48 protein-coding genes, 1 tRNA gene and 1 other RNA gene (2 of these 50 running past the window's edge) are annotated in these 56,172 nt (G+C 71.6%); 24 read left to right on the plus strand and 26 right to left on the minus strand.

The genetic code is table 11. The features are described 5' to 3' along the window. Positions 1-307, minus strand: the 5' end (the start) of a protein-coding gene (locus ACZ5AJ_RS15765; RefSeq protein ID WP_464135991.1) for a beta-galactosidase. It extends 1,793 nt beyond the left edge of the window; 307 of the gene's 2,100 nt are visible here — the first part of the coding sequence; it begins with the start codon at positions 305-307; its stop codon lies beyond the left edge, outside the window. A 245-nt stretch (positions 308-552) separates the two neighbouring features. On the opposite strand from ACZ5AJ_RS15765, the gene ACZ5AJ_RS15770 reads away from it, so the two are divergent. Beyond that, positions 553-2,817: a glycoside hydrolase family 3 C-terminal domain-containing protein gene (locus ACZ5AJ_RS15770; RefSeq protein WP_464135992.1), complete on the plus strand. Its 2,265-nt coding sequence runs from the start codon at positions 553-555 to the stop codon at positions 2,815-2,817. Positions 2,818-2,935: 118 nt separating this feature from the next. Here ACZ5AJ_RS15770 and ACZ5AJ_RS15775 read toward each other — a convergent pair whose 3' ends face one another. Continuing rightward, a complete protein-coding gene (locus ACZ5AJ_RS15775; RefSeq protein ID WP_464135993.1) occupies positions 2,936-3,109 on the minus strand; it encodes a hypothetical protein in 174 nt (57 codons plus the stop codon). Then, positions 3,102-4,349: a glycoside hydrolase family 43 protein gene (locus ACZ5AJ_RS15780; RefSeq protein WP_464135994.1), complete on the minus strand. Its 1,248-nt coding sequence runs from the start codon at positions 4,347-4,349 to the stop codon at positions 3,102-3,104. Before ACZ5AJ_RS15780 ends, ACZ5AJ_RS15775 begins: the two co-directional genes overlap by 8 nt. Positions 4,350-4,478: 129 nt before the next feature. Between ACZ5AJ_RS15780 and ACZ5AJ_RS15785 the strand changes: the two genes are divergently transcribed. Beyond that, the gene (locus tag ACZ5AJ_RS15785; RefSeq protein WP_464135995.1) at positions 4,479-5,528 is read left to right on the plus strand and encodes a LacI family DNA-binding transcriptional regulator; all 1,050 of its coding nucleotides are present in this window, start codon (positions 4,479-4,481) and stop codon (positions 5,526-5,528) included. Positions 5,529-5,547: 19 nt separating this feature from the next. Here ACZ5AJ_RS15785 and ACZ5AJ_RS15790 read toward each other — a convergent pair whose 3' ends face one another. The 5 genes from ACZ5AJ_RS15790 to ACZ5AJ_RS15810 all read right to left on the minus strand — a co-directional run bounded on the left by ACZ5AJ_RS15790 (position 5,548) and on the right by ACZ5AJ_RS15810 (position 11,258). After that, entirely contained in the window at positions 5,548-6,675 is a 1,128-nt protein-coding gene (locus ACZ5AJ_RS15790; protein ID WP_464135996.1) for a LacI family DNA-binding transcriptional regulator, read from the minus strand. A gap of 172 nt (positions 6,676-6,847) precedes the next feature. Next, positions 6,848-7,840 carry a hydroxyacid dehydrogenase gene (locus ACZ5AJ_RS15795; protein ID WP_464135998.1) on the minus strand — a complete coding sequence of 331 codons (993 nt, stop codon included), beginning with the start codon at positions 7,838-7,840 and terminating at the stop codon, positions 6,848-6,850. Continuing rightward, positions 7,837-8,784: a sugar phosphate isomerase/epimerase family protein gene (locus ACZ5AJ_RS15800; protein ID WP_464135999.1), complete on the minus strand. Its 948-nt coding sequence runs from the start codon at positions 8,782-8,784 to the stop codon at positions 7,837-7,839. The genes ACZ5AJ_RS15795 and ACZ5AJ_RS15800 overlap by 4 nt, the downstream gene beginning before the upstream one ends. Positions 8,785-9,189: 405 nt before the next feature. Next, positions 9,190-10,050, minus strand: coding sequence for a CE1759 family FMN reductase (locus ACZ5AJ_RS15805; protein ID WP_464136000.1), 861 nt, complete (start codon positions 10,048-10,050; stop codon positions 9,190-9,192). Then, entirely contained in the window at positions 10,050-11,258 is a 1,209-nt protein-coding gene (locus tag ACZ5AJ_RS15810) for an LLM class flavin-dependent oxidoreductase (RefSeq protein ID WP_464136001.1), read from the minus strand. Before ACZ5AJ_RS15810 ends, ACZ5AJ_RS15805 begins: the two co-directional genes overlap by 1 nt. A 351-nt stretch (positions 11,259-11,609) precedes the next feature. On the opposite strand from ACZ5AJ_RS15810, the gene ACZ5AJ_RS15815 reads away from it, so the two are divergent. Next, positions 11,610-13,763, plus strand: coding sequence for a S9 family peptidase (locus ACZ5AJ_RS15815; RefSeq protein WP_464136002.1), 2,154 nt, complete (start codon positions 11,610-11,612; stop codon positions 13,761-13,763). A gap of 231 nt (positions 13,764-13,994) precedes the next feature. Here the strand turns inward: ACZ5AJ_RS15815 and ACZ5AJ_RS15820 are convergent, their stop codons facing one another. The 9 genes from ACZ5AJ_RS15820 to ACZ5AJ_RS15860 form a co-directional block, all read right to left on the minus strand. Further along, on the minus strand, positions 13,995-14,888 hold the full coding sequence (locus tag ACZ5AJ_RS15820) for a MetQ/NlpA family ABC transporter substrate-binding protein (RefSeq protein WP_464136003.1): 894 nt from the start codon (positions 14,886-14,888) through the stop codon (positions 13,995-13,997). 39 nt (positions 14,889-14,927) lie between these two features. Then, the gene (locus ACZ5AJ_RS15825; RefSeq protein ID WP_464136004.1) at positions 14,928-15,626 is read right to left on the minus strand and encodes a methionine ABC transporter permease; all 699 of its coding nucleotides are present in this window, start codon (positions 15,624-15,626) and stop codon (positions 14,928-14,930) included. Then, positions 15,623-16,354, minus strand: coding sequence for a methionine ABC transporter ATP-binding protein (locus ACZ5AJ_RS15830; RefSeq protein ID WP_464136005.1), 732 nt, complete (start codon positions 16,352-16,354; stop codon positions 15,623-15,625). The genes ACZ5AJ_RS15825 and ACZ5AJ_RS15830 overlap by 4 nt, the downstream gene beginning before the upstream one ends. A 123-nt stretch (positions 16,355-16,477) precedes the next feature. Further along, a complete protein-coding gene (locus ACZ5AJ_RS15835) occupies positions 16,478-17,077 on the minus strand; it encodes an OsmC family protein (RefSeq protein ID WP_464136006.1) in 600 nt (199 codons plus the stop codon). Next, on the minus strand, positions 17,074-18,108 hold the full coding sequence (locus ACZ5AJ_RS15840; protein ID WP_464136007.1) for a hypothetical protein: 1,035 nt from the start codon (positions 18,106-18,108) through the stop codon (positions 17,074-17,076). The genes ACZ5AJ_RS15835 and ACZ5AJ_RS15840 overlap by 4 nt, the downstream gene beginning before the upstream one ends. Positions 18,109-18,294: 186 nt before the next feature. After that, entirely contained in the window at positions 18,295-19,317 is a 1,023-nt protein-coding gene (locus ACZ5AJ_RS15845; RefSeq protein WP_464136008.1) for a hypothetical protein, read from the minus strand. 623 nt (positions 19,318-19,940) lie between these two features. Beyond that, positions 19,941-20,025: transfer RNA gene (locus ACZ5AJ_RS15850), tRNA-Ser, on the minus strand. A 67-nt stretch (positions 20,026-20,092) separates the two neighbouring features. Beyond that, positions 20,093-20,995 (minus strand): aliphatic sulfonate ABC transporter substrate-binding protein, encoded by a 903-nt coding sequence (locus ACZ5AJ_RS15855; RefSeq protein ID WP_464136009.1) that lies wholly within the window; start codon positions 20,993-20,995, stop codon positions 20,093-20,095. 188 nt (positions 20,996-21,183) lie between these two features. Next, a complete protein-coding gene (locus ACZ5AJ_RS15860) occupies positions 21,184-22,200 on the minus strand; it encodes a LacI family DNA-binding transcriptional regulator (protein ID WP_464136010.1) in 1,017 nt (338 codons plus the stop codon). A 194-nt stretch (positions 22,201-22,394) separates the two neighbouring features. On the opposite strand from ACZ5AJ_RS15860, the gene ACZ5AJ_RS15865 reads away from it, so the two are divergent. The 7 genes from ACZ5AJ_RS15865 to ACZ5AJ_RS15895 all read left to right on the plus strand — a co-directional run bounded on the left by ACZ5AJ_RS15865 (position 22,395) and on the right by ACZ5AJ_RS15895 (position 30,253). Beyond that, on the plus strand, positions 22,395-24,278 hold the full coding sequence (locus tag ACZ5AJ_RS15865) for an HAD family hydrolase (protein WP_464136011.1): 1,884 nt from the start codon (positions 22,395-22,397) through the stop codon (positions 24,276-24,278). 70 nt (positions 24,279-24,348) lie between these two features. Then, complete coding sequence (locus ACZ5AJ_RS15870; protein WP_464136012.1) at positions 24,349-25,380, plus strand: DUF8171 family membrane protein; 1,032 nt, start codon at positions 24,349-24,351, stop codon at positions 25,378-25,380. Positions 25,381-25,456: 76 nt separating this feature from the next. Further along, on the plus strand, positions 25,457-27,280 hold the full coding sequence (locus tag ACZ5AJ_RS15875) for an ABC transporter ATP-binding protein (RefSeq protein ID WP_464136013.1): 1,824 nt from the start codon (positions 25,457-25,459) through the stop codon (positions 27,278-27,280). Continuing rightward, positions 27,280-28,119 carry an energy-coupling factor transporter transmembrane component T family protein gene (locus tag ACZ5AJ_RS15880; protein WP_464136014.1) on the plus strand — a complete coding sequence of 280 codons (840 nt, stop codon included), beginning with the start codon at positions 27,280-27,282 and terminating at the stop codon, positions 28,117-28,119. Before ACZ5AJ_RS15875 ends, ACZ5AJ_RS15880 begins: the two co-directional genes overlap by 1 nt. 101 nt (positions 28,120-28,220) lie before the next feature. After that, a complete protein-coding gene (locus tag ACZ5AJ_RS15885; protein WP_464136015.1) occupies positions 28,221-29,126 on the plus strand; it encodes a type IV toxin-antitoxin system AbiEi family antitoxin domain-containing protein in 906 nt (301 codons plus the stop codon). 47 nt (positions 29,127-29,173) lie between these two features. Then, positions 29,174-29,461, plus strand: coding sequence for a hypothetical protein (locus ACZ5AJ_RS15890; RefSeq protein WP_464136016.1), 288 nt, complete (start codon positions 29,174-29,176; stop codon positions 29,459-29,461). A 129-nt stretch (positions 29,462-29,590) separates the two neighbouring features. Continuing rightward, the gene (locus ACZ5AJ_RS15895) at positions 29,591-30,253 is read left to right on the plus strand and encodes a nucleotidyl transferase AbiEii/AbiGii toxin family protein (RefSeq protein ID WP_464136017.1); all 663 of its coding nucleotides are present in this window, start codon (positions 29,591-29,593) and stop codon (positions 30,251-30,253) included. Between the two features lie 122 nt (positions 30,254-30,375). On the opposite strand, the gene ACZ5AJ_RS15900 is transcribed toward ACZ5AJ_RS15895, so the two are convergent. Continuing rightward, complete coding sequence (locus ACZ5AJ_RS15900) at positions 30,376-30,486, minus strand: methionine/alanine import family NSS transporter small subunit (RefSeq protein WP_464136018.1); 111 nt, start codon at positions 30,484-30,486, stop codon at positions 30,376-30,378. Between the two features lie 29 nt (positions 30,487-30,515). Beyond that, complete coding sequence (locus ACZ5AJ_RS15905) at positions 30,516-32,174, minus strand: sodium-dependent transporter (protein WP_464136019.1); 1,659 nt, start codon at positions 32,172-32,174, stop codon at positions 30,516-30,518. 487 nt (positions 32,175-32,661) lie between these two features. Here ACZ5AJ_RS15905 and ACZ5AJ_RS15910 point away from each other — a divergent pair, with 487 nt between their 5' ends. The 3 genes from ACZ5AJ_RS15910 to ACZ5AJ_RS15920 all read left to right on the plus strand — a co-directional run bounded on the left by ACZ5AJ_RS15910 (position 32,662) and on the right by ACZ5AJ_RS15920 (position 36,445). Continuing rightward, positions 32,662-34,098 (plus strand): M20 family metallopeptidase, encoded by a 1,437-nt coding sequence (locus ACZ5AJ_RS15910; RefSeq protein ID WP_464136020.1) that lies wholly within the window; start codon positions 32,662-32,664, stop codon positions 34,096-34,098. 86 nt (positions 34,099-34,184) lie between these two features. Beyond that, positions 34,185-35,837, plus strand: coding sequence for an AbgT family transporter (locus ACZ5AJ_RS15915; protein ID WP_464136021.1), 1,653 nt, complete (start codon positions 34,185-34,187; stop codon positions 35,835-35,837). Between the two features lie 14 nt (positions 35,838-35,851). After that, complete coding sequence (locus tag ACZ5AJ_RS15920; RefSeq protein ID WP_464136022.1) at positions 35,852-36,445, plus strand: pyridoxine/pyridoxamine 5'-phosphate oxidase; 594 nt, start codon at positions 35,852-35,854, stop codon at positions 36,443-36,445. A 43-nt stretch (positions 36,446-36,488) separates the two neighbouring features. Here ACZ5AJ_RS15920 and ACZ5AJ_RS15925 read toward each other — a convergent pair whose 3' ends face one another. Further along, positions 36,489-37,013, minus strand: a complete 525-nt coding sequence (locus tag ACZ5AJ_RS15925) for a GNAT family N-acetyltransferase (protein ID WP_464136023.1) — start codon at positions 37,011-37,013, stop codon at positions 36,489-36,491. A 214-nt stretch (positions 37,014-37,227) separates the two neighbouring features. Here ACZ5AJ_RS15925 and ACZ5AJ_RS15930 point away from each other — a divergent pair, with 214 nt between their 5' ends. Both ACZ5AJ_RS15930 and ACZ5AJ_RS15935 read left to right on the plus strand, forming a co-directional pair. Next, positions 37,228-38,991 carry an ABC transporter ATP-binding protein gene (locus ACZ5AJ_RS15930; protein WP_464136024.1) on the plus strand — a complete coding sequence of 588 codons (1,764 nt, stop codon included), beginning with the start codon at positions 37,228-37,230 and terminating at the stop codon, positions 38,989-38,991. Between the two features lie 110 nt (positions 38,992-39,101). Further along, positions 39,102-41,105 (plus strand): ABC transporter ATP-binding protein, encoded by a 2,004-nt coding sequence (locus tag ACZ5AJ_RS15935; RefSeq protein ID WP_464138788.1) that lies wholly within the window; start codon positions 39,102-39,104, stop codon positions 41,103-41,105. On the opposite strand, the gene ACZ5AJ_RS15940 is transcribed toward ACZ5AJ_RS15935, so the two are convergent. After that, positions 41,102-41,695, minus strand: coding sequence for a helix-turn-helix domain-containing protein (locus ACZ5AJ_RS15940; protein ID WP_464136025.1), 594 nt, complete (start codon positions 41,693-41,695; stop codon positions 41,102-41,104). The genes ACZ5AJ_RS15935 and ACZ5AJ_RS15940 overlap by 4 nt on opposite strands. Positions 41,696-41,788: 93 nt before the next feature. Between ACZ5AJ_RS15940 and ACZ5AJ_RS15945 the strand changes: the two genes are divergently transcribed. The 3 genes from ACZ5AJ_RS15945 to ACZ5AJ_RS15955 all read left to right on the plus strand — a co-directional run bounded on the left by ACZ5AJ_RS15945 (position 41,789) and on the right by ACZ5AJ_RS15955 (position 44,846). Next, positions 41,789-42,793 carry an NAD(P)/FAD-dependent oxidoreductase gene (locus ACZ5AJ_RS15945; RefSeq protein ID WP_464136026.1) on the plus strand — a complete coding sequence of 335 codons (1,005 nt, stop codon included), beginning with the start codon at positions 41,789-41,791 and terminating at the stop codon, positions 42,791-42,793. After that, positions 42,793-43,515: a class I SAM-dependent methyltransferase gene (locus tag ACZ5AJ_RS15950; protein ID WP_464136027.1), complete on the plus strand. Its 723-nt coding sequence runs from the start codon at positions 42,793-42,795 to the stop codon at positions 43,513-43,515. The genes ACZ5AJ_RS15945 and ACZ5AJ_RS15950 overlap by 1 nt, the downstream gene beginning before the upstream one ends. A 170-nt stretch (positions 43,516-43,685) precedes the next feature. Then, positions 43,686-44,846, plus strand: a complete 1,161-nt coding sequence (locus tag ACZ5AJ_RS15955; RefSeq protein ID WP_464136028.1) for an FAD-dependent monooxygenase — start codon at positions 43,686-43,688, stop codon at positions 44,844-44,846. 27 nt (positions 44,847-44,873) lie between these two features. Here the strand turns inward: ACZ5AJ_RS15955 and sigJ are convergent, their stop codons facing one another. Both sigJ and ACZ5AJ_RS15965 read right to left on the minus strand, forming a co-directional pair. Further along, positions 44,874-45,827 (minus strand): RNA polymerase sigma factor SigJ, encoded by a 954-nt coding sequence (gene sigJ / locus ACZ5AJ_RS15960; protein ID WP_464136029.1) that lies wholly within the window; start codon positions 45,825-45,827, stop codon positions 44,874-44,876. Between the two features lie 205 nt (positions 45,828-46,032). After that, entirely contained in the window at positions 46,033-46,629 is a 597-nt protein-coding gene (locus ACZ5AJ_RS15965; protein ID WP_464136030.1) for a carboxymuconolactone decarboxylase family protein, read from the minus strand. A 307-nt stretch (positions 46,630-46,936) separates the two neighbouring features. On the opposite strand from ACZ5AJ_RS15965, the gene ACZ5AJ_RS15970 reads away from it, so the two are divergent. After that, the gene (locus ACZ5AJ_RS15970) at positions 46,937-48,055 is read left to right on the plus strand and encodes a glycoside hydrolase family 43 protein (RefSeq protein ID WP_464136031.1); all 1,119 of its coding nucleotides are present in this window, start codon (positions 46,937-46,939) and stop codon (positions 48,053-48,055) included. A gap of 146 nt (positions 48,056-48,201) precedes the next feature. Further along, positions 48,202-49,206 carry an aldo/keto reductase family protein gene (locus ACZ5AJ_RS15975; RefSeq protein WP_464136032.1) on the plus strand — a complete coding sequence of 335 codons (1,005 nt, stop codon included), beginning with the start codon at positions 48,202-48,204 and terminating at the stop codon, positions 49,204-49,206. A gap of 277 nt (positions 49,207-49,483) precedes the next feature. On the opposite strand, the gene ACZ5AJ_RS15980 is transcribed toward ACZ5AJ_RS15975, so the two are convergent. Next, positions 49,484-51,037 carry an alanine/glycine:cation symporter family protein gene (locus ACZ5AJ_RS15980; protein WP_464136033.1) on the minus strand — a complete coding sequence of 518 codons (1,554 nt, stop codon included), beginning with the start codon at positions 51,035-51,037 and terminating at the stop codon, positions 49,484-49,486. 601 nt (positions 51,038-51,638) lie between these two features. Between ACZ5AJ_RS15980 and ffs the strand changes: the two genes are divergently transcribed. The 4 genes from ffs (at position 51,639) to ACZ5AJ_RS16000 (ending at position 55,428) form a co-directional block, all read left to right on the plus strand. Then, an RNA gene (ffs, locus tag ACZ5AJ_RS15985) (signal recognition particle sRNA small type) lies at positions 51,639-51,735 on the plus strand. A 505-nt stretch (positions 51,736-52,240) separates the two neighbouring features. Continuing rightward, positions 52,241-53,281 carry a CPBP family intramembrane glutamic endopeptidase gene (locus ACZ5AJ_RS15990; protein WP_464136034.1) on the plus strand — a complete coding sequence of 347 codons (1,041 nt, stop codon included), beginning with the start codon at positions 52,241-52,243 and terminating at the stop codon, positions 53,279-53,281. Positions 53,282-53,446: 165 nt separating this feature from the next. After that, complete coding sequence (locus ACZ5AJ_RS15995) at positions 53,447-54,631, plus strand: TIGR01777 family oxidoreductase (RefSeq protein ID WP_464136035.1); 1,185 nt, start codon at positions 53,447-53,449, stop codon at positions 54,629-54,631. Then, a complete protein-coding gene (locus tag ACZ5AJ_RS16000) occupies positions 54,628-55,428 on the plus strand; it encodes an ABC transporter ATP-binding protein (protein ID WP_464136036.1) in 801 nt (266 codons plus the stop codon). Before ACZ5AJ_RS15995 ends, ACZ5AJ_RS16000 begins: the two co-directional genes overlap by 4 nt. A gap of 62 nt (positions 55,429-55,490) precedes the next feature. Here the strand turns inward: ACZ5AJ_RS16000 and ACZ5AJ_RS16005 are convergent, their stop codons facing one another. Together ACZ5AJ_RS16005 and ACZ5AJ_RS16010 are read right to left on the minus strand one after the other, a co-directional pair. Then, entirely contained in the window at positions 55,491-55,907 is a 417-nt protein-coding gene (locus ACZ5AJ_RS16005) for a VOC family protein (RefSeq protein WP_464136037.1), read from the minus strand. An 86-nt stretch (positions 55,908-55,993) separates the two neighbouring features. After that, on the minus strand, positions 55,994-56,172 hold the 3' end of the coding sequence (locus ACZ5AJ_RS16010) for an MFS transporter (RefSeq protein WP_464136039.1). The gene runs 1,183 nt beyond the window's last position; only the last 179 of its 1,362 coding nucleotides appear in the window; the start codon falls outside the window, past its right edge; its stop codon occupies positions 55,994-55,996.

A 56,172-nucleotide genomic window follows, 5' to 3' on the forward strand; every position in this document is an offset into this window, starting at 1 on the left:
CGTAGCGGCCCGGGCCGCGGGAGGTCTCGGCGAGGACGTCGGGGTATGAGGCGACCAGCCAGGTCGGCACCGCATAGGTGGGGGTGCCGACGATGACCGACAGCCCCGCCTTGCGGGCGGCCTCGAGGGCGCGGTCGACGTGGGTGAAGTCGAAGACGCCGGGCTGCGGCTCGAGCGTGGACCAGGTCGACTCCGCGATGCGGATGACGTTGTGCCCCGCCTCCACCATCATCGCCGTGTCCTCGGCGGTGCGGTCGTGGGGGAGGTGCTCGGAGTAGTAGGCGGCGCCGTACAGCAGACGGTCCATGGTTCACCCTTCGTCGCGCGAGCAGGTCGGTCGTCGGCAGTCTAGTCGTATCTAGTAAGTGATAGATAGTAGGAGTGCCGCACCCCTCCCTGCGTCCTCCCGCGCGCCTCTCCCTGCGTCCCGCCGCGCGTCTCGCCGTACGCGGCCCGGCGATCCCTCCGTCCGCCCCTCCGAAGTCCTTCCGAGTGTCCTGATTACTCGTGTAACCTCGGGGTGATCCCTGATGGACGCTCGAGGAGGACTCCATGCCTGACACGCCTGACCGGAACCGGTCCACCACCACTGCGGCCGACGGCGACCCCGCCGCCGATCTCGCCTCCCTCACCGACGCCGAGAAGGTCGCGCTGACCGGCGGCGCCGACTTCTGGCACACCCACGGCGCCCCGTCGGCCGGCCTGTCCGGCGTGATGGTCACCGACGGCCCCCATGGCCTGCGCGCCCAGCAGGGCGAGAGCGACAACCTGGGCCTGAACGACTCCGTGCCCGCGACCTGCTTCCCGCCCGCCGTCGGCCTCTCCGCGACCTGGAGCCGCGAGACCGCAGCCTCCGTCGCGCGGGCCATCGCGAAGGAGGCCCTCGCCGAGGGCGTCTCCGTCGTGCTCGGCCCCGGCATGAACATCAAGCGCTCGCCGCTGTGCGGGCGCAACTTCGAGTACTTCTCCGAGGACCCCCACCTGACCGGCGAGATGGCCGTCGCCTACGTCGACGGCATGCAGGGCGCCGGAGTGGGCACCTCGGTGAAGCACTTCGCCCTGAACAACCAGGAGACCGACCGCATGCGTGTGGACGTCTCGGTCGACGAGCGCACGCTGCACGAGATCTACCTGCGGGCCTTCCGGGCCGTCGTCACGCGGGCGCAGCCGTGGACCGTCATGTGCTCCTACAACTCGGTGCTCGGCGAGCTCGTCTCCCAGAGCCGGTTCCTGCTCACCGAGGTCCTGCGCGAGCAGTGGGGCTTCGAGGGCCTGGTCGTCTCCGACTGGGGCGCCGTGGTCGACCGCCCGCGCTCCGTCGCCGCGGGACTGGACCTGCAGATGCCCGCCGACCCCGGTGCCGAGGAGGACCTCGCCCGCGCCCTCGCCGACGGCGAGATCGACCCCGCCGCGGTCGACCGTGCGGCCGGGCTCGTCCTCGACCTGCTGCGCAAGAGCAGCCGGTCGCTCGACGAGAGCGCCGAGTACGACGCCGACGAGCACCACCGGGTCGCGCTCGAGGCCGCCCGTCGGGCGATCGTCCTGCTCACCAACGACGGCATCCTGCCCCTGCCCGAGGGCGGCGACGGCACGGACCGCCCGCTCGCGGTGATCGGCGACTTCGCCGCCACACCCCGCTACCAGGGCGCCGGCTCCTCGCACGTGAACCCGACCCGCCTGTCGAACGCGCTCGACGCGATCCGTGCGATCGCCGGCGACGTGCCCTTCGCCCGCGGCTTCGTCCCCGGGGCCGACGACGACGAGGCGCTGCGCACGGAGGCTGTCGAGCTCGCGCGCGGAGCCGGCGCCGTCGTGCTGTTCCTCGGTCTCGGCGAGGACGTCGAGTCCGAGGGCTACGACCGCACCGACATGGAGCTCCCGGCGGCGCAGGAGCGCCTGCTCGAGGACGTCCTCGCGGTCAACGACCGCGTCGTCGTCGTGCTCTCGAACGGTTCGGCCATCCGCCTGTCGCCGACGCTGCGCTCCGTGCCCGCCCTGCTGGAGGCGTGGCTGCTCGGCCAGGCCGGGGGAGAGGCCACGGCCGACGTCCTCTTCGGGCGTGTGAACCCTTCGGGCAAGCTCGCCGAGTCGATCCCGCTGAGCCTCGTCGACGTCCCCTCGGCCCTCCACTTCCCCGGAGAGCACGGACGCGTCTCCTACGGCGAGGGCCTCTTCGTCGGCTACCGCGGTCTGGACGCGCGCGGCACCGAGGTCGCCTTCCCCTTCGGCCACGGCCTGAGCTACACGACCTTCGAGCACGCCGACGTCGCCGTCGAGCCCTCGGGCGACGGCATCGCCGTCGAGGTCACCGTCCGCAACACCGGCGATCGCGCCGGACGCGAGATCGTCCAGGTCTACGTCTCCGTGCCCGACTCGAAGATCACCCGCGCGCCGCGCGAGCTCAAGGGCTTCGCCGACGTCGAGCTCGAGGCGGGCGCCGAGCAGCGCCTGCGCGTGGAGATCCCCGCCGCCGAGCTGCAGTACTGGAGCACCCGGGCGGGCGCCTGGGCCGTCGAAGCCGGCACCTACCGGGTCGAGGTCGGCGCCTCCAGCCGCGACCTGCGCGGCAGCGCCGAGATCGAGCTTGCGGGCGATGAGCCCGTCCTCGAGGCCACCTTCTCCAGCACCCCGCTGGAGATCGCGGAGATCCCCGGCGGCCCCGAGAAGCTCGAGGAGCTCATGGGCCGCACCCCGCTGTTCCAGGATCCGGAGATGCGCAAGATGGGCGAGCAGATCCCCGTCGGCCGCCTCACCGGGCTGGGCGGCTTCAGCCGCGAGGAGATCCAGGAGTTCCTCGACGAGGTCAACGCGCGCTGAGCGCGCACCCGGCGTCGGAGATCATCCGGCGCCGGGCGTCCGCCGGGCGGGTGCCGGACGGACGACGACGGGGCGGCGCATCCTGTGCGCCGCCCCGTCGTCCTGTCAGCGGGCCCTGTCAGCGGATGGTGCGCTCGACGTCGCGGCCGGTGTACGACCAGGCCACCACGTCGATCGTCCCGCGGCGGACGTAGGGTCCGACGATGCGGCCCGTGAAGGACTCGCAGAAGTCCGAGGACAGGTAGCGTCCGTCCACCCGGGCGATCTCGGTCCAGTCTGTCCCGTCATGCACGGAGGCGATCAGCACATCGCACGAGGCGAGCATGTCCACGACGCCGGGAGCGGGCGGACGGGCCTCGAGGCGCAGCCGCACGGGGCCGTCGTCCGTCGAGCGCGATCTCGATCGTCGCGGCCTCGGTGACCTGGCGGATGCCCACGAAGTCGGGCCGGGAGTCGTCCATGCCGACGCCGCGGCCGCTCAGGCGCAGCGCCCCGGGGCGGGCGGTCGGGTCCGCGATCTCGCGGGGGAAGCGGCGGACCGCGAGGATCTGCGGATCCAGTCCGTCGACGGCGGCCGGTACCTCACCGGTCAGCGAGACCTCGGAGGAGACCTCCGGATGGCGTCCGTCCAGACGCACCGGCTCCGCATGCGGCCAGCCATCGACCCAGGTCACGGGCGTCACGAAGGTCTCGCGGCCCATGGGCGCCCAAGCGCGCGTGGTCGAGCGCGGGCGGGTGCCCAGCAGCACCATCGCCCACGATCCGTCGTGCAGCTCCACGAGGTCGCCGTGGCCGCTGTTCTGCACCGCTCGGTCGGTGCCGCGGGCGGTCACCAGCGGGTTGTGGGGCGCCCCGGTGAAGGGGCCCTGCGGGGACGGGCCGCGGGCGATGGTGACGCTGTGGCCGCGCTCGGTGCCGCCCTCGGCGATCATCAGGTACCAGTGCTCGCCGATGCGGTAGAGGTGCGGGGCCTCGGGGAACATGCCGCCGGTCCCGGACCACAGCGGGATCGGCTCGCTGAGGGCCGCGCCGGTCGCCGGATCGATCACCACCTGCGTGATCCCCTGATGGGTGAGGGTTCCGGTCTCCTCGTCGAGCAGGAAGCCCGACATGGTCACGTAGCAGGTGCCGTCCTCGTCCCAGGCGATGTCGGGGTCGATGCCCTGGACGTCCAGGACCACGCCGTCGTCCCAGGGACCGGCGGGATCGTCGGCCGTGAACAGGATGTTGCCGCGGCCGGTGCCCATCATGTCGGGGACCACGAGGTGGAAGCGGCCGTCGTGATGGCGGATCGTCGGCGCCCACACGCCGCCCCCGGTGGGGACGCCGGGCACCCCGACCTGTCCCTCCCGCACCGCGACGTGGCAGATCAGCTCGAGCTCGCGCAGATCGCGGGAGCGGAGGATCGGGATCCCCGGCAGGTACTCGAAGGACGAGGTCGCGAGGTAGTACCACTCGCCGACGCGGCAGATGCTCGGATCGGGATGGAATCCGGGGATGAGCGGGTTGGGCAGGCCGAGGTTCTCGGGCATGGGGGTCCTGTTCAGATGAGGTCGCGGATGCGGTCCGGCTCCTCTGCGGTCCGGACCGCCCCGACCCGTTGGTGACACGAGTAACCTCACTGTAGGCTTGGTTGTCGATCGATTCAAGGGAGGTCCGGGGTGAGCAGACGGGCGACCAGCGCAGACGTCGCGCAGAGAGCGGGCGTCTCGCGCGCGACGGTCAGCTACGTCCTCAACGACCGCCCCGGCCACTCCATCTCGGAGGCGACGCGGGAGAAGGTGCTCGCCGCGGCCGACGAGCTCGGGTACATCCCCAACCACAGCGCTCGCGCTCTGCGGGGGAAGGTCCCGCCGGTGATCCTCGTGGTCACCCGCGAGATGCCGTTCGGCCGGAACGTCGGCGACATGATGGACACCTTCGCGGCGCTCGCCGCCCGCTCCGGCTTCTCCCTGGTCAGCCTCCGGTCCGAGGACCATCGGGCGCTCGAGACGACCGTCGTCCATCTGGGTCCGCGGCTGGTGATCACGACCATGCCGGTCGGCGAGGAGGATCGGCTCCTGCTCGCGCGCCTGGACGCCCCGCTCGTGGACGGCTGGAGCCTCCAGGGCGAGGTCGTCGGCGGCGGGCAGGCGTCCGCGCTGCAGGTGCGTCGGCTCGCGGACGCCGGACGTCGGCGCATCGCCTATCTGGGCGCGGAGGAGGAGAGCCTCGCGCTCTTCGACGCCGAGCGCCGCGAGGGCGTGCGTCGGATCTGCCGGGAGCTGGGCCTGCCCGAGCCGGTCGAGGCGACGATCCCGATGGTGGTCGAGCCCGCCGGCATCGCCCCCGTGCAGGAGATCCTGCGCGGATGGCGCGCCCTGGAGGATCCGGTCGACGCCGTCGCCTGCTACAACGACTTCTGGGCGGCGGCTCTGCTGCGCGCCGCCCGCGCGGAGGGCATCGGCGTCCCCGGCGAGCTGTCCGTGATCGGCGTCGACGACGAGCCGATGGCGGCCTTCCTCGACCCGCCCCTGACGACGATCGACTACGACGCGAACGGTCTCGCCCGCTCCCTCTTCGCTCAGGGCCTCGAGATGATCGGGTCCGACGGGCGGGGCGGGTCCGACGAGCGGGCCGGCCTGGACTGCCCGGTGGATGCGGAGGTCACCGAGGCGTCGGGGACGGGCACGGCACCCCGGTTCCGGGTCATCGAGCGCGGCTCCGTCTGAGGCGGCCGGGACCCGGGCCTCAGCGGGCGGCGGCGAGGGCGGTGGACTCCCGCAGCAGGACATCGCCGCGCACGTGGATCTCCTGAGGCCCGTCGGCGCTTGTCCCGTCGGTGCTGGTCCTGTCGGCGCCGGTCCCGTCGGCGTCGGCGCCCTGCTGGCCGGTCGCGTTCCCGGCGCCGATGGTGCTGAGCACCCAGTCGACGGCCTGCTGCGCCATCCGATCGAGCGGGAGGGCGATCGTCGTGAGCGTGGGATGGGCGTCGTCGGCGTCGGGCACACCGCCGAACCCGGCGACGGCGACCTGCTCGGGCACCGCCAGACCCTGGCGCCGCAGCTCGCCGAGCGCGCCCAGCGCCATCACGTCGGCCGGGGCGAACAGGCACAGCGGCAGCCCCGACTCGGCGCCCTCCGAGGCGGAGGCGAGATGCTCGGCGATGCGGCGCGCCGCGTCATGCCCGCCGCGCCGCGTGAGATCCGCCTGCAGCGTCAGCTCCGGCTCGATCGCGGCCTCCGTCAGCCCGCGGACGAAGCCGCCGGTGCGGTCGCCGGCGGAGGGGATCCCCTGGATGCCCTCGACCACCGCGAAGCGTCGATGCCCCTCGACGATCAGGGAGGTGGCCAGCTCGTGCGCGGCCTCGGCGTTGTCGGGGACGATCGTTCGCCCCACCCCGAGGGACTGCCCCAGCCCCACCACGATCCCGCCGTTGCGGGCGAAGCCCTCGAGCAGCATGCGGATGGCGTCATCGGACTCGCCGCCGTACCGGTGCGAGCCCACCAGCACGAGCGCATCGACCTGCTGGGCGATCAGGGCGCGCAGGGCACGCACCTCGGTGTCGGCGTCGCGGTCCGTCTGGGTGAGCAGCACCTGCGAGGCGGAGGCGAACACCCGCTGCTGCACAGCCCGGGCGATCGAGCCGAAGTAGGGGTCGGCGATGTCGTGGACGACCAGTCCGATCAGCCCGGAGCGCGATCGGGCCAGGGCCTGCGCCTGCGCATTGGGGACGTAGCCGAGCTTGAGCGCCGAGCGGCGCACCTTCTCGGCCACCTCCTTGCCGGGCACGCGCGTGGACCCGTTCAGGACGCGCGAGGCGGTGGCCAGGGACACCCCGGCATCATGGGCGACGTCGCTGAGTCGCACGGCAGGCATCCGGGGCCCCTCTCCCTGTCCACATCGGTCCGGGTGCGAGCCTCCGGACCGTCCGTCGTCGGACGATGGGCGGTGCAACACGTGGCAACCGCTGTCCGACGATGATCAGGATACGTGCCCGGATGCCGTCCCGCCCGGGAAATCTGAGACTCCCGTCCTGGAGGCCGGGCGCTCAGGCGGTGATGGCCAGCAGACCGGGGTCGACCGGATGGCGGGCGGGCTCGCCCATGACCGCCCGCCGGACCTCCTCCAGCGCATGCTCGCCCAGACGGTGCAGCTCATCACCCTGCGAGCCGGCGATGTGCGGAGTGATCGACACCGTCGGCACACCCCACAGCGGGTCGTCGTCGTCGAGATCGTCATGCACGTCGAGCACCGCGCACAGCCTCCCGGAGACGAGCTCGTCGCGCAGCGCGTCGACATCCACGAGCGCCGCACGGGCCGTGTTGATGAACGTCGTGCCGTCGCGCATGAGGCCCAGCAGGCGCCGGGAGACCAGACCGCGCGTGGAGGGCAGGTCGGGGGCATGCAGGCTGACGACGTCGGAGGCGGAGAACAGCTCCTCGAGCTCCACCTTCCGAGCGCCGAGCGCCGCGATGCCCTCGGCGTCGGCATGCGGATCGGAGATCAGCACCTCGACGTCGAAGCGCCGCAGATGCTCGGCGACCATGCGCCCGATGCGGGAGGCGCCGATCAGGCCGATCACCGCACCGTAGTTCCCGATCCCCTCCGCGGACGCCGCGCCCGGCACCGCCGCATGGGTGCGCCGATGCGCGGACTCCTGCGCGAGCGTCCGCTTCGAGGCCAGCAGGATCTGCGCGAGCGTGTACTCGGCGACGGGCACCGCATTGGCCTCGGCGGCCGACGTGACACGGATGCCGCCGTGCTCCCACACGGCGTCGGACACGATCCCCCGCACCGACCCCGCCGTGTGCACGATCGCCTGCAGGCGGAGCATGCGTGCGAGCGCCAGCTCGTCGACCAGCGGGGACCCCCAGCCGGTGATCAGCACCTCCACCTGCTCGAGGATCTCATCGGGCGCCGCCGTGAGGTCAGGCGTCGTCACCGCGGTGTCCACCTCGACCAGGGCGCGCAGACGCTCCAGCTGCTCCGGGGTGAACATGCGGTGCTGCAGCCCCTCGGGCATCGCCAGCAGGGCCCTCATCGTGCGGCCCCCTCGTCGGCGGGCCCGTCGACGGCGGGCCCGCCGTCGATCCAGGAGCGCAGAGTCGCAGCCTCATCGGGGAGGCGGTCCGGGTCGTCGTCCGGGACGAACTCGAGCAGGGCGTCGTGGTCCGAGCCCTCCTCGCGGAGGACCGCGAAGACCTCGCGCCACAGCCCCTCGCGCTCGGGCAGCGCGCCCAGGGCGTGCCGCTCATGGCCCGGCCACCAGGAGAAGACATGGACCGTCGAGACCCGCGGAAGCGCTCGCCGGAGCGTCCCGAGCGCCTCGTCGGCGGGCATGTCCTGATGCGGCTGCCAGTAGGACAGCACATGGGAGCGGTCGATCTCGTCCAGGAGGCGCAGGGTCGAGCCGATCTCGTCCGTGAGGGTGCCGCCATGGAACTCCAGGCCGACGTCCAGCCCCGCCAGCCCCGCGGCGTCGGCGAAGCGGCGGATGCGCCGCACGAGGATCTCGCGGCGCTCGGGATCGGTCTCGGCCGACGGGCTCCGCCCCGCCCACACCCGGATGCGAGGCGCGCCGAGTGCACGGGCCGAGGCGATGACCAGCTCGCCCTCCGCCTCGATCCGCTCGTCCGCGGTCCGGTCGTCCGCGATCAGTCCGTCGGGGACTCCGGTGCCGGGGGTGCTGCCGACGGGACTGCTGCCGGTGGGGTCGTCGCCTGTGGGGTCGTCGCCGGTGGGGTCGTCGCCGGTGGGGACGGTGGCATCGTGCTCGAAGTGCAGGTAGGAGCCGTATCCGGAGACCGCGAGGCCGGCGGCCTCCGTCAGCTCGCGGACCCTCTGGGCTGCGGCGATGTCCCCGGGCGGGACGTGCACGTCGGCGCCCCACTCGATGCATGCGAGACCAGCGGAGGAGGCGTGCGCGATCACGTCCTCGACCGCGAGCGTGCGGAACGTGACGGAGCACAGGCCAGGTCTGATCATCGGGTCAGCCTCCTCGACATCATCGGCAGGAAAGCATCGGCGGGGACGCGCCGGCACGACAGCACCGTCACGAGAGCACCGGCGGGAAAGCGCTTGATCCAGAGGAACTCTAGAGTCGTCCTCAGTGGGCGGTCAATGTGACCTGGCATGACGCGGCAACAGGGACCCGGGGCGGGTGCCGGGGCGGTGAGGCGGAGGTGAGGGGGCGGTGCGGAGGCGGTGCGGGGGCGGTGCGGTGCTCTCTGGTGGCGTTGCTGCTGAAGAAGGGACCTATGCGTGACCTCAACGCCTCTCAGGGCTTGAGGTCACGCATAGGTCCCCTTCTCAGCAGGGAAGCGGGGCGAGGACCGGGCAAGGCGGCAGGGCTGGGCTGCTGATGATCGGGTCGGTGCTCGAGCGGGGCCGTCAGTGCTTGAGGAGCGTCCCCATCGGCACGAAGTCGGCGAACTCGGGATCCAGGGTGCTGGCAGGCTCTTCGGGACCGGCATCGGGACCGGAGGCGGGATCGGAGTCGGGATCACGCCGGGCGTCCTCGCGAGGCGCGGCGGATGCGAGGGCGAGGTCCTTGCGCCGGGCCAGGATCAGATCGGCGAGCTCGCCGGCGGCGCGTCGGATGCGGTCGGCGAGCGGCTGCTCGTCGGCCTGTCCCGCGGCGGCGCCGAAGTCCGAGGAGGCGGCGAAGACGGCCGTCGAGGCGACCTCCGCGTGCAGGTAGGCGAACAGCGGTCGGAGCGCGAAGTCGATGGCCAGCGAGTGGCGGGCGGTGCCGGCCGTCGCACCGATCAGGACCGGGCGGCCCGCCCACAGATCCTTGTCCAGGGCGTCCACGAAGGACTTGAACAGGCCCGACGCGCCGACGTTGAAGATCGGCGTGACGGCGATGACCGCGTCCGAGGCGCGGATCGCGTCGATCGCCTGCGCCATGCGCTCGCCGGGGAACCGGGTGAGCATCATGTCGGTGATCTCGTGGGCGATCTCGCGCAGCTCGATCGTGCGGATCTCGACCTCGGGCGCTGACCCGCCGTCGGCCGCAGGAGCCTCTCCGCCGCCGGCCGCAGCCGCTGCCCTGCCTGCCGCGGCGGAACGCGGTCCGGCCGTCGTGCCGGTCAGCCGGTCGCGCACGGCGAGCGCCAGCTGGTCGGCGAGCATACGGGTGGAGCTCGGGGTGGAGAGCCCCGCGGTGATCACCACGAGGCGGATCGGCGAGGCCGACGAGGTGCTCGGGGCCGACGAGGTGCTCGAGGTCGGAGGGGTGCTCGAAGTCATCAGAGGGTCGTCTCCTTCTCGGCGTGGTCTGCCGCCTCGGGGCGGGCGCTGCGTCCGCGCGCATCCTCCGCGCGCAGGCCCGTCCAGTTGTCACCGGTCTCGAAACGGTAGCTGGGGTCGAAGGCGCCGCGCTCGGCCTCGGCCGCCGCGACCAGCGAGGCGTGGGTCGGGGCGTCGGGCACGTCGGCCGGACGGCGGGCGTCGAGCTCGCGGCGCAGGACCGGGACGACCTCCGTGCCCAGCAGCTCGATCTGCTCCATGACCGTCTTCTCCGGCAGGCCGGCGTGGTCCATGAGGAACATCTGGCGCTGGTAGTCGCCCACGTGGTCGGCCATCGTCAGATAGCGCTCGACGACCTGCTCGGGTGAGCCGACGGTCAGCGGCGTGGCCCGGGTGAAGTCCTCCATCGACGGTCCGCCGCCGTAGACGGGGGCGCTGTCGAAGTACGGACGGAACTCCTTCACGGCGTCCTGCGAGTTCCTGCGCATGAACGCCTGGCCGCCGAGGCCGACGATCGCCTGCGCCGCCGTCCCGTGGCCGTAGTGCTCGAAGCGCTCGCGGTACAGCTGCACCATCTGCTTCGTGTGGCTCATGGGCCAGAAGATGTTGTTGTGCAGGAAGCCGTCGCCGTAGTAGGCGGCCTGCTCGGCGATCTGCGGGGAGCGGATCGAGCCGTGCCAGACGAAGGGGGCCACCCCATCGAGCGGACGCGGGGTCGAGGTGAACTGCTGCAGCGGAGTGCGGAACTGCCCCTCCCAGTTCACGACGTCCTCGCGCCAGAGGCGATGCAGGAGGTCGTAGTTCTCGACGGCGATCTCGACGCCCTTGCGGATGTCCTGGCCGAACCACGGATAGACGGGGCCGGTGTTGCCGCGGCCCATCACGAGGTCGACGCGTCCGCCGGTCAGGTGCTGCAGCATCGCATAGTCCTCCGCGATCTTCACCGGGTCGTTGGTGGTGATCAGCGTGGTCGCGGTCGAGAGGATGATCCGCTCGGTCTGCGCGCCGATGTAGGCGAGGGTCGTGGTGGGGGAGGAGGTCACGAACGGCGGGTTGTGGTGCTCGCCGATCGCGAAGACGTCCAGGCCCACTTCCTCGGCGAGCTTCGCCTGCGCGACCATCGACCTCAGACGCTCGTTCTCGGTGGGGATCCGGCCCGTCGTGGGGTCCGGGGTGATGTCGGCGATGGTGAAGATTCCGAACTGCATGACCGCTCCTGGTGCTCGTCGCTGTGCCGCCGGTCGGGTCTCGAGACGTCCGTCCGACTAATAGTTCGAAATTAAACTACTTTGGTCCGCTTGGCAAGCCTCGGGCGGCCCGGACGTCTCGGCGGTCACACGGAGCGTGGGCAGGGGCGGTCGCGCGGAGCTGGCCTCCGGGAGCGGGCGCATGGAACGGGCGTGTGGAGTGCCGGTGCATGGGTGCGGGTGCTGGGGTGCGGGTGCATGGGGTGCGGGTGCGCGGGTCGCGAGCCGATGCCGCGGGCACCCCATCACGTCCCGATATCGTCTCGGCCCACGCCGCTCGAGCGCTTCAGCCCGGTGGCAGTATGGATGACCATGACGCACAGGAGCATCGCCGACCTGCTGGACGCGACCCGTCTGGTCGGCATCACCACCACGCCCGGCGGCCGCATCGTCGCCTCCATCCAGAGCCCCGACGCCGACGGCACCGCCTACCGCACCTCGCTCGTCGAGATCGACGGCGGCACCGTCGCGCCGCTCACGCGCGGCAGCGCGTCCGTCGGCGCCGTCGCCCTCGCCGAGGACGGGACCACCTACTTCACGTCGAAGCGCGTGGGCGAGGACGGCGAGAGCGCCGACGACGCCCAGCTGTGGGCGCTCCCGGTTCGCGGCGAGGCGCGCGAGCTCGCCTCCCGGCCCGGTGGCTTCAACGCCCTCCATCTGGGCGAGGGACGGCTCGTCGTCGAGATCGACGTGCACTCCCAGGCCGCCGACGAGACCGAGCATGCCGAGCTCACCGGCAAGCGCGAGAAGGCCAAGGTCAGCGCCGCCCTCCACAGCGGCTTCCCGACCCGCTACTGGGATCACGATCTCGGTCCGTCCCGCCCCGTCCTCGCCGTGGCCGAGCTCCCCGAGCTCCCCGAGGACGTCTTCTCCGCCGAGGCCACGCCCGAGCCTTCGCAGAAGAAGGCATCGGCCGACGGCGGATCCGATGCCGACGAGAAGAAGCGCCACGAGCAGGTGCTGCACTTCCGCCACGTCGAGCTGCCGCCGGGGCGCCTGAACCACTGGAGCGCCGACCGCAAGGGCGAGCGCGCCCTCGTCGCCATGAACGACTCCCTCGACTCGCGGCTCGGGGTCCCGCGCGTGTACCTCGTCGACCTCGTCGGCGGCACGGAGCCTCGCCTGATCCGCGACGCGAGCGAGGAGATCGAGTTCCATCCTGGCGAGTTCAGCCCCGACGGATCCCGCGTCCTGCTCTCCCGCGAGCACGTCTGGACGCGGACCCAGTCGCTCGCTTCGAGCATCGAGATCCTCGACCTCGCGACCTTCGAGTCCCGTCGTCTCTGGCCCGAGCTCGACCACTGGATCGACCCCGTCTGGGCCGACGATGACACCCTCGTGGCCGCGAGCGACGACCACGGCCGCGGCGCGCTCTGGGTCGGCGGGGCCGACGACGCCGCCCCGCGCCTGCTCGCCGGCGGGCCCGAGCAGGACCTCTCCTTCTCGGGCGTCTCCGTCGCCGACGGCGCCGTGATCGCGGCAGCCTCCGGCATCGCCGTCGCCCCGCATCCCGTGCGGGTCGCACTCGCGGGCGCCGACGGCGGCAGCGCAGGCGGCACCGGCGGCGCTGTCAGCACAGGCGGCACCGGCGGCGCTGCCGGCGCTGTCGGCACAGGCGGCACCGTCGAGCAGCTTCCGAATCCCGCTGCCGAGGTCGCCCAGGCCGGCACCCTCACCGAGGTCGCCGCCACCGCGGAGGACGGCACCGCTCTGCGGGCATGGCTGCGCCTGCCCGAGGGTGAGGGCCCGCATCCGCTGGTTGTCTTCGCCCACGGCGGGCCCTGGGGATCCTGGAACGCCTGGACCTACCGGTGGAACCCGAACCCCTTCGTCGCGGCCGGTTACGCCGTGCTGCTCCCGGACCCGGCGATCTCCACCGGTTACGGACAGTCCATGATCGACCGCGGCCAGCATGAGCTCGGCGGGGCACCCTTCACCGACATCATGGCGCTCACCGATGCGACCGTCGCCCGTGCGGACATCGATGCCGAGCGCACCGCCTTCGCCGGCGGCTCCTACGGCGGCTACATGGCGAACTGGGTCGCGGGGCACACCGGCGACCGCTTCCGCTGCATCGTCACCCATGCCTCCCTGTGGGACACCGACTCGATGGGCCGCACCACCGACAACTCCGGCTGGGAGCGTCCGATGCGAGAGCAGAACCGGCGCTTCAACCCGAGGGACTTCGTGGGCGACATCGTCGTGCCGATGCTCGTCATCCACGGGGACAAGGACTACCGCGTGCCGATCTCCCAGGGCCACGCCCTCTGGTACGACCTGCACGAGTTCTCAGCGACCCCGCGCGACGCCGAGGGCCGCACCCAGCACCGCTACCTGTACTTCCCCGATGAGGGCCACTGGATCCTCGGCCGCGGCAACGCCCAGGTCTGGTATGAGACCTTCCTCGGCTTCCTCGACCAGCACGTCCGCGGCGAGGACTGGACAGCACCCGCAACCCTCGGCTGACCAGCGGCTCCGAGCCGGGTCTGGCTTGACCGGGTCGGGCCGGGCTGATCGGGCCGGGGTGGTGTCAGCAATCGGTAGCTGAGAAGCAGGTGCCCTGTTCTATGCGGGGGAGATGCTTCTCAGCTACCGATCTGTGCCATACCTACCGATTCGTGCCGCACCTGCCGATCTGTGCCGCAGCTGCCGATCTCTGTCGGGCCTGCCGATCGCTGTCAGTTGCTCGGTGCTGGATCAGAACGACGGGATCAGGGTGTCGCTGTGCTCGTCCTCGAGGAAGGAGCGGACCTCGTCGCTGGTCATCGCGGCCTTGAGGGCCTGGATCTTCTCCGAGTCGACGTTGTCTTCGCGGGCGACCAGGGAGATCGCAAAGCGCTGGTCCACGGTCTCCTCGAGGAGCAGAGCATCCGCGGGGGTCAGCCCGACCTTGGCGATGTAGGTCGGGTAGTTGTAGACCAGCGCGATGCCGTCCTCGTCGTAGGCGGAGGAGAGGTTCAGCAGATCGATCTGCACGAACTCGAGGCTGAGGGGGTTGTCGACGATGTCGTTGACGCGGCCCTCGAAGCCGGCGTCGTCGGGCAGGGTGATCAGGCCCTGCTCGTCGAGGATGGCCAGAGCGCGGCCCTCGTTGGAGACGTCGTTGGGGATGGCGACCTTCGCGCCGTCGGGGATCTGGTCGACGGTGTCGTAGGCCTTGGAGTAGAAGCCGACCTTGGCGTCGTAGATCGCCTGGACCTTCACGAGGTCGGCGTCGTTCTCCTCGTTGAAGGTCTGCATGAAGGGCTCGTGCTGGGCGAAGTTCGCGTCGACCTCGCCGTCGGCCAGCAGACGGTTGTACTGGACGTTGTCGCTGACCTGGACGAGCTCGACGGTCCAGCCGTCGGCTGCGGCGACCTCGCCGGCGAGCTCGACGACGTCGGTCATCGGGGTCATGTGCGAGGCGACCTTGATGACCCGGTCGTCGGAGGAGGCACCGGATCCGCCGTCGCCGCCGGAGCCGCCCGTGCCGGTGCCGCAGGCGGCGACCAGCAGGGTCGCGCCGCCGGTGCCGAGGGCGGCGAGAGCACCTCGGCGGGTGAGAGCACCTCGGCGGGTGAGGGCGGAGGGGCGGGGTGCGGACTGCGTCATGGGGATCTGCTCTTTCGGTGAGGAGGCCGCCGGGGTCGGCTATCGGGTGCGGTGGTCGAGGAGGCGGGCGAGGAGGGTGCCGGCGCCCTGGATGAGCATCACGCAGACGACCATGATCGCGATCGTCGCGTACATCAGCTCGTACTCGTAGGTCTGGTAGCCGTAGCGGATCGCGAAGTCGCCGACGCCCCCGCCGCCGACCACGCCCATGATCGTCGAGTAGGAGATCATGCTGATGGTGACCGTGGTCAGGCTCAGCACCAGACCGGAGCGGGCCTCGGGGTAGAGGAAGCGCAGCACGAGCTGCGCGGGACCGGCGCCGAGGGAGCGGGCGAGCTCGATGGTCTGCTCGGGGACGTCCAGCAGGGTCTGCTCGGCGAAGCGGGCGTACAGGGCGACGGCGACGAAGGCGAGGGGCACGGAGGCCGCCGTCGTGCCGAAGCTCGTGCCCACCAGCCAGCGCGTGAAGGGGATCATCGCGACGACGAACAGCAGGAACGGCACGGAGCGCACGACGTTCACGTACGTGTTCAGGGCCGCGCGCAGACCGGGGCGCTCGTAGGGCCCGCCGGGGCGGGTGAGGTAGATGAGGGTGCCGATCGGCAGACCGATCAGGATCGCGGCGATCAGGGAGTTGCCGAGCATGATCGCTGTCTCCCAGATCGCGGTGACGATCTCGCCGCGGTACTCGGCGAGCTGGTCGAGGAGGGAGGAGAGCCAGATCTGGAGGCCGGTCATGCGAGGTACTCCGTGGCGCGCTGGGCGTAGGAGCCGGTGCGCTCGCGCGGGGGCGGGGCGGTGACGTCGGTGAGGCCGACGAGACGGCCGCCCTCGAGCACGGCCGCACGGTCGCAGGAGGACTTGATGACCTCCAGCTCGTGGCTGACCAGCAGGATCGTCGTGCCGAGCTCCTCATGGACGGTGCGCAGCGTGGTCATGACCTCGTCGGTGTGGTGGGCGTCGAGGGCCGACGTCGGCTCGTCGCACAGCAGGATGGAGGGGCGGGTGACGAGCGCTCGGGCGATCGCGACGCGCTGCTTCTCGCCGCCGGAGAGACGGCTGGGATGCTGGGCGCTGCGTGCGCTCATGTTCACGAAGTCGAGCATCTGGGCGACCCGGGCGCGGTCGCGTCGGCCCTGGAGGCGCAGCGGCATGGCGACGTTCTCGGCGACGGTGGAGTTGGCCAGCAGGTTGAAGCTCTGGAAGACCATGCCGATGCTGCGTCGGCGGATGCGGCGCTGCCGCTCGGGCAGGGCGGCGAGGTCGATGCCGTCGACCGTGACCGTCCCGGCGGACGGTGCCTCGAGGTGGTTCACGAGCCGCAGCAGGGTGGACTTGCCGGAGCCGCTCTCGCCGACCACCCCGAACATCTCGCCGTCCCGGATCGTGAGATCGATGCCGTCCAGTGCAGTCACGACGGAACGGCCCTGGCGATAGGTCTTGGAGACGCCGTCGAACTGGATCATCGGACCTCGCGGGGATCAGGAGCCCGGTCGTCGGCCGGGCGAGGATGCCCTCTCGATCCTAGGGACGGGGAGTGCGCGATGGACCGCCCGGTGGGCGACCTCACTCGTTCAGGCAGAACCCGTTCAGGCCGACGGCGCCGGTGGCCCGTCCGTCGCGCCGGGCTGCTCGCCCGCGCCGGGCTGCTCGGTCGCGCTGGGTTCCTCGGCGGCGCTGGGCTGCTCGGCGGCGCTGGGCTGCTCGGCCGCCTCGACGGGATGATCGCCCGCTCCCGTGAGCAGCTTCGAGACCGGGCAGCGGGCGTGGGCCGCGAGCGCGAGCTCGCGCGTCGACTCGGGGTCCAGGCCGGGGATGTGCACGCGGGCGCGGGGGATGAAGCGGAAGCCTCCGGCGGGATCCGACTCGAGCGCGACCTCGACGGTCACCTCCGGCTCGCCCGCCTCGAGCGCAGCTGCCGACGCGCTTGCGCCCCCCGACGCGCCTGAGCCCGCCGGTGCGTCGGCCTCGAGCGCGCCTGCAGCCCGACGGCGTTCGCGCAGGATCGTCCGCAGGGTCTCGTTCAGGCAGGTCGACCAGGCCATCGCGAGCAGCTGCTCGGGGTTGAAGCCATCGGCGTCGGGGGAGGGGCCACCGGTCGGGAGCGTCGGCCGGCCCTCGGCGCGGACCTCCCCGGAGGTGCCGCCGCGGTTGGTCGCGCGGGCCGTGTAGTGGGGGCGAGGCGTCATCGCACATCCTCCGCGTCGGGATCCCAGGTGCTGCACGCCGAGAGATCGCCGTCGGACCCGAAGCCGACCTCGATCCAATGCGCCCATGCCCCGGCGGTCACGTCGGTGTCGGTCCAGGTGGCGGGATCGATGAGGAGCTCCTGGAGCTCTGCGGGCACGCGGGCGGACTCGGGCAGGATCTGGCTGGTGGCGGAGGCGAGGCAGGCGCGGGAGAGGACGAGGCGCCGATCGGCGTCCTCGACCTTCTCGTTCTCGCCGGCGTCCTCGTACGTCTGCACGAGGGTCGAGTAGTAGAACGCGACCGAGCTGTTCCAGTAGGCGACCAGGGAGTACGAGTAGGCGAGCTCCCACAGCACCATCGTCGAGCGGTCGGCGGGGTCGGTGGTGACCGCGGCGACCGCGGCCTCCTCGGCGGCTCCGAAGCCGAGCGGCCAGTAGATGGTCTCGTCCAGGAAGCAGACCCGCGCGGAGTCCTCCGCGAAGGACTCCGTCTCGCAGGCGGCGGAGGCGGGGATGTCCGGCCATTCGTAGACGACGACGGTCGGGCTGGACCACGGCAGGCCCCGGTCGGAGCTGGCGGTCGCCCACACGCCGTTCAGGCACGACGACGCGGCGTCCAGGGTGGCCTGCATCTGCTCGGCGGTCGGGTCGACGGGGGTCTCCGGCAGCTCGCACGAACCGGGTCCTGAGATCGATCCGGTGACCAGGGGGCTCGTGCGCAGGACCTCGGCGAGATCCTCGGCATCGCCCGACGGGGTCTCCCAGGCCTCGATCACCTCGAAGTCCGTGGTGGGTTCGGCAGGGGTGACCGAGGTGCTCCCCGACGGGGTCTCCGGATCGGAGGCCGACGAGGTCGTGGAGGCAGTGCCCGTGGTCGGCGCGTCGCCGTCTCGGAAGATGAGGAAGTACGCGCCCGCGCCCAGCACGATGACCAGCAGGAGCGCGGCCACGCACCCGCAGGCGATGGCGATCATCGCCCACGGCGCCTTCCGCGGAGGCTGGCTCCGGTTCCCGTGTCCTGGCGTGGTCATGCGCTCCCCCGTGCTGATCGCCGTGCTGCGTCACCGGCCTCGCCGGCGGCGCGATGCTCGTCGTCCGCGATGCCCGTCGCCTGCGATGCCGTGCTCGAGGCAGGATAGCCGCGCGCGGCGCGGAGCAGGCGGTCGAGACCGTTCCGCAACGATGCCCAGCGCGACGATGCAGGCGGCATCCGGTGCTCAGATCACCTGGTCGCCCGGGGCCTCCCAGGTGTTGCAGACGGCCAGCTCGCCGTCGGAGCCGAAGCCGGCGGTGATCCAGTGGGTGCGGGCCCCGGCCGTCACGGCGGTGTCGTTCCAGCTCTCGGGGTCCTGCAGGATGTCGCGGACCTCCTGGGAGGGCCGCTGGGCCTCGGGGACCTCCAGGATCGCTGCGGATGCCAGGCAGGTCGCCTGCAGGCTGTAGCGGCGCCAGGCCTCGTCCTGGGCGTCGGTGTCGTCCCCGAGCGCGACCAGCAGGCTCTGGTAGTAGGTGCCGACGGAGCTGTTCCACATCACGACGGTCATGTACATGTACGACAGGTCCCACAGGTACGACGAGGAGATCTCGTCCTCGTCGTCGAGCTCGCCGGACAGTGCCAGGATCGGTGTGATGCCGTAGCCGCGCGGCCAGTAGATCGTGGAGTCGAGGGTGCATGCGCGCGGCAGGTCCTCCTCGAAGGAGTCCGGGTCGCAGGCCGAGTCGGGGATGTCCGGCCAGTCGTAGACGACGATCCGCGGGCTCGTCCACGGGAGGTTCCGGTCGGAGCTGACGTTCGCCCACACCTGGTCGAGGCAGTGGCCGGCGGCGCTGAGCGTCGTCTGCAGCTCGTCGACCGACGCCTCGACGGGCGTGCCGGGCAGCTCGCATTCGGGGATGGTGGTGAAGGTCCCGGTGGTCAGCGGGTTCGTCCGCATCACCTCGCGCAGGTCGTCGGCCGATCCGGGGATCTCGTCGGTCGGCGAGACGACCTCGAAGGTCGAGGTGGAACCGGCCGGCTCGGCGCTCCCGCTCGAGTCCGGTTCGCCGGACTCGGGGTCGGCTGTGCTGCTGCCGGAGTCGCCCGTCGACGAGCCGGCGCCCGAGTCCGGGTCCTCGGTGACGGGCTCGGAGGCGGTGGGCGAGGCGGTCGCCCGACCGTCGCGCCCCAGGAGCAGGTAGGCGCCGACGCCGAGGCCGAGCACGACCACCAGGGCGACGACGCAGCTCGCCGCCACCGCCATCAGCGCCCACGGTCGGCGCGGTGATCCGGGCCCCAGCTGTGGCCACTGTCCTGGCCCTGGTCCTGGGCCTGGGCCTGGTCCTCGGCCCTCCGGTCCGATGCCTGCGGGTCCGCCGGAAGGCGGGGGTCCCCCGGGGCCGTCCGATCCGCTGCGCGTCTCGGGAGGCAGGCCGGTCGACGGCGATGGCTGGGCCGACGGCGAGCCGGCGCTGTACTGCGCCTGACCGTGCCCGGGCCTCGGTCTCTGCCAGGAGTAGGGCTCCGGCGACGCGGGCCGCGGCGGCTGCGAGGGGCGCTGTCCGTCCCCGCTCGACTCCGGCCTCGGCATGCCGCCCTCCTGTCCAGTCCCCGACCGCGTCGGCCGATGCCGCACTCTCCGCGGGGCTGTGTGGACGAAGGATATATCGGTGCAGGCCGCGGGGAGAAACAGACGACCGGTCAGGGAGTGTCCGGGGTCAGGGTCCGCTCGCCGCGGTGGACGCCGCCGATGCGGGTGCGCCGATGCTTCGACCCGGTGGGACGGGTCGGGTGCCGGGGAGGCGGAGGGGCATCGCGCCGGATGATCGAGTCCACGGGAGCCAGGGAACGACGAAGCCCCCTGGGTGACCAGGGGGCTTCGATCGGCGGAGGATGGGGGATTTGAACCCCCGAGGGCGTTAACCCAACACGCGTTCCAGGCGTGCGCCATAGGCCGCTAGGCGAATCCTCCAGCGCTCGTAAGAGCAAGAGCTAGCGTACCTGACCATGCAGGTCGGCGCGAACCGGGCGGGCCCACGTCACACTCGCGGGCCGTGCGCCGCTCGTGGTGCTCGCCGCCGACGCCGTGCGGGCTCGTCCTCGGGGACCGGTCTCGCCCCGGACGACCGCCCCGTCGCGTGCGAGACTTCCGTCGGACCGGCCGACGACGCCGACGTTCTCCGTGCACCGGCGCTGCCCCGCGCCATTCCGCGCCGTCCGATGACCGACCCGACCTCGAAGGCGGAGAAGTGCCCCGAAGCGCCGTGACCCTGAACCGGACCCAGCTCCTGCACGACCAGGTGCCCTATGCCTACTCCGCCTCGGTCGAGCCGCCGGCGCGGCTGGTGGTCCTCGCCGGAGCCTGTCCTCTCGACAAGCAGGGCCGGGTGACAGCACCGGGAGATGTCACCGCACAGGCCGCCAGATGCGTCGAGAACATGGTGATCGCCCTCGCTGAGGCGGGAGTGACGCTCGAGGACGGCCACGACCCGGGCGTCGAAGCCGATCGCATGCGCCTGGATCGGCGGCAGGATCGCGTTGCCCGCGACGTCCAGCGACTCGGCGCGGAACGCCTGGATCACGTCGGGACCTGCGCCGACGTTGATCCACTCGGCGACCGTGAAGTCGAGCGGCTCGATCTCCTCGCCCGCGGCCTCGATCTGCAACTGGGTGGAGATCCCGGCGATCCGCAGGCTGGTTTCGGCCGACGGGTCCCCGCTCGGCAGCGGCTCATCCGTCGAGTACTCGGCGGCCGACGACGTCGCCGACGCGCATCCGCTCAGCGCCATCAGCGCCGCGCCCGCGGAGAGCGCGGTGCCGCCGAGCATCGCGCGCCGGGTGGGCATCGCGCGCCGGGTGGGCGTGGCGAGCTGGCCGGGCGTCGTGCGTGCGGCGGGTGCGGAGTGCCGGGGCGACGCGGTGCGCCGGGTGGGGGAGGTCATCGGCGGGGTCCTCTCTCGGGGAGCGGGAGGGCCCGTGCGGCCACCGGTTCTCGGCGCCGGACGCAGACCCTGTCTCATTCCTCAGTACTCCGACCGCTTTGGTCGGACATAAGCAAACGTAAGGCCGATGCGGAGGTCTGGCCACCACTGTGACGAAGGATGACCGCGCTGTCGGGTCGCGTCCTGCCCTATGCGGGCGGCGCGGTGGAGGAGCGCACGTGCAGCACGGGCTCGACCTGGCTCACGGTGTCGCGGGTGCGTCCCTCGAGGCGCTCGCGGATCATCTGCGCGGCGAGGCGCCCCATGTCGGCACGGGGCTGGTTCACGCTGGTCAGGGGCGGGCGGACGGTCTGCGCGACGGCGGAGCTGTCGTATCCGACGACGCTCAGGCGCTCCGGCACCGCAACCCCCAGGTCCGAGGCGCGATGCAGCACCCGCACGGCGGCGATGTCGTTCGCCGCGAACACCGCCGTCGGGGCATCGGGGTCGCCGCGGCGCACGGAGCGCAGCAGCAGATCGATCCCCTCGTCGGCCTGCTGCGGACCGATCACCCGCACCCGGTCGCCCAGCCCCAGCCGCGCGGCCTCGGCGAGGAATCCTGTGCGGCGCATCGCCGGGCCCGGCCGCGAGGAGAGCGTGACGTGCGCGAGACGGCGATGCCCCTCCTCGATGAGATGGCGCACGGCCAGCGCTGCGCCCGCCTCGTCGCGGCTGCGCAGATGGTCGGCGCCCGGGACCTCGTCCTGCATGCGGCCGATGACGACCGTCGGGACCGTCAGCGCGGCCCGTTCGAGGGCTTCCGGGTCCAGCCAGCTGGTCACGGCGATGACGCCGTCGACGCCGAGGTCCAGCAGACGCTGCAGCCCGCGCTCGAGATGGCTGGCGTCGCGTCGGCCGTGCGCGATCACGACGCCGAGGCCGACCGTGTCGGCATACTGCTCGATCCCCGCGATGACGTCGGTGTGGTACGGGTTCCCGAGATCGGTGGGGAGCACGCCGATCAGACCGGTGCCGCGCCCGCGCCGGTGGCGGCCGTAGCCGAGCTCGCGGGCGGCGGCGAGGACCCGCCGGCGGGTCTCGGCTCCGACGCCGGGCCGGTCGTTCAGGGCCATGGAGGCAGAGGCCGGGGAGACGTCGGCGGCATGGGCGACGTCGGCGAGCGTCGGACGGGAGCGGGAGCGGGAACGGGAGCGGGGGCTGGCCACCAGACCATCACAGCACCGCGAAATATGTTCTGACCTGGATGTCTGAAGACTTTCAGGAGTTCTCGCCCCTGCGTGGCGGATGGTTCACCGGGTGTTCACCGGGTGCCCGCGGGCGGCTCCTAGCGTGGGCGATGCGGCCGCTGGGCACCCCGCGAAGGGGGCTGCCGGGCCGACACCGAGAGCCGAGGAGAGACGTGACGACCGTTCCCCGCACCGTCGAGCAGACGCCGACGACCGTCGAGCCGACTGCCAGCCCGACCGTCGGCCAGACCGCCGGCCAGACTGCCGGTCAGCCTGCCGGTCCGACCGTCGGCGCGATCGTCGGCACGACGGCGCGCCAGCCCGCCGGCTCGCAGCGCGGCGCGACGGCCGATGCGTCGGCCGGCACCGACGCCCGGATGCCGCTGCCCGCGCCGCGCGCCCTGCTGCTGGACTTCGGGGGAGTGGTCGTCTCCACGACCTCGCGGGCTGGCTGGGCGCGGGAGCTGTCGGCCGAGATCGTGCATCGCGCCGCAGCGCTGCAGATCCCCCTGGATGCGCGCGAGGTGGAGGCCTCCGTGCGGGCCGGTCGCACGGCCCTCTCGCTGTGGAAGGACGCCGCCTCGCGGCGCCGCGAGCCGCGAGAGCTCGGCTCCCGCGAGATCGTCGCCGACTTCCTGCTGGCCGACCTGCCGGACCCCGTGCGCCGGGCCCTCGCCCTGGACGCCGGCGATCTGCTGGCCCGGATGGCCGTCCTGGTCGCCGACCATCATGTGCGTCCGGGCGTGCCGGAGCTGCTGGCCGCATGCCGCGAGCAGGGCGTGCGCCTGGCGATCGTCTCCAACGCGCATTCGGGCCGTGCGCATCGCGGCATCCTCGCCGCCGAGGGCCTCGAGGACAGCTTCGGCGTGCAGGTGTACTCCGACGAGGTCGGCATCCGCAAGCCCCACCCGGGGATGATCCGTCGTGCGGCGGAGGCGCTCGGCGTCGACCCCGCCGACTGCTGGTACGTGGGCGACACCCTCGATCGGGATGTGGCCGCCGGTCGGCGCGCCGGGGCCGGCGCCGTCGTCATCACCCGTGACCGGCGCACCGACGCCCCGCCCTTCGCCGTCGCCGACCGGCCCGACCTGGTGCTCGAGACCCCGGAGGAGCTGCTGGCCCCGCTGCGCGAGGCGCTCGGCAGGTCGGCCGACGGCGGGACTGCTGCCGACCGTACTGCTGCCGACGGGCCTGCTGCAGCTCGGACGTCGCCGACGCGCGTCACGGCTCCGATCGACGCGTCCAGGATGCCGGCCCTTCTGCTCGACCACGGCGGCGTCATCACCGCCTCGCAGCCGAACCCCGATCGCGACCGCGAGGTGGGGGCTCTGATCGTGGAGCTGTCCGAACGGATCGGATCGCCCGTCGACCAGCGGACCGCGGAGCGCGCGCTCGCCGACGGCTGGGAGCGGCACCGCGCCCGCAAGCGCGCCGGGGACGTCGGCGCCCACGGCGCATCCGTGCACGCCGAGGTCGATCCGGCCGTGCTGTGGGGCGACCTGATCGGAGCCGACCTGCCCGTCCCGCTGCGGGCCGCCCTGCGGATCGAGGCGCCGCGGCTGTCCCTCGCCCTGCACCGGGCGAAGTCGCGTCCCGCGCCGCGGTCCGGGGCGCTCGAGCTGATCCGCTGGTGCCGGGAGCGGGGGATCGTCGTCGGCATCGTCTCGAACACGATCTCCGGTGCCGGCGTGCGGGAGATCCTCGAGGGCTACGGGCTGACCGAGGCGATCGGCCCGGCCGCCTACTCCGACGAGATCGGCGTCCGCAAGCCCGGTCGTGCGATCTTCGAGGCCGCCCTCGGCGGACTCGAGACCGACCGCGCCGACGTCGTCTACGTCGGCGACAAGGTCCTCAACGACGGACGCGGCGGCAAGGACGCCGGGATCGGCACCGTCTGCTTGCTGCGCGGCGGCAAGGACGGTGACGACGAGCTCGCCGCCGCCCTCCGCGACGGTCTCGCCGACCACGTCCTCGACGGGCCCGCCCAGGTCATCGACGTGCTCTCCGCCCTCCTCCCGGCCGACGCCGGCACCTGCGCCGACACCGCCGCCGGCTGAGCCTCGAGCCTCCTCACGCTTCCCCGACCGACCGCACCTCTCGAGCACCACCACCCGAAGGAGCATCCCCATGACCACCCAGACCCCGCAGCCCACCCAGACCCCGCAGCCCACCCAGACCCCGCAGCCCTCGCAGCCGGCGCAGTCAGCGCAGCCCTCGCAGCCGTCGTCGGGCGATGTGCGCCGCGGAACCCTCCGCGGCACCGTCGACGGCGTGCGCCGCCTCGAGCTGTCCACCTCGCAGAAGCTGATGGTGTTCGTGCTGTCCATGTCCCTGTTCGGACTGTCGAACATCATCCTCGAGATCATCCCCGACCTGTCCGTCGGCCCGGTCGACGTCTCCGTCGCCTACATGGTGTTCGTGCCACTGACCATGGCCGCCCTGTTCTCGCCGTTCTGGGCCGCGCTCGGAGCTCCGCTCGGCGAGATCGTCTTCACCGACCTGCTGATGGGCGACTTCTCCGGCCTCGCCGAGGTCGAGGGCTTCCTGCAGATGTTCCTGGCCGTGTTCGTCGCCGGCTCCCTGATCCGCAATCCCCGCAGCCGCCCGCAGATCGTCGTCGGCGCGATCGTGCTGGTGCTGATCGACAAGGTGCTCTCCGCCGTCGTCGACCTGTCCAAGGTGTGGATCGGGGTCGAGGACGCCGAGCTCGTCGAGGGACTGCCCCAGTCGATGCTCGCGCTCGAGGCGATCGGTCTGGGAGTCGACGTGGTCATGAGCGGGATCCTGCTCGGGGCGCTGCCGGCCATGTGGCTGATCCCCGCCCTCCACGGGAGGATCGAGCCCCTGATGGGCATGCGTCCGAGGGTCCCCGGCGAGCCGATCCCCGGTACCGCCCCGCGCACCCCGCTGTTCGTCGCCGTCGCCCTGCTGCTGTCGGTCGCGTCCTTCGGCTTCGCCTTCCTCGAGGCCTTCGACCTCTCCGCCGGGGCCTGGGAGCCGGACTTCATCGACCGCTTCGGCAGCGGGTTCCTGCTCGTGTCCGTGGCGGCGATCGCGGTCGTGCTGGTCGTCGCCGTGCTGCTGTTCCGCCTGTCCCGCAGCGCCGAGAAGACCGACGCCGAGAAGACCGGAGCCGGAGCCGGAGCCGAGCTCTCCTGAGCACGGGCCGGGGCCGTCCCGGTATCCCGGACGGCCCCGGCCCTCTCGTCATCCCCCTCGCACACCAGGAGCCATCGTGCACACCGTTCCCCCGATCACCGCCGCGGCACCCGCCGTCCTGCCGACGGAGCCGGCGCGGCCCGATCCCGTGATCGTCGTGAAGGACCTGTCCTTCCGCTATCCCGGGACGGACCGCGACACCCTGCGCAACGTCGACCTCACCATCGACCGCGGGGACTTCGTCGCGGTGATCGGTGGGAACGGCTCCGCCAAGACCACCCTGTGCAAGACCTTCAACGGGCTCGTGCCCCACTACTGGAACGGCGACTTCGCCGGCAGCGTCCACGTCGACGGCGTCGACACCTGGGACTCGACGGTCGCGCAGCTGTCACGCCGGGTCGGCTACGTGTACCAGGACTTCCAGAACCAGCTGGTGCGGCCGACGGTCCGCGACGAGGTCGCCTTCGGGCCGCTGAACTTCGGTCACGCCGACCATCGCGAGCGCACCGACGAGGCCCTCGCCGCGCTCGGCATCTCCCACCTGCGCGACACCTTCGTCTGGCAGCTCAGCGGCGGGCAGGCGCATCTGGTCGCGCTCGCCGCCGTCCTCGCGCTGCGGCCCGAGGTGATCGTGGTCGACGAGCCCGTCGCCGAGCTCGACCCCGCTCGCGCCCGCGAGATCTACCGGCGCCTGCGGGAGCTCAACGAGAGCCTCGGCATCACGATCATCACCATCGAGCACCACGCCGAGTTCGTCGCCGAGTTCGCCCGCAGCGTCGTGCTCATGGCCGACGGCGCCCCCGTCTGGCATCTTCCCGTGCAGGAGGCCATGGACCGCCACGACGATCTCGTCGCCCACGGCATCCCCGCGCCCGACGCCGTCTCCCTGACCGCCGCCGTCGGCGCCGACCCCGTCGCCCTCGACGTCGACGACGCGGTGCGGGTGCTGCGCCCGCACCTGCTGGCCCGCGAGCCGGACCGCCCTGCGTCGGCCGACGGAGCCGCGCCGACGGGCGAGCGCGCGGCGGACGAGCGCGCGGCGGGGGAGCCGGTGGCCTCCCTGCAGGGCGTCCACCACGGCTACCGGACGGTCCGCGGGGATCTCGCGCCGGTCCTCGTCGACCTCGACCTCGACCTGCGCGACGGCGAGCGGATCGCCCTGGTCGGCACCAACGGCGCCGGCAAGTCCACCCTCATGAAGCTGCTGACCGGGCTCATCGTGCCCCGACGCGGCACCGTCGTCGTCGACGGCGTCGACACCCGCTCGCGCTCCGCGGCCCGCCTCGCGGACCACGTCTCCTACCTCTACCAGCATCCTCAGCGGATGTTCCTCAAGGACACCGTGCGGGCCGACATCGCCCTGTTCCCCACCGGGCGCCGCGTCCCCGACGCCGAGCAGCTGGTGGACCAGGTCATCGACCGCGTCGGCCTCGACGCGCTCGCCGAGCGCGACGGACGCACCCTCTCCGGCGGGCAGCAGCGCCGCGCCACCATCGGGATCGGGCTGGCGATGCGTCCGCGGCTGCTGCTGCTCGACGAGCCCACCTCGAGCCTCGACATCCGCTCCCGCGACGACGTCACCGGCATGCTCGCCACGCTCTCCGACAGCGTCCGATGCTCCGTCGTCGCCACCCACGACATGGACCTCGTCGCCGCCTGGGCCAGTCGCGTCATCGTGCTGGACCAGGGCCGGGTGCTCGCCGACATGACCCCGCGCGAGCTCTTCGCCCGCCCCGACCTCACCGCCGTCGCCCGACTCACCCCGCCGCAGGCCGCGCGCATCGGCGGCGGCCTCGGCCTCGACCCGATCCCGCTGACCGCCGACGAGCTCCGCGCCCGTCTGCGGCTGCCGCAGCAGGCGCCGGATCCGGCGCCGACCCGTCCCTCGAAGGAGTCCTGATGGCCCGCTCGACCCACGACGTCCTCAGCGTCGAATGGGTGCGCCTCGAGCTGCTGCGCACCGCCTACTCGACCCGCGGCGGGCTCTTCGCCCGCATGGATCCGCGCATGGTCATCGCCTGGTACGCGATCCTCGCGATCGCCCCCTGGCTCACGCACGACGTGCCGGTGCTGATCGGCCTGTTCCTGCTCGGCGTCGCCTCCGTCGCCCTGGCGAGGGTCGGCCCGCTGGTGCTGGGGCTGTTCATCATCGGCCTCGGCGGGAACGTGCTGGGACTGTTCCTCGCCTCCGTCCTGTTCGGCGGCGACCTCGGCACCCTGGTCGCGCTCGCGGAGCTGAACCTCAAGCTCGGCGCCGTCTCGATGGCCTCGATGGCGGCCTTCGTCTCGCTCGACCCGGAGAAGCTCTCCGACGGGCTGCTCGCGCTGCGGGCCCCTGAGCTGCTCGCCTTCGGCGTCAGCTACGGCTACCGGATGCTCCCGATCCTCGTGGACGAGTACGTCACCGTGTTCGAGGGCCAGCGTCTGCGCCACGCCCCACCGGCGAGCCGGGGCCTGTTCGGCTGGCGGACGGTGCTGCAGTGGTGCGTCCTCGCGGTCACCGCGTTCTATCCGATCATGCTGAACACCGCCAAGAACGTGCGCACCACCGTGGAGGCCCTCGAGACCCGCGGCTTCACCTACGGCTCCGACAGCCCCGACGGCCGCAGGCTGCGGCTCGCGCACCTGCGCATCACCGCCCTCGACGTCGCCGTCGTCGCCGCGACCGCCGCGGTCGTCGTCGCGATCTTCGTGACCGCCCCGCAGGTCGCCGCCGCCCTCACCGCCCTCGGGGCCTGACAGCGGCGGTGCTGTGGCGGTTCGCCGACCGATCGACGACCTCGGCAACAGCTGATGGGCAGGATGCCTGACAGGTAGCATCCATGAACCCTTGAAGAGTCATGTGCTCGAGAAGTAACATCCAGTTGTTACAAGACGAGCAATGGGGGCGGCTGATGCGTGCAGTGGACGCGATCGCGACTCTCGAGGAGCTCGGTTCCTCGCAATGGGGGCTGGTGACCACCGGCCAGGCTGAGGCTCATGGGATCTCTCGTGTCACACTCGGCCGGCTTCGCGACGGCCACATCATCATCCAGCTCCGCCGTGGAGTCTGGGCCCTGCCGTCTGCAGATCATGGTCCCCTCCAGGACCTGCGAGCAGCCTGGCTGTCCACGGACGCACGGCAGCTTGCTGAGGAGCGCCTCCACGGCGACGGAGATGAAGCGGTCGTCGTCTCCCATGTCTCGGCGGCCTCCGTCCACGGTCTCGGCGACGAGATCCCCCGGCTGCACGAGCTCACCTCGGCGAGGCGTCGGCAGACCACCCAGCCCGACCTGCGATTTCACCGTGCCGCCGTGACCGGTGACGTGACTATCGTCGATGGGCTCCCCGTGACGTCGATCCCACGGACGGTGGAGGACCTCGCACGTTCGGCGGTCGATCTCGACCATCTCGCGAGCATCATCCGTGACGCCCTGGCCTCGCCTGATGTCCGCATTGCGGCTCTCGCCGGGCGCCTCGGCGCAGTCGCCTCGCGACACGGATACGAGGACGGCAGCGCGCTCGTGGAGGGCAGTCTGGAGAGAGCGGGCCTGCCCGCGGTGGCCGCGAACTTCGCCGGATCTCGAGCGCTGGCCAGGGTCATGGTGCGGCAGATGGCGTCTGCGTTCGATGGGGACTTCATCGAAGAGCTCTCCCAGCAGGTCCGGCCCGGCAGTCGGGAGGTCGACGATCCTGTCCTCGAGCTTCGTGCCCGCGATGCAGGGCACGATCGCCCAGGTGGCGCGCTGGACAGGGGCCAGGAGTGAGCGCTCAGGGGCGAGTCCCCCGCACCACACAGGCGTTGAGGGCATCCTTGAACGCGCGTCTGCGGGCCGCAGCATCGCAGAGTGATGCGTCCGCTGCGGAGCTCCGCAAGCAGTTCGTCTTCTCCTTGTTCTTCCGCCGGCTCTTCCGCGACGACGATGGCGGCTGGCTCGTGCTCGGAGGGAACGCGCTGATCATCCGCACCGGAGGGGGCCGGTTCACCCAGGACATCGATCTCTCGCGTTCCCGTGGCTGGGATGACGAGGAGGACCTGAAGGGCGAGCTCGACGAGATCGTCAGCCGGGACGTGGGCGATCCCTTCGCCTTCATCGTCTGACGCGTCGAACCCCATGACCATCTCGACCCCTACGGATACGGCATCAGGACCGCGAAGGCCTGCATCACTGTTCTGCTCGGTGGCGCCACGTTCGACGAGTTCACGATCGACCACTCTCAGCGGCGGCACGTGGATGGTCCGATCGACCATCTCGAGCCCGATCCCGTCATCGAGCACGAGTTTCTGGAGGATCTCCCCCGGATTCCCGTCGTCCCGGTCGAGAACCACACGGCCGACAAGGTCTGCGCGATGTACGAGACCCACCGGCAGCAGACTCCTTGGTCCACGCGCTACCGCGATCTCGCAGACCTCGTGCGCATCGTTCGTGACCTCGAGATCGACGCTGTGAGGCTGACGGCCATGCTTCGGCATGAGCAGCAGCGACGCCGGATCCCCGAACTGCCCGAGGAGCTCCGCCCGCCGCACGCGTCCTGGGTCGTGGACTACCCCGTGGCAGCGCGCAGGTTCGCAGGCTTCCCAGCGGATCTCCATCCGCTCGAAGCATCCCTCGCCTTTGCGGGGCAGTGCCTCAACCCTGTACTCGGCGGTAGCCGCGCCCGGGGGACGTGGGATCCCAGAGGGCGGCGGTGGCTCGACCAGTCCGATCCAGCGCGGGATGAGGTGAGGCGTCCCTCCGAGCGAGGGTGGACCCCTCTTCGGCGTCGCAGACGTCGCGACCACCCCGCAGGTCGCCGCGGCCCTCACCGCCCTCGTGGCCTGATCCGGGGCTGCTGGGAGGTGATGGTGGGGTGGGCCGATGGGGTGGCTGCTGAGAAAGGGACTCAGGCGTGACCTCAAGCCCTGAGAGGCCGTGAGGTCACGCCTGAGTCCCAAAGTTTGCAGGCAGGCAGGCAGGCCAGGCAGGCAGGCCAGGCAGCCAGGCAGCCCTGGCCCAGGAGCCCGGCCGGCTCAGCTCACTCGTCGGAGGCCTCCGGGTGGCGGACGATGTTGACGATGGCGGCGGCGAGGCCGCCCCACACGGTGACGATGGCGATGATCATCATGACGATGGCGGATGCGGACATGGGGTCCTCCTCGGGATGGTGAAGCCGGGTCAGCGCGCCGCGGGGGAGCGCAGCTCGTGCGGGGTGGGGGCGTCGACGCTGGTGTCGAGGCCTTGGCCGGACACGACCTCGGGGGCGATGGGATCGCCGTCGGAGTCGGCCTTGTGGAGGTTGGAGCCGGCGGGCCAGGGGATGAGCGAGAGCAGGATGCCCACCACCAGCAGGCCCAGGGCCATCAGCCAGCCGAACACCGTCACGAACCAGGCGGGGTAGTCCGAGTAGGTGGTGGGCGAGGTGATCAGGTCGATGGTCGAGGAGATCAGGGAGACGCCCAGCACGAGCGGCGCGATGATCGCCACGCACGTGAGCCACCAGCGGCCGATCGGGAAGGTGCCGCGATGGTTGAGGTGGTCGCGCAGGGTCGGCAGGCCCCGCACCACGTACGACACGACGATCGTGGAGACCAGCGCCGCCGCGACGATGCCGTACTCGTTGGCCCACTTGTCCAGCACGTCCAGCAGCGGCAGTCCCATCGTCGTGGAGAACAGCGCGGTCGACACGACGGCGAGGGGCACGCACACCCACAGGGTGGAGGACAGCCGGCCGAGGCCGAACTTGTCCTGGATCGCGGCGATGACCACCTCGACGATGGAGATCAGCGAGGTGAAGCCGGCCAGCACGAGCGAGCCGAAGAACAGCACGCCGATGAGGGCGCCGGCGGGCGCTTCGGAGATGATCGCCGGGAAGGCGATGAACGCCAGACCGATGCCGGAGGAGACGACCTCGGAGACCTCCACGCCCTGCGCCTGCGCCATGAAGCCGAGCGCGGAGAACACGCCGATGCCGCAGAGGATCTCGAAGCCCGAGTTCGCGAAGCCGACCACGAGACCGGAGCCGGTCAGGTCGGTCCTCTTCTTGAGGTACGAGGAGTAGGTGAGCATGATGCCGAAGGCCACGGACAGCGAGAAGAAGATCTGGCCGTAGGCGGCGACCCACACGCCCGGATGCAGCAGCGCCTCCCAGTGGGGACGGAACAGGGCATCGAGGCCGTCGAGCGCACCGGGCAGGAACAGGGCCCGCACCACCAGGATCACGAACATGACCACGAGCAGGGGGATGAAGACGACGGCGCTCGCGGCGATGCCCTTCTGCACGCCGAGCGCCATCACGACGATCGTCGCGACCCACACGATGATCATCGAGATCAGGACCGCGGGGACGATGTCGAAGGAGATGCGCACGTCCTGGCCGCCGAGCGCCTGGGTGAACTGTCCGAAGAAGCCGTCGGGGTCGTCGCCCCAGCGCTTGTCCAAGGAGAAGCCCATGTAGTTCAGCGCCCACGCGAGGATCAGCGCGTAGTAGATCGCGATGACCACGCAGATCAGCACCTGCCACCAGCCGATGAACTCGGTCCAGCGGCGGAAGCGCCGCCATGCGGCGGGAGCGGATCCGCGCCAGCGATGCCCGATCGCATAGTCGAGGAACAGCAGGGGGATGCCCGCGGTCAGCAGCGCCACGAGGTACGGCAGGATGAACGCGCCGCCGCCGTTCTCGTAGGCGACCGCGGGGAAGCGCCAGATGTTGCCGAGGCCGACGGCGGAGCCGATCGCCGCGAAGATGAAGGCCGTGCGGCCGGAGAAGGCGCCGCGGTCGGCGCGGGCGCCGGTCGAGGAGCCGGTGCCGGCGGGGGATGGGGTGGATGCGCTCACTGTTCGCCTCCGGGAGCAGCGTGGTGGGGACGTCTTGGGGTCGGGGACAGCCGGGCTGAGGGGCACCGGGCCGACGGGGAGAGGTCCGGTGGGGACCGGACGTCGAGGTGGTCCGACGCGACGACCGGAGCGGGGTGGTGCCGGTCGGACGGCGGTGCCGTGGTGCCTCGGGCGGCTCTGCCGACGGGTGGATCGGCGCGCGCCAGGGGCGTCGGCCCGGGTGGGGCCGTGGACAGCGATCGTAGTGCCTGGTCGGAGGTGTGCGGGGGACCGCGAGGTCGGACCGGGCGCTCCATCAGCCGTTCATCGACGGCACATCGACGTCATATCCGTTCACAGAGCAGGGGTGTTCCGCTCCGGCCCGGGCTGCGATGCGTCGGCTTGCCTGTCGGATCACGTCCGCATTCTGGACGGTGCGCATCCGGTCGGACACGGAGACCGGGCGAACTCCGCGCCGACGGCGACGAACGCGGATAGCCTCCCGAGCATGGCTGCTTCCCCCACCTCACCCTCCGGGCCGGCCTCGGACGAGCCGCCCCGCATCGTCCCGCCGTCCACCGCCTATCTCGATCAGCTCGACCAGGAGCGGGAGGCGGCGATGCGCGACGCCACCCATCCCGGAGCGTCCTTCACCGGAGCGGACGAGGAGCTGCGGACGCGCCTCGAGGCGCTCGTGGACCGTGGGGCGCCCGAGATGGTGGAGCTGATGCTCGATCTCGCCGCCCATCCCGAGCCCGCCTTCGAGGAGCATCGCAGCGCCCGCGCGATCGTCGACCTGCTCGCCGCGCACGGCGTCGAGGCCCAGCTGGGCGCGCACGGGCTGGACACGGCGATCCGCGCCGAGATCCGGGGCGCGGCGCCGTCGGCTGGGCCTGCAGGTCCGTCGGCCGATCCAGGAGGTCCGTCGGCCGGAGCCGACGGGCCGACGCTCGCGATCCTCTCCGAGTACGACGCGCTCCCGGGGGTCGGCCACGGGTGCGGGCACAACGTCATCGCCGTGATGGGGCTGGGCGCGTTCCTGGCGCTCGCCGAGCTCGCCCGGGAGGACCCCTCGGCCGTGCCCGGGCGGGTCGTCTACCTCGGCACGCCCGCCGAGGAGGGCCACACCGGGAAGGAGCACATGGCCCGCGAGGGCGCCTTCGAGGGGATCGACGCGGCCGTCATGGCGCATCCGTATCCCGGCTACGACCTGGCCGATCAGGTGTGGCTGGGGCGTCGGACCCTCACCGTCGAGTTCCACGGGCACACCGCCCATGCCTCCGCCCAGCCGTTCATGGGCCGCAACGCGCTGGACGCGGCGAGCCTGATGTACCAGGGGATCGGCCTGATGAGGCAGCAGACCCCGCCGTCGGACCGGATCCATGCGGTGATCCGTGAGGGCGGTGAGCGGGCGAGCGTCATCCCCGAGGTGGCACGGCTGGACCTGTATGTGCGCTCGCAGCGGCCCGAGACCCTGCGCGACCTCTCCCGCCGGGTCGAGGACGTGGCCCGCGGGGCGGCGCTGATGACCGGCTGCAGCGCGGACGTGCGATGGGACGAGCATCCGCCGTCCCTGCCGGTGCGCACCAACGAGGCCCTCACGGGACGCTGGGTCGAGGCGCAGCGCCGCCGCGGGCGGGACCCGCTGCCGCTCGGCGTCGTCTCGACCACGCTCGCTGCCTCGACCGACTTCGGCAACGTCAGCTACCGCCTGCCCGGCATGCACCCCCTGATCCGGATCGCCCCGGCGGAGATCGCCCTGCACACGCGGGAGTTCGCCGAGGCCGCGGTCTCGCCCGCGGCGCGGTCCGCGGCGGCGGACGGCGCCTTCGGGCTCGCCGCGACCGTCCTCGACGTGCTCCACGACCGGGACCTCGCCGACGCCGTCGCCTCCGAGTTCGCCGACGCCGGCGGTGCGATCGACGTGCCCTCCTACTTCGACTGACCTCTCGACCGCCCTCGGCCCCGGCCTCTCGACCTCTCGTCCCGCCCGACCGCCTCGACCGTCCGTCCGCATCCCGAGGAGTCCCCATGAGCCCCGCATCCTCCCCCTCCGCGTCCTCCGGGCCCGCGCCCTCGGCCCCGCCCGGCGGCGGTGGCCTGACCGATCGCTTCCTCACGGGCGTCGAGCGGCTGGGCAACCGGCTGCCCGAGCCGTTCATGCTGTTCATGATCCTTTTCCTGATCACCGGGATCGTGTCCACGGCGATGGAGTGGGCGGGGGTCAGCGTCGAGGTTCCCGGCTCCGACGAGCCCACCGTCATCAAGGGCCTGTTCACCGGTGAGGGCCTGGCCTGGCTGACCACCAGCCTCGGCGAGAACTACATGGGGTTCCCGCCGCTGGTGACGGTGATGCCGATCCTGCTGGGCATCGGCATCGCCCAGCATTCGGGGCTGCTCGCGGCCGGCATCCGCAAGCTGTTCGGCTCCTCGCCGGCCTGGCTGCTGCCGTACGTCGTGGGGTTCGTGGGCGTGATCGCCTCGATCATGGCCGACTCGGCGTTCGTCGTGATCCCGCCGCTCGCGGCGCTCGTGTTCAAGGCCGCCGGCAGGCATCCGGTCGCGGGCCTGCTGGGCGGCTTCGCCGCGGCCGGTGCCGGCTACTCCACGAACATCGTCCCCACCAGCCTCGACGCTCTCTTCGCGGGCATCACCAACTCGGTGATGGAGACGGTCTCGGGGCTCGGCGCGACCGAGGTGAACCCGGTGTCGAACTGGTGGTTCAACATCGCCTCGTCGATCGTGCTGGGCGTGATCGCCGGGTTCATCATCGACCGGATCATCGAGCCGCGGCTCGTGCGCCAGGGCGTCCCGCGCGACGAGCTCGTCGACGCCGACGCGGCCGGCGGCTCCGCGTCCGGAGAGGGCTCGGGATCCGGGTCGGTGGAGTCGGCCGAGGTCATGCGCGCCAAGCTCACCCCCGCGGAGAACCGCGGGCTGCTCGCGGCGGTGCTCGCGGGGGTGGCGCTCACCGCGATCGTGCTGGTCGCGGCCCTGGTCCCGAGCTCTCCGTGGCGCAACGAGGACGGCGGGTTCCTGCCGACGTCCCCGCTGCTCAGCTCGATCGTCTTCCTCGTGTTCGCATACTTCGTGGTGCTCGGTGCGGTCTACGGCGCGGTCGTGGGGACGCTGCGCTCGACCCGGGATGCCGTCGCGATGATGACCGAGGCGGTCAAGGAGATGCTCCCGTTCCTCATCCTCGCGTTCATCCTGGGCAACTTCATCGCCCTGTTCAACTGGTCGGGGATCGGCTCCTGGATCGCCGTGACCGGTGCCGAGGGGCTCGAGGCCATCGGGCTGACGGGCTTCGCGGCGGTCGTCGGCTTCATCCTGCTGGCGAGCTTCCTGAACCTGTTCATCATCTCGGGCTCGGGCATGTGGACGATCATGGCGGCGGTGTTCGTGCCGATGTTCGCGATCCTCGGCTACGAGCCGGCGTTCACCCAGGCCGCCTTCCGGGTCGGCGACTCGGCCACCCAGGTCGTCACCCCGATGAACCCGTACATGGTGGTGCTGCTGGGCATGCTGCGGAAGTACGAGCCGGAGGCGGGCCTGGGCACCCTGTTCGCCCGGATGCTGCCGTTCGTCGTCCCGTTCTGGCTGGTGTGGACGCTCATCCTCGCCGTCTTCTTCTTCGCCGACCTCCCGCTCGGGCCCGGCAACCACATCCACCTCGCGGAGTGACGGAGGATGGAGGCATGAGCGATTCCCTCCGCGACAGGCTCCGCACCCTGCCCGGCTTCCCGCCCGACATGCCCCGGCTCGATCCGTCGGCCGTGCCCGAGGATCCGCGGGAGCTCGTGGACAGCTGGCTCGAGGACGCGATCGCGAGCGGAGCCCGGCAGCCGCATGCGATGACGCTGATGACCATCGCCGAGGACGGATCGCCCGTCGGCCGCACCCTGATCCTCAAGGACATCACCGAGGACGGGTACTGCTTCTCCACCCATGCGAGCTCCCGCAAGGGGAGGCAGCTCGCCGCGGATCCGCGCGCCTCGATGCTCTTCTTCTGGCGCGAGAGCGGGCGCCAGGTGCGGATCACCGGACGGGTCGTCGCCCTTGACGAGGGGACCTCGCAGCAGGACTGGGAGGGGAGGCCCACCTACGACGGGCACCCGAACCCGGACTGGCGCGTGTATGCGCTGCGTCCGACGGAGGTCGAGATCATGCAGGCCCGCGAGGACCGTCGTCACGTCAGGATCGAGTACCGGCTGGTCAGCAACGGCGGCGGCGACGGCGGCGGGCCGGGCGGCCGGTGGACGCACGGCGTCGTCGCGACGCCCGCCGGGTGAGCCGCCGGTCTGCTGATGATCCTGGGCGGAGGACTCGCGGAGCTCAGACCCTGACGGGACGGCCGAGCGCGAGACGACGGTGGGGCCGACCGAAGGCGATGACCTCTCCGTCGGGGCGGAAGCCGAGCTTCTCGAGCACGTGGACCGATGCGGGATTCCGCCGGTCGACGAGCGCGACCAGACGCGGCAGGTCCAGCGGGCCGAAGGCCGCCTCCACGCAGAGCCCTGCGGCCTCGGTCGCGAGCCCTCGACCCCAGTGGGCTCGGCCGAGCGTGTACCCGAGCTCGACGCCGTGCGAGGTGATCTCGAGACCGGCGTCGCCGATGACCGTGCCGTCGGCGGCATCGAGCACCGCCCAGAAGGCGAAGCCGTGCTCGGCCTGATGCTGCCGATAGCCGGCGATCATCGCGGCGGTGCGATCGGTCGTCGCCGGGTGGCCGTCGCCGACGAAGCGCATCACCTCGGGGTCCCCGTAGACGCCATGGATGGCGGCGACGTCCGACGCGTCGAAGGGGCGCAGCAGCACCCGCTCGCCCCGCAGCGGGAAGTCCGGGCTCGGTCGGGTCATGCGCCCAGTATCGCCGTCGACAGCAGCTCGACCGCCGTGCGCGGCGCGTCCTACGGCCCGGCGATGCTCAAGGGGCTGTGAGAGCGGGGGAAAACCCGGTGCCGGATCAGGGCTGAGTAGGGCAGGATGGCGGACGGCCATCCTCCTCCGGCGCTCGCAGCGATCCCGTCGATCCCCTCGATCGCGCCGACCCCCACCGCTAAGGCTCCTCTCCATGCTCTGGACCCTCCTCCGGCGCCACCTGCGGCCGTACCTGCCGCATGTGGCCGCCGTGATCGTCCTCCAGCTCGCCACCATCCTGGCGACCCTCTACCTGCCCAGCCTCAACGCCGACATCATCGACAACGGCGTGGCCACGGGTGACACGGACCACATCTGGCGCGTCGGCGGTCTCATGCTGCTGGTCGCGATCGTCCAGGTGATCACCGCGATCGCCTCGGTCTGGTGCGGTGCCCGCGCCGCGATGGGGATGGGCCGCGACATCCGCCGCTCGGTCTATAGGCGCGTGGACCGCTTCTCGACCGAGGAGATGGGCCGCTACGGCGCGCCCACCCTCATCACCCGTGCGACCAATGACGTCCAGCAGGTGCAGATGCTCGTGCTGATGTCGCTGAACTTCATGGTCATGGTGCCGATCATGTCCATCGGCGGGATCATCATGGCGGTCCAGGAGGATCCGGGGCTGTCCTGGCTGGTGTGGGTGGCCGTGCCGGTGCTGATGCTGATCGTCGGCCTGCTGGTGACGCAGCTGATGCCGCTGTTCCAGCGGATGCAGGACGGCATCGATGCGATCAACGGGGTGATGCGCGAGCAGATCATGGGCATCCGCGTGGTGCGGGCCTTCGTGCGCGAGGAGCACGAGGCCGCGCGCTTCGAGTCCGCCAACGCGACCCTCACCGACATCTCGGTGCGGATCGGTCGGCTGTTCGTGATCATGGGGCCGGCGATCACGATCGTGCTCCATCTGGCCACCGCCGCCGTGCTCTGGTTCGGAGGCCATCGTGTGGACGGGGGGCTGGTGCAGGTGGGCGCGCTGACGGCGTTCATGCAGTACCTGCTGCAGATCCTGATGGCCGTCATGATGGGCACCTTCATGGTCATGATGTTCCCGCGCGCGATCATCAGCGGCCGACGCATCGGCGAGGTGCTCGAGACGGCCCCGACCCTCGCCGAGCCCGAGCGGCCGACCGACCTCGCGGGCGAGCACGGCGGCGCCTCCGTCGAGTTCCGCGATGTCAGCTTCGCCTATCCGGGGGCCGAGTCGCCCGTGCTGGACGGCGTCTCCTTCACGGCCGAGGCCGGGAGGACCACCGCCATCATCGGATCGACGGGCGCGGGGAAGACCACCCTGGTCAGCCTCATCCCGCGCCTCCACGACGCGACCGGCGGCCAGGTCCTGCTGGACGGCGTCCCGGTCACCGACCTCGCCCGCTCCACCATCTCGAGGACCGTCGGCCTGGTGCCCCAGAAGCCGTACCTGTTCTCCGGCACCATCGCGCACAACCTGCGCTTCGGCGACCCGACGGCCGACGACGACCGGCTGCGGAGCGCGCTCGACATCGCCCAGGCCACCGAGTTCGTGGAGGATCGGACCACCGGTGAGGGGGAGGGCGCCGCGCACGGTCTCGAGTCCTCGGTCTCGCAGGGCGGGACCGACGTCTCGGGCGGCCAGCGCCAGCGCCTGTGCATCGCCCGCACCCTGGTGGCGCAGCCGCGCGTGTACGTCTTCGACGACTCGTTCTCGGCGCTGGACGTGACCACCGACGCGCGGGTCCGCGAGGGTCTCGCCCAGCACACGCGCGGGGCGACCACCATCATCGTCGCCCAGCGGATCTCCACCATCACCTCGGCCGACCAGATCCTCGTGCTGGAGGCCGGCCGGATCGTCGGCCGCGGAACCCATGAGGAGCTGCTGGACAGCTCCCCGACCTACCGGGAGATCGTCGACTCCCAGATCACCGTGGGGGAGCCGGCATGAGCGCGAGGACGGGACGGGGCTCCGCGAAGGCCCCGAAGGACACGAAGGCCGTGAAGACTGCGAAGGCCGAGGATCCCACCGCGGACCTCACCGAGGCGGAGATCCTCGAGATGCAGGACTCGATGGGCAGCGAATGGGGCGAGTCGGCGCCCCGTCGGGCGAAGGCGTTCTGGCCCTCGGCGCTGCGCCTGGCCGGAACCTTCCGCGACCACAAGCTCGGCCTCGCCGTCGTGCTGCTGTTCGGCCTGGTCTCGACCGTGCTGACGGTGTGGGCGCCGTCGATCCTCGGTGACGCCATGGACGTCATCTTCGACGGCTTCCTCACGGGCGACGGCGTCGCCTTCGGTGCGCTGGGACGCCTGCTGCTGATCGTGCTGGGCATGTACGTGTGCGCGGCGGTGTTCGACTGGCTGCAGGGACGGCTGCTGAACGACGTGGTGATGGACATCGTCTACCACCTGCGCGAGAGGATCGAGGCGAAGGTCAACCGCCTCCCGCTGAGCTACTTCGACACCCGCCAGCGCGGGGATCTGCTCTCCCGCACCACCAACGATGTCGACAACGTCCAGACCGCCCTCCAGCAGGCCTTCGCCTCGCTGGTCTACGCGGTGCTCACGATCGTCGGCATCACCGTCATGATGTTCTGGCTGTCCTGGCAGCTGGCCCTGATCGCCCTGGTCGCCCTGCCCATCTCCGGGGTGGTCGTCGGCATCATCGGCGCGAGGTCGCAGAAGCTGTTCACCGCCCAGTGGCGCAGCACGGGCCGGCTGAACGGTCACGTCGAGGAGTCCTTCACCGGGCACGACCTGGTGACCGTGTTCGACCGCCAGGACGCGATGCGCGAGCAGTTCGACGAGCGCAACGAGGAGCTGTGGGAGGCGTCCTTCAAGGCCCAGTTCTTCTCCGGGATGATCATGCCGATCATGCAGTGGGTGACCTACCTCGGCTACGTCGGCATCGCGGTCGTGGGCGGTCTGCGGATCGCCGCGGGACAGATGTCGCTGGGGCAGGTCACCGCCTTCATCCAGTACTCGCGCGAGTTCAACGCGCCGCTGGGCGAGGTGGCAGGGATGGCGAACATGCTGATCTCCGGGGTCGCCTCCGCCGAGCGGATCTTCGAGCTGCTGGATGCCGAGGAGCAGGAGCCCGACGGGCGGATCACCGCCGGGTCGGTCGGCTCCGCCGGGGCCGACGGTCCAGCGGCGGCCGACGGCGCAGCGGCGGCCGACGTCGCCGTCAGGGCCGGCGCGGTCATCCCGCGCGCGGAGCTCGTCGGCCCCACCCGCGGGCGGATCGAGTTCGACCATGTCGCCTTCTCCTACTCCCCGGACAGTCCGCTGATCACCGATCTGTCGATGACGGCGGAGCCCGGGCAGACGATCGCGATCGTGGGTCCCACCGGTGCGGGGAAGACCACCCTGGTCAACCTCATCATGCGGTTCTACGAGATCGACTCCGGGCAGATCCGCCTGGACGGCGTGGACATCCGTGCGCTGGACCGCGGCGCCGTGCGCAGCCGGGTGGGCATGGTGCTGCAGGACGCGGTCCTGTTCGGCGGCACCATCCGCGAGAACATCCGCTACGGCCGCCTCGACGCGACCGACGAGGAGGTCGTCGCCGCCGCGACGGCCACCTTCGTGGACCGCTTCGTGCACACCCTCCCCGGCGGCTACGACACCGTCATCGAGGACGAGGGCGCGAACGTCTCCGCCGGCGAGCGGCAGCTGATCACCATCGCCCGCGCCTTCCTCGCCGACCCGGCGCTGCTGATCCTCGACGAGGCCACCTCCAGCGTCGACACCCGCACCGAGGTGCTCGTGCAGGAGGCGATGGCGGCGCTGCGCACCGACCGCACCTCCTTCGTGATCGCGCACCGGCTCTCGACCATCCGCGACGCCGACGTCATCCTCGTGATGGAGCACGGCGACATCGTCGAGCAGGGCTCCCACGAGCAGCTGCTCGCCGCCGAGGGCGCCTACCACCGCCTGTACTGGTCGCAGTTCACCCAGGGGGTGGACCCCGACGAGGAGGAGGCCGTGCTCGAGCACTCGCAGGTGGCGTCAGGCGGCGGCGAGCTCCCGGACCTCGACCCGGACGCGGGGCGGAGAGCCTAGGGCCGCCGGTCGCTGTCGGCCGTGCGGACGTGCGCGCGCTGCCCCTGCCGCCCGACGAGGCTGAGGTACTCGACCGGGCCCGCGCTCGTGGAGCCGAACCAGTGCGGGGTGCGGGTGTCGAACTCGGCGGCCTCTCCTGCCTGCAGCAGCAGGTCCTGATCGCCGAGCACCAGGCGCAGCGTGCCGTTGAGCACGTAGGCCCAGTCATAGCCCTCGTGGGAGCGCAGGTCCGGGACCGCGTCGTCGCTGCCGGTGGGCAGGACGAACTTGTACGCCTGGATGCCGCCGGGGCGTCGGGTGAGCGGGATGATGACCGACCCGTCGGCGGCTGACAGGGGGCGCAGATCGATGCGCGGGTCCGCCGTGCGGGGCGCGTCGACCAGGGAGTCGAGGGTGACTCCGTAATAGCGGGCCAGGGGGAGCAACTGCTCCAGGGTCGGCCGACGCAGTCCCGCCTCCAGACGGGAGAGGGTGCTCGCGGAGATGCCGGTCGCCTCGGCGAGGGTGGTCAGGGTGATGTCGCGGCGCAGCCGGAGGTGCTTCAGGCGGGGGCCCACGGTGTCGAGGGTCTGATCGGAGGGGGTGCTCATGCCCGCAGTTTGCCATTCGGCAAGAAGGCTTGCCAGGCTCGCGGTCTCGGGTCATCGTGGTACCGACATCCCGAGGACCAGGAGGACCATGCCATGAGCACCACACAGGAGCAGATCCACGACGTCGCGATCATCGGAGGCGGATCGGCGGGGCTCAGCGCGGCGCTGACCCTGGCGCGAGCGCGCCGCCACGTCGTCGTGATCGACGGCGGCGCGCCCCGGAACGCCCCCGCAGCCGCAGCGCACGGACTGCTCGGCCAGGAGGGCGTGAACCCGTTCGAGCTCCTGGAGCGGGGACGCGCGGAGGCCGCCTCCTATGGCGCCCGCATCGTCCAGGGGGACGTGCTGAGCGCATCGGGATCCGCAGAGGAGGGCTTCACCCTCGCGCTCGAGGACGGCAGCACCGTCCGTGCGGGTCAGCTGCTGATCGCGACCGGGGTCCGGGATGAGCTGCCCGCGATCCCCGGTCTGGCCGAGCGGTGGGGCCGTGATGCGGTGCACTGCCCGTACTGCCACGGGTGGGAGATCCGCGATCAGCGGATCGGTCTGCTCGCGACCGGTCCGATCTCGGCGATGCAGACGATGCTGTTCCATCAGTGGAGCGAGCGGATGACGTTCCTCCCGAACGGTCTCGACGTCCCCGCGGAGCAGCTCGAGAAGCTGCGGGCGCTCGGGATCACGATCAGGACCGGTGCGGTGCGCACCGTCGAGACCACCGATGATCGTCTCACCGCGGTCGTCATGGACGACGGCGCGCGGGTCGAGCTCGACGCTCTGGCGGTCCCCGCCCCGACCCGGGTGCGCCTCGACGGCCTGGAGGGTCTTGGGGTGAGGATCTCGGAGCACGCGATGGGCGACTCCGTGGCCGCCGACTCCGCGGGTCGCACGTCTGTCCCCGGTGTGTGGGCGGCGGGCAATGCGGTGAATCCCGCCATGCAGGTCAGCGAGTCCGCGGCGAACGGTGCACGGGTGGCGATGACGATCAGCACCGAGATGGTCTTCGCCCGTGCGGATCGTGCCAGCGCCGAAGGTGCCGCCGCCGATGATGCCGACGTCGATGGTGCCGCCGCCGACGACCGTGATCAGGTGGGTGCGTGATGCCTGAGTTCGACAGGAGCTTCTGGGAGCACCACTGGGATCCGGCCGCATCGGGCGGCGAGCGTCGCCTCCCGGCCAACCCCTACGTGCAGGCCGAGACCGCGCACCTGTCCCCGGGCACAGCTCTGGACGCGGGCTGCGGAACCGGGGCCGAAGCGCTCTGGCTCGCCGAGCAGGGCTGGGAGGTCACCGCCGCCGACATCTCGTCGTCGGCGCTGGCGACAGCCCGAGCCCGCGCGGCCACCGTCGATGGCGGCGCACGCATCGACTGGGTCGAGGCGGACCTCTCGCAATGGGAGCCGGACCGGAGCTGGGATCTCGTGGCCACCAGCTACGTCCACTCCGAGATCGGACAGCTCCCGTTCTACCGGCGCATCGCCTCCTGGGTGGCGCCCGGCGGCACCCTCCTGATCGTCGGGCACCTCCATGACCGCTCGCACGGGGACTCCCATGACCGTTCGCTCGGGGACTCCCATGACCACGAGCACGGAGACCCCCATGACCGTGGGCGCGGTGATCATGCGGGCCACCCGGACGCGGGGCTCCCAGACCACCCGGAGAGCGCCTCGGTGACGGCGGAGGCGATCACGAGGATGCTCGACACCCCGTCGTGGCAGATCGATGCCGCCTACGAGAGCACCCGCACCGTCCATCCCGGCGGCCGCCCGGTGCCGCTGCATGACGTGATCGTCCGCGCCCGCCGCATCGCCCGACCCGCCTGATCCACCCGATCGCCCATCGCCGCCGTCCCGTGGATGTCATCATCGTCGGGACCCGGTATGGGCCGGACCGCGCCGTGAGCGACCGCTCGCGGCGGCCGGGCCGACGGATCGGCGGGTCGGCGCGGCTGCCTGGCCGACGGGCCGACGCAGCGACGACGCAGGAGGACCGCATGGACATCGTGATCATCGGAGGCGGCGTCTGCGGGCTCGCCCTCGCCCATGAGCTCGCACCCGACCACGACGTCACCGTGCTCGAGGCCGCCGCCGGTCCGCGCGGCGGCGGCTACATGATCGACTTCTTCGGCCCCGGCTTCCTCGCCGCCGAGCGGATGGGCGTGATCGAGGAGCTGCGGTCGCGGGGCCGCGTCTTCGAAGGCGTCCGCTACGGGCTCCCTGACGGCACCACCAGCGGCACCATCGATGCTGCGCCGCTGATCGCCGCCGCCGGCGGGCGGTACTTCTCGATCCTCCGTCCCGAGATCGAGCTCGGCCTCCTCGATCGTCTGCCGGGTGGGGTCGACCTGCGTCGCGGGGCGCGCGTCCTCGCCGTGCGACGCACGGGCGTCGGCGGTCCCGTCGTCGGCCGTCCCGTCGTCGAGCTCGAGAGCGGGGAGCAGCTGCGGGCCGACCTCGTGGTCGCCTGCGACGGGGTGCGCTCCCCGGTCCGGGAGGTCGTCGCCCCCGGTCATGGCGGCATCGTGCCCATGGGGTATCGGATCGCCAGCTATCTGTTCGATGATGCGGATCTGGCCGATGACCTGGGTGATCGCATGCTCATGACGGACACCGTGGGGCGCACCGGATGGCTGTATGCGGCCGACGACGAGCGCGTCGGCGTCATGCTCGCAGAGCGCATCGACCCCGCGATCTCCGTGCGTCCCGAGCCCGACCCCGACCGGCTGCGCTCGGGGTTCTCGGGTCTGCACCCCCAGATCGACCTGGCGCTCGCCCGCGCCCCCGAGTCCTTCTACGACGATCTCGTCGCACAGAGCCTCGCACCCCGCTGGAGCCGCGGACGCATCGTCCTCGCCGGTGACGCCGCGCATGCCCCGTCGCTGCTCGCCGGCCAGGGGGCCTCCCTCGCGATCGCCGGGGCGGAGGTGCTCGCGCGGAGCCTGCGGGCGGCCGGCCCGCACGTCGAGGTCGGGCTCGACGAGTACGAGCGGCGCTGGCGAACGGTCGCGGAGAAGGTCCAGCGCGCGGGGCGCCGCAGCGCCGCGGCCTTCATCCCGGCCACGGCCCGCCAGCTGCGCCTGCAGCAGGTCGCCCGCCGAGCGATCGGGCTGCCCGGGGCGAGCCGTCTGCTCGCTCGCCGGTTCATCGCGGCCTGACCGCGATCTGCGCCCCGAGCTGCTCGCTCAGAGACGCAGCGCGGTGAGCTTGTCGGGGTTGCGGATCATGTCGATGCGGGTGACCAGCCCGTCGTCGGCCTCGAACCAGGCGACGCAGTCGATGCGGACGCCGTCGTGCCCCAGCAGGGCGGGGCGGCCGTTGATCTCGCGGACCTGCCAGGCGAGCATCGCGACCTCGGGCTTGGCGAGGATGCCGGCGACGAACCGCAGCACGTCGTCGCGTCCGCGGACGGGGCGGCGCGCGGCCTTGGCGCGACCGCCGCCGTCGGTGGTGAGGGTGACCCCGGGCGAGAGGAGGGTCAGGACGGTCTCGAGCGGGGCGGAGCCGTCGGCCGCCCGCAGGAACGACTCCGTGATCGCCCGATGCGCCTGCGCGTCCACGGGGTGGCGCGGCTCCGCGCCGCGCAGGTGCGCGCGGGCGCGGGAGACGAGCTGCCGGACCGCCGGCTCGGAGCGCTCGAGGGTGCCGGCGATCTCGTCGTACGGGGCGTCGAACGCTTCGTGCAGGACGAAGGCGGCGCGCTCGAGCGGGGAGAGCGACTCGAGGACGACCAGCAGGGCGAGGGAGACGTCGGCGGCGATCTCGGCGACCGCCGCGGGATCGGAGGCGCCGGCAGGACCGGCGGGCGCGGCGGGGCTCTCGGCCCCGACGGGGCGGGCGTCCGTGGAGACGTCCGTGGAGACGGGTTCGGGCAGCCACGGACCGATGTACTCCTCGCGCCGCCGGGAGCGCGCACGGATCATGTTCAGCGCCGTGCGGGTCACGGCCCGCAGCAGGTAAGAACGCGGATCGCGGACGATCCCGAGATCGACGTCCTGCCAGCGCAGCCAGGTCTCCTGGACGGCGTCCTCGCTGTCCTGCACGGTCCCCAGCACGCGATACGCCGCGCCCAGGAGCGTGCTGCGATGCTCCTCGAAGATCTCCGCATGGCGCGAGCTTCCGTGGTGCGGCTCCGCCATCAGTCGGCCCTCCCCGTCGTCGGCTCCGCGAGGATCGTCCCTCGTCGCGCATGGTCCGAGCTCAGCGGGGACCATGCTCCACCTGGACCGTGCTCTGCTCTGACTGTGCTCTGCTTTGACCGTGATCTGCTCGGGCTGTGCGGCGCGCTGTCCCGCATCTGGCATCGTCCCACGCGGAGCCCCAGTCCGCGAGGGGCCGGCGCCGTCACGGGGCGTCGACGGCGCAGCGGTCGGAGAACCCCTGGCTGCTCAGGCCCAGGCCGGCGTTGGTGCGGGAGCGGTAGTTCTCCAGCGACACCAGCGCGGCGAGCTCCACGACCTGGGCATCGGTGAGCTCCTCGCGCAGCCGGGCGACGGTCTCGTCGTCGACCGTGGGCGGCGTCGCGGTCGCCTCGACCGCATACGCGATGACCGCCCGCTCGAGGGGCGAATACACCTCGCTCGTGCGCCACTGCGCGATCGCGCGGAGCTTGCGCGCCTCCACGCCCTGGTGGCGATGCTCCCAGTACCCGAAGTCCATGCACCACGAGCAGCCGATCTCGGCGGAGACCGCGGTGACGGCGAGCGCCTGCAGCGTCGGCGGCAGCGAGCGCCAGCGGGAGGCCGCGGCCTCCATGGCCAGCGAGACCATGAGCACGCCGCGATGGTGGAAGGCGACCTTCAGCGGATCCAGCACCTCCCCGTAGATCCGCTGCGCGATCCGCCCGACGAGCTTCTCGAACGGGCCGCCCGCGTCGAGGGGGATGCGGGCCCGACGGTCGTCTCCGACCGGCGGGAGGACTGGGGCGATCCGGATGGACATGGCGGCTCCTCTCGTCCGGCGGGCCCGGCTGGCCCGCTCATGGGGGAGACACCGCCCGACGGCGATCTGTGACATGCGCGCCCGGTGCCGGTGCCGGTGCCGGCCTCAGCGCTGAGGCGAAGAGCATCGAAATGGACACAGACGTGCACGTCAGGCATTTACATCGTTTACCGTAGGGGGTGTCCTACGACTCCTGCTCGTGCGGAGCGGGCCGGCGACGCCGTCGGCCGAAGCCGCCGAGCACGTCCCTGCCCCTGCGCCGCGGCGCATCCGCGGGCGGGCGCGACCGAACCTGAGGGGAAAGCCCATGACCATCGAAGCTCCGAGCGCAGAGACGCCTGCCGGCGGGCCCGAGACGCCTGCCGGCGGGCCCGAGACGCCTGCCGGCCGGTCCGAGGCCCAGGCGCAGATCGCCGCCGCCTCACCCTGGCCGAACCCGCTGGTGCTGCAGCGCGCGGACCCGTGCGTCCTGCGCCATGGGGACGCCTACTACTTCACCGGATCGCATCCGCAGTACGACCGGATCGTGCTGCGTCGTGCCGCGGAGCTCGCCGACCTGCAGGCCGCCGAGGAGGTCGTGATCTGGACCCGCCACGAGTCGGGTCCTCAGTCGCACCTGATCTGGGCCCCGGAGATCCACCGTGTCGACGGCTCCTGGTACGTCTACTACGCGGCCGCGCCCGACGACACCCCGCACGCCGATGCCGAGGGCGCCGCCCCGACCTTCAACCATCGCGTGTTCGTCCTCGAGAACACCGCCGAGGACCCCTTCGAGGGGGAGTGGGTCGATCGCGGCCAGGTCGACACCGGATGGGAGACCTTCGCGCTGGACGCGACGAGCTTCGTCCACCGCGGCACCCAGTACCTGATCTGGGCGCAGCAGGATCTGCAGGTCGAGGGCAACTCCAACCTCTACATCGCGCCCATGGAGAACCCGTGGACCCTCGCCGGCCCGGCCGTCGAGCTCACCCGTCCCGAGTACGACTGGGAGAAGGACGGCCACAGCGTCAACGAGGGGCCCTCCGTCCTGGTCCACGGCGAGACGATCCACCTGACCTACTCGGGCGCCGCCACCGGCATCGAGTACGCGATGGGTCTGCTGACCGCGCACGTCGACGCCGACCTGCTCGACCCCTCCTCGTGGACGAAGTCCCCTCAGCCCGTGTTCGTCTCGGACCCGTCGGTCGAGCGCTTCGGCCCGGGCCACAACTCGTTCACCACCACCGCCGACGGGCAGGCGGTGCTGGTCTACCACGCGCGCACCTACACGCACATCGAGGGCGACCCGCTGCTGGACCCCAACCGCCACGCCTGCGCCCAGGTGCTGCCCTTCGACGCCGACGGCCATCCCGTCTGGGGGACGCCGCTGCCGGCGACGCGCCCGGCGCCGGAGAGCGTGGAGGTGCTCCCGCCCGCCGGGGCCTGAGCAGGGGATCGACGCCAGACCGACGGAGACGGAGCGCGGCGGCCGACGGGCGGAGGACCGCTGTCGGCCGCCGCTGGTCGGCCGATATCGGCCACTGGTGGGAAACCCCTGTCCAGAGGTCGGGCCCGACCCCTAGGCTGGTGGCCATGGAGTTCAGACATCTCGGCCGCAGCGGCCTCAAGATCAGCGAGATCATCTACGGCAACTGGCTCACCCACGCCTCCCAGGTCGAGGACGAGCGCGCACAGCAGTGCGTGCGCGCCGCCCTCGACGCGGGCATCAGCACCTTCGACACCGCCGACACCTACGCCAACACCGCCGCCGAGGTCGTCCTCGGCGAGGCGCTCAAGGGGGAGCGGCGCGAGTCGCTGGAGATCTTCACGAAGGTCTACTTCCCGACCGGCCCGAAGGGCCACAACGACACCGGCCTGTCCCGCAAGCACATCCGCGAGTCCATCGACGCCTCCCTGCGTCGTCTGCAGACGGACTACGTCGACCTCTACCAGGCGCACCGCTACGACTACGCGACCCCGCTCGAGGAGACGATGCAGGCCTTCGCCGACGTCGTCCATTCGGGCAAGGCCCTGTACATCGGCGTCTCCGAATGGAACGCCGACCAGATCCGCGCGGGCCATCAGCTGGCTCGCGAGCTCGGCATCCAGCTGGTGTCGAACCAGCCGCAGTACTCGATGCTGTGGCGGGTGATCGAGGAGCGCGTCGTGCCGACCTCCCGCGAGCTGGGGGTCTCCCAGGTCGTCTGGTCGCCCGTCGCCCAGGGCATCCTCACCGGCAAGTACAAGCCCGGTGCGCCCGCCCCCGAGGGGTCTCGCGCCCGGGACGAGAAGGGCGGCGCCGACATGATCAAGCGCTTCCTGAACGACCCGGTCCTCGAGGCGGTGCAGCGTCTCCTGCCGATCGCTGAGGAGCTCGACCTGACCCCGGCGCAGCTCGCCGTGGCGTGGGTGCTCAGCAACGACAACGTCGCGGGCGCCATCATCGGCGCCTCCCGACCGGAGCAGATCACCGAGAACGTGAAGGCCGCCGGCGTCACCCTCGACGCCGATGTGAAGGCCCGCATCGACGAGGTGCTCGGCGACCTGCCCGAGACCGACCCCACGAAGACGCAGTCCCCGGCGCAGCGCCTGGCCTGAGGGCCGTCGGCCCGGCTCGTAGGCACAGCCCGTAGGCAATAGCCTGTCGGGCCGCCAGTCGGCTCGCTGTCGGGCTCGAGGGACATGACGTGCCCCGCCTCCCACAGGAGGCGGGGCACGTCATCGTGGTGCGGGTCGGGGTGGGCGCTGGAGGGGCGCTGCCGGAAGGGTCCGACGGGCAGGGCCCCGCGGGAGGTTCCGACGGGACGGTCCTGCGGGAGGTTCCGACGGGACGGTCCGGCGGACGGAGGCTCGGAGCGTCCGTCCGTCGGATCGCTCAGCGCTCCGTGATGCCCTCGTCCTCCAGCTCGCCGCCGCTGCGGCCCTGCAGGGCGTGCCCGTCGGCGCGCAGCTCCCAGAAGGTGGCGTTCTCGATGCCGAGCTCGCGCGGATCGAACTGCGGATCCTTGCCCTCCTTCTTCTGCCTCTCGAAGTCCTTGAGCGCCTTCAGCGCGGGGACCTGCAGGAACAGGATGCCGACGATGTTCAGCCAGGCCATCGAGCCGACGCCGACGTCGCCGAGGCCCCAGGCCGCCCCAGCCGTGGTGGTGGCGCCGTAGGCGACCGAGACCAGCACCAGAGCCTGCAGCACGCGCAGCAGGGCACGGGCGAGCGTGCGGTTCTTCAGCTTGCGCGTGAGGTAGGTCAGGTTGGTCTCGGCCATGTAGTAGTAGGCGACGATCGTGGTGAACACGAAGAACGACAGTGCGATCGCGATGAACGTCGGCCCGCCGCCGGGGATCACGGAGTCCAGACCGGCCTGCACGAAGCCAGGGCCCGGCTCGACGTCGGTGCTGAGTCCGCCGACCCCCTCGGACAGCGTCTCTCCCGGCCAGGACTCCCCGCGGAAGGTGTTGAACATGCCGGTGGAGATGATGATGAACGCGGTCGCGCTGCAGACGAACAGGGTGTCGACGTACACCGAGAAGGACTGTGCGAAGCCCTGCTTGGCCGGGTGGGAGACCTCGGCCGCGGCCGCCGCATGGGGGCCGGTGCCCTGGCCCGCCTCGTTGGAGTAGATGCCGCGCTGGACGCCCCACTTCACGGCCAGGCCGAGGATCGCGCCGAAGACGGGCTGGATGCCGAAGGCGCTGCCGAAGATCAGCCCGAACACCCGGGGGATCTCCTGGAAGTTCACGAGGAACACGACCAGGGCGATGAGCACGTAGAGGATCGCCATCGCGGGCACGACGATCACGGCGAAGTGGGCGATGCGCTTGACGCCGCCGATCACGATGAAGCCCAGCAGGATCACGAGCCCGATCGCCGTCACCCAGGTGGGGATGCCCCAGGCGTTGTCGATCGCCGATGCCATGCCGTTGGCCTGCACGCCGGGGAGGAAGAAGCTCATCGCCAGGATCGTCACGACGGCGAACAGGGCGCCGTAGAAGATGGAGAGCTTCGGGGCCTTGTGCTTGTAGGCCTTCTCGAAGTAGTAGGCGGGGCCGCCGCGATATTCGCCGCTGTCCGGGTCCTTCTCCTTGTAGATCTGGCCGAGCGTGCACTCGATGAACGAGGTCGAGGCGCCCAGGAAGGCCGAGGTCCACATCCAGAACACGGCGCCCGGTCCGCCGAAGGCGATGGCGGTGGCGACACCGCCGATGTTGCCCATGCCGACGCGGCCCGCGAGCGACATCATCAGGGACTGGAACGACGAGGTGCCATCCTCGGACTTCTCTCCCCGTTTGAGCTGGGCGAGCATGTCGGGGACATGGCGGACCTGCAGGAACGCGGTGCGCAACGAGAAGTAGAGGCCGGCGATGAGGCACAGCGCGATCAGCGGGACCGACCAGATGATGCCGTTGGCGCCGTCGATGAGTTCGGCGAACATGGATCCTCCGAGGGTGGGCGGGGAATGGGGAAGGGGAGAGGCGGACAGACGGATCGGGACGAGGGGGAGGGGATAGGGGACAGAGGATGGGGCGGGGGACAGAGGATGGGGCGGGGGACAGAGGACGGGGACGGGGGACAGGGACAGCGGACGGGGACGGGGCGGGGGACAGAGGGAAGGCATGCGCACCGCCTGCTTCTGTGCGCTGGGGCATGCCGTGGGTGTCGGCCAACGTACCGGAACACCACCCCCACCGCAGTGCCTTGTGGACGCGTGATCGTTTTGTGCCCGTTCAGGCCGTATCTCTCGGCGTGGCGCGCTGGGTGTCCCATACAGGGCTTGCAGGGCGCTCGCCGGCCGTCGCTCGCTGCTGGGTGCTGGGTGCTGGGTGCTGGGTGCAGGGGGATGGCCGCTGGGTGCAGGGGGATGGGTGCTGGGGGATGGCCGCTGGGTGCAGGGGGATGGGTGCTGGGCATTCGTCGTTCGCTGCCGTGCGCTCGCTGACGCGCGGATGGAGCCCACTGCGATGTCTTCGGCGTGGCATGCATCGCGTCTCGGCGGCCGACGGTGCGAGCACGCGCGGATCGCGGGTAGACTCTTCGCCGACCCCTCGTGCGGTGTCATCTTGCTGAACTCCCCCAGGGCTTGACGGCAGCAAGGGCAGGTGAGCTCTGGCAGGTGCACGAGGGGTCGCTTCATGCCTGCGGCCGGACAGCGACGTCTGCGGCCGGGCGGTGATGCCCACGGCGGCCCGCTGACGTGGAGCAGTGTCCGTCTACCACCGCTTGAACGCCGTTTGAACGGCGGTAAACGGACACTCCTCGTCTGAGGCAGCTCGGTTGAGGCTGATCGCTGGCGGGCTTGGCGGACTTGGCGGGCTTGGAGCCCGGCCAGAGCGTGTCGGCCCGTTCCTCATCAGGCCACGGCCACAGGCACCGCGCGAGCGGTGATGGGTGCCGTCGAGTGACGACGCAGGTGGTGATGGCTGCGAACTGGAGACGTCGCGGGTGATGTCGCGGGTGATGTCGCGGGTGATGTCGCGGGTGATGACGTGGGTGGAGACGCGGGTGATGACATCCGGGTCGGCGGTGGGGATAGCCCCCGTCGAGCAGGGCGGACGCCCCGGTGGGGACATCGTGGGCGGATGCGTAGCGTCGTGAGCGCATCGCCTCCCACGCCCCGCTGACCGCCAGGAGCGAGTCCATGCCCTCCTCAGCCCGCCCCGACGCCCCTGCGTCCACCGTCTCTGCCTTTCCCGCCCCCAGCGGCTCCGCTGAGTCTTCCGCGTCCACCTCCCTCTCCGAGTCCACCTCCGCCTCCGGCTCTACCTTCATCTCCGGCTCCATCTCCGCTGCTGCCGTACCTGTTGCCGTCCCCGACGCCGTGCCGATGGCACCAGTGCCGAGCGACCTGCGCACCTCCCGCTCGGAGGAGGCGGCCGGGCGGGTCCCCTGGGGGCGCGTCCTCGTGTTCTTCGCTGTCGCCCTCGCGGTCTCGATGGCACTGTCCGTGCCCTTCGCCCTCGGTCTCCTGCCGCAGGAGGTCGTCGGCGTGATCGTGCCGCTGGCTCAGCTGTCTCCGCTGCTCGCCGCGGTGCTCGTCCGCGGGCGAGCGGCCGACGGGACGCGGATCCGAGTGCGTGATGCGCTCGCGATGCCCGTCCCCTCTCGGGCCGCGCTCGCGCACGGGCTGCTCGCCGCGGTAGTCGTCTTCGCGCTGGTGCCGCTGCTGCGCATGATCATCGCCGTCGCCACGGGCGCCGCTCCCTTCGCACCTGCCGACGGGCTTCTGATGGTGGCCGTCGCGGTGCCCGCGGTGCTCGTCATGCAGACGCTGTTCGCCGTCGGCGAGGAGACCGGCTGGCGCGGATGGCTGCACACGGCGCTCTCGCCTCTCGGATTCTGGCCGTCGTCGCTGCTGATCGGTGCGCTGTGGACGCTGTGGCATGCGCCGATCGTGATCGCGCTCGGCTTCTCCGCACGGGGGGCCGCCGCGTATCTTCTGCTGATCCTCGCGGTCGCTCCTCTGCTCGGGGCCCTGCGGGAGCTGGGAAGGAGCGTGTGGCCTGCGGTGCTGGGCCATGGCCTGCTCAACAGCCTGCGCGTGGCGATCGACCAGAACCTGCTCGGCCCGATCTCCGAGCGGGGGGCCGCCGGGTTCTGGGCCGTCGAGATCACCGGATGGGTGCTCTGGCTGCTCGCCGCCGCGATCGTCCTGCGCCTCTCCCGCGTCCCGAGGCCATAGCGCGCGTCCAGTCCACCGCGCGCCCAGGCCTCAGTGCACGTACCGGGTCTGCGGCGCGCGCACCGAGGGCACGGCGCGGGCACCGGGGGCGCGGCCCGCGGCCGGGGCGTAGATTGGTCGGACCCCAGGACGAGGGACCGGATGCCGGTTCAGGGAGGGGACGCCGTGGAGGGCACAGAGGGCACAGAGGGCACAGAGGGCACAGAGGGCACAGAGGGCACAGAGGGCACAGAGCGCATCGAGGGCAGAGAGCGCAGAGAGGGCATGGAGGAGCATCGTGGCGGGTCGGTCCGCCTGATCCCCCCGGGAGTGGCCCGGATCCGGGAGAGGATCCCGACCTTCGCGCTGAGCAGTGAGGATCGTCTGGCGGCGTTCCAGGACCGTCAGGTGGCCGACGACCGCGCCTTCCATGCGCGCTTCGCTGACCGGCCGCGACTGACGATCGCCGTGGCCGGGTCCTCGGGCCTGATCGGCACCCAGCTCACGGCGCTGCTCGTCGACGGCGGGCATCGGGTGCGGCGCATGATCCGTGAGGATCGCGTCGGCCCGGGCGAGATCTCCTGGGACCCGCGGTCCGGGCGGCTGGATCCCGCGGACCTCGAGGGCGTCGACGCCGTCGTGAACCTCGCCGGGCGCTCCATCGCCACACGCTGGACTCCGGCTGCGCGCCGCGAGATCCGTGAGTCGAGGGTCCGCGGCACCCGGCTGATCGCGCGGACGCTCGCCGGGATGTCCGACGGTCCGCGCGTGCTCGTCCAGGGCAGCGCCATCGGGTTCTACGGCGCCCAGCGCCCCGGCGAGCTGCTCACCGAGTCCGACGCGGGAGGCGAGGGGTTCCTCGCCGACGTGGTGCGGGACTGGGAGGGCTCGACGCGCAGCGCCTCCGACGCCGGCATCCGCGTGCCGATCATCCGCACGGGAGTGGTCCTCTCCGACGGCGGCGGCTCCCTCCTGCCGCAGCTGCCGCTCTACCTCGCCGGCGTCGGCGGCCGTCTGACCAGGAAGGACGCCGTGATCTCGTGGATCACCCTGGATGACATCGCGCGCGTGCTCGCCCATGCGGTGCTGACGCCCTCCCTCGCAGGGCCGGTCAACGCCGTCGGCCCGAGGCCGTCGGACGCCCAGGAGTTCGCACGGGCCCTGGGAGGTGCGCTCCGTCGGCCCGCCCTGCTCCCGGTCCCCTCGTCCGGTCCGCGACTGCTGCTGGGGCAGGAGGCCGCGCGGGAGCTCGTCGAGGCCGACCAGTTCGTCTCCGATGCGCGTCTGCGGGCCAGCGGATTCCAGGCCGCCCATCCCAGCCTCCGTCCCGCGCTGAAGCATGTGCTGTGGAGAGAGGCGGCTGAGGCGTGACAGAGATCCTGCGGCTGGATGGCGTCGACGTCGTCCGCGACGGGCATCAGATCCTCACGGGCGTCGACCTCGTGGTCCACGAGGGCGAGCACTGGGCGATGATCGGAGCGAACGGCGCGGGGAAGAGCACCATCCTCAGCCTGTGCGGGGCTGAGCGCCATCCCACCCGCGGCACCGTGGACGTGCTGGGCCGACGTCTCGGCCGCGTCGAGATCAGGAAGCTGCGCGAGTCCATCGGCCACGTGGATCCACGTCATCCGGTGCGCTCGGGTCTGAGCGCCCGGCAGGTCGTGCTCACCGGAGCGACCGGCACCGCGGAGATGATGGGGCGCTGGCAGCCCGGTCCCGAGCTCGAGGAGCGGGCCGACCGTCTGGTCGAGATGCTCGGCCTCGGTGCCCTCGAGCATGGCCGCTGGACCACCATGTCCCAGGGCGAGCGCGGTCGCGTCCTGATCGCCCGCGCTCTCCTCATGGACCCGCCGCTGCTGCTGCTCGACGAGCCCACCACCGGCCTCGACGTCGCCGCCCGCGAGCAGTTCCTGGAGACCGTCGACCACCTCCACCGCACCCACCCGCGGCTCGCGACGGTCCTGGTCACGCACCATCTCGAGGAGCTGCCGGAGAGCACCACGCACGCCGTGCTGATCCGCGACGGGCGCGTGCACGCCGCCGGGCCGGCCGACGAGGTGCTGACCACCGAGCTGGTCAGCACATGCTTCGACTACCCGATCAGCATCGAGCATCACGGGGGCCGCTGGTCGGCCCGGGCTGCGAGGGCAGCCGCCGTCCGAGTCTGACGAGGGGCACCGCCGTCCGGGTCTGACGAGGGGCGCTGGCCGTCGTCGGCCGGATGGCCCTCTCAGCCGGCCTCGGGACCGTCGCCGGCGGCCTCGAGCTCGGCGGGGGAGCGGAGGACGCAGAACTCGTTCCCCTCCGGATCGGCCATGACGACCCACCCGGTGCCGGGACCGTGGAGGCCGCGGCGGTCGGCGATCTCGGTCGCACCCTGGGCGAGGGCCCACCGGACCTCCTCGTCCTGCGGGCGCTCGCGCGGACGCAGGTCGAGATGGATGCGCTTGGCGGGCAGCTGATCGTCGGGGACCTCGATGAACAGCAGGGTGTGCCCGGTCGTCGGATCGGAGATCGCGCACTCCTCATGACCGGGGAAGTTCGGGTCCTCGGGGTCCATCTCGTAGTCCAGCAGGACGCGCCACCACTCGCTGAGCGCGAACGCGTCATGGCAGTCGATCGTGGTGTGGGAGACGAAGAGGCTCATGGAGCCGCAGTCTTCTGCACCGGCTGATCTGCGGCAAGGGACTTCTCGGCAGAGGGCTTCTCGGCGAAGGATGTCTCTGCGAGGGCCTACCCTGCGAGGGGCATCGCGGCGAGGGTCTCCTCGGTGAGCTGCTCGTCGGCCCCGTCGAGCTCGTCGGCCCCGTCGGCCGCGTCGGCGACCAGCCGGGGCCCCTCGCCGAGCAGGGCGTTGACCAGCGCGGCGAGCACCACGAGGCCGGCTGCGCCGACCGGCAGCCACATGGCGG

The sequence above is a fragment of the Brachybacterium zhongshanense genome, assembly GCF_055385755.1.

Excerpts from the sequence above, each read along its gene's own strand:
- ACZ5AJ_RS15770 (WP_464135992.1), top strand. The coding sequence starts at position 553 with ATGCCTGACACGCCTGACCGGAACCGGTCCACCACCACTGCGGCCGAC.
- ACZ5AJ_RS15780 (WP_464135994.1), bottom strand. The coding sequence starts at position 4,349 with ATGCCCGAGAACCTCGGCCTGCCCAACCCGCTCATCCCCGGATTCCAT.
- ACZ5AJ_RS15790 (WP_464135996.1), bottom strand. The coding sequence starts at position 6,675 with ATGCCTGCCGTGCGACTCAGCGACGTCGCCCATGATGCCGGGGTGTCC.
- ACZ5AJ_RS15795 (WP_464135998.1), bottom strand. The coding sequence starts at position 7,840 with ATGAGGGCCCTGCTGGCGATGCCCGAGGGGCTGCAGCACCGCATGTTC.
- ACZ5AJ_RS15800 (WP_464135999.1), bottom strand. The coding sequence starts at position 8,784 with ATGATCAGACCTGGCCTGTGCTCCGTCACGTTCCGCACGCTCGCGGTC.
- ACZ5AJ_RS15805 (WP_464136000.1), bottom strand. The coding sequence starts at position 10,050 with ATGACTTCGAGCACCCCTCCGACCTCGAGCACCTCGTCGGCCCCGAGC.
- ACZ5AJ_RS15810 (WP_464136001.1), bottom strand. The coding sequence starts at position 11,258 with ATGCAGTTCGGAATCTTCACCATCGCCGACATCACCCCGGACCCCACG.
- ACZ5AJ_RS15815 (WP_464136002.1), top strand. The coding sequence starts at position 11,610 with ATGACGCACAGGAGCATCGCCGACCTGCTGGACGCGACCCGTCTGGTC.
- ACZ5AJ_RS15820 (WP_464136003.1), bottom strand. The coding sequence starts at position 14,888 with ATGACGCAGTCCGCACCCCGCCCCTCCGCCCTCACCCGCCGAGGTGCT.
- ACZ5AJ_RS15825 (WP_464136004.1), bottom strand. The coding sequence starts at position 15,626 with ATGACCGGCCTCCAGATCTGGCTCTCCTCCCTCCTCGACCAGCTCGCC.
- ACZ5AJ_RS15830 (WP_464136005.1), bottom strand. The coding sequence starts at position 16,354 with ATGATCCAGTTCGACGGCGTCTCCAAGACCTATCGCCAGGGCCGTTCC.
- ACZ5AJ_RS15835 (WP_464136006.1), bottom strand. The coding sequence starts at position 17,077 with ATGACGCCTCGCCCCCACTACACGGCCCGCGCGACCAACCGCGGCGGC.
- ACZ5AJ_RS15840 (WP_464136007.1), bottom strand. The coding sequence starts at position 18,108 with ATGACCACGCCAGGACACGGGAACCGGAGCCAGCCTCCGCGGAAGGCG.
- ACZ5AJ_RS15845 (WP_464136008.1), bottom strand. The coding sequence starts at position 19,317 with ATGGCGGTGGCGGCGAGCTGCGTCGTCGCCCTGGTGGTCGTGCTCGGC.
- ACZ5AJ_RS15855 (WP_464136009.1), bottom strand. The coding sequence starts at position 20,995 with ATGACCTCCCCCACCCGGCGCACCGCGTCGCCCCGGCACTCCGCACCC.
- ACZ5AJ_RS15870 (WP_464136012.1), top strand. The coding sequence starts at position 24,349 with ATGACCACCCAGACCCCGCAGCCCACCCAGACCCCGCAGCCCACCCAG.
- ACZ5AJ_RS15880 (WP_464136014.1), top strand. The coding sequence starts at position 27,280 with ATGGCCCGCTCGACCCACGACGTCCTCAGCGTCGAATGGGTGCGCCTC.
- ACZ5AJ_RS15885 (WP_464136015.1), top strand. The coding sequence starts at position 28,221 with ATGTGCTCGAGAAGTAACATCCAGTTGTTACAAGACGAGCAATGGGGG.
- ACZ5AJ_RS15900 (WP_464136018.1), bottom strand. The coding sequence starts at position 30,486 with ATGTCCGCATCCGCCATCGTCATGATGATCATCGCCATCGTCACCGTG.
- ACZ5AJ_RS15910 (WP_464136020.1), top strand. The coding sequence starts at position 32,662 with ATGGCTGCTTCCCCCACCTCACCCTCCGGGCCGGCCTCGGACGAGCCG.
- ACZ5AJ_RS15915 (WP_464136021.1), top strand. The coding sequence starts at position 34,185 with ATGAGCCCCGCATCCTCCCCCTCCGCGTCCTCCGGGCCCGCGCCCTCG.
- ACZ5AJ_RS15920 (WP_464136022.1), top strand. The coding sequence starts at position 35,852 with ATGAGCGATTCCCTCCGCGACAGGCTCCGCACCCTGCCCGGCTTCCCG.
- ACZ5AJ_RS15925 (WP_464136023.1), bottom strand. The coding sequence starts at position 37,013 with ATGACCCGACCGAGCCCGGACTTCCCGCTGCGGGGCGAGCGGGTGCTG.
- ACZ5AJ_RS15930 (WP_464136024.1), top strand. The coding sequence starts at position 37,228 with ATGCTCTGGACCCTCCTCCGGCGCCACCTGCGGCCGTACCTGCCGCAT.
- ACZ5AJ_RS15935 (WP_464138788.1), top strand. The coding sequence starts at position 39,102 with ATGCAGGACTCGATGGGCAGCGAATGGGGCGAGTCGGCGCCCCGTCGG.
- ACZ5AJ_RS15940 (WP_464136025.1), bottom strand. The coding sequence starts at position 41,695 with ATGAGCACCCCCTCCGATCAGACCCTCGACACCGTGGGCCCCCGCCTG.
- ACZ5AJ_RS15945 (WP_464136026.1), top strand. The coding sequence starts at position 41,789 with ATGAGCACCACACAGGAGCAGATCCACGACGTCGCGATCATCGGAGGC.
- ACZ5AJ_RS15950 (WP_464136027.1), top strand. The coding sequence starts at position 42,793 with ATGCCTGAGTTCGACAGGAGCTTCTGGGAGCACCACTGGGATCCGGCC.
- ACZ5AJ_RS15955 (WP_464136028.1), top strand. The coding sequence starts at position 43,686 with ATGGACATCGTGATCATCGGAGGCGGCGTCTGCGGGCTCGCCCTCGCC.
- sigJ (WP_464136029.1), bottom strand. The coding sequence starts at position 45,827 with ATGGCGGAGCCGCACCACGGAAGCTCGCGCCATGCGGAGATCTTCGAG.
- ACZ5AJ_RS15965 (WP_464136030.1), bottom strand. The coding sequence starts at position 46,629 with ATGTCCATCCGGATCGCCCCAGTCCTCCCGCCGGTCGGAGACGACCGT.
- ACZ5AJ_RS15970 (WP_464136031.1), top strand. The coding sequence starts at position 46,937 with ATGACCATCGAAGCTCCGAGCGCAGAGACGCCTGCCGGCGGGCCCGAG.
- ACZ5AJ_RS15975 (WP_464136032.1), top strand. The coding sequence starts at position 48,202 with ATGGAGTTCAGACATCTCGGCCGCAGCGGCCTCAAGATCAGCGAGATC.
- ACZ5AJ_RS15980 (WP_464136033.1), bottom strand. The coding sequence starts at position 51,037 with ATGTTCGCCGAACTCATCGACGGCGCCAACGGCATCATCTGGTCGGTC.
- ACZ5AJ_RS15990 (WP_464136034.1), top strand. The coding sequence starts at position 52,241 with ATGCCCTCCTCAGCCCGCCCCGACGCCCCTGCGTCCACCGTCTCTGCC.
- ACZ5AJ_RS16005 (WP_464136037.1), bottom strand. The coding sequence starts at position 55,907 with ATGAGCCTCTTCGTCTCCCACACCACGATCGACTGCCATGACGCGTTC.